This window comes from Aurantivibrio infirmus (assembly GCF_054767315.1).
Map to the genome: position 1 here is coordinate 1 of NZ_BAAFSK010000009.1, position 57671 is coordinate 57671.

Genomic DNA, 57671 nt, shown 5'->3' on the forward strand with positions numbered 1-57671 from the left:
CGATCCGAGCGAATGGCTCCTCTCCGACCAAATTAATATCGCACCGGATCATGGTTATCAGGTCAATCCTGCCGGGAAAAAGGGTTCAAGCGCCCGTAGCTCAGTTGGATAGAGCAACGGCCTTCTAAGCCGTGGGTCGCAGGTTCGAATCCTGCCGGGCGCGCCATTACACAAAGCCCGGTAAGTTGTACAAGCCGTCGTATCTTTGAAATAAATAGATACAAGCCCGGCAAATATATCAAGCCGTACATTTTTACTATCAAAAACCATATCAATGGTGGCTGTAGCTCAGTTGGTAGAGCCCTGGATTGTGATTCCAGTGGTCGCGGGTTCGAGCCCCGTCAGCCACCCCAGTTTTTAGTAAACTCACTACCGTTTCAACATTTCAAACACCCTCTATAAATCCCTTTCTTTTTATTTGTTTTTTGTCGATTGAGACAATATTTAACGAATCTATTCTGTGTTAGTTTTCGTATCTCGGTTAATCAGTATCTGGAAAAGGAAAAACCATGGCGGGCTCTAAGGAAAGATGGCTAACTTCAGGGGAAATTGCACTAGCTAAAGTAATCTTCGGGAACGCGATAGACTATTCGATTGTAAAAATACACGATAAGAAATATACATTTTTTCAACCTGGTTTTAGCGGAATGACACCGAATGGAGAAATTTATATAGACGGTGTATACAAAGATGATTATTCCTTGGCAACGCCCGGATTAAAAAGCTTTTATATTCATGAGTTAGTGCACGTCTATCAGTATCAATTAAAAATACTCAATCCTATTTCCGCAGCAATTGCCGAAACTTTCGCTCACTTCTTTGATTACAATAAAGCGTATCTGTATACCTTAGATGCCAGTAAAGATCTGCTCGATTATGATATAGAACAGCAAGCCCAAATAATTCAAGATTATTACAGGCTTAAGCATGCTGGCTTAACGCCAGTCGTGGGTTTTATGCAAAACAAAATGTCTGAGGTTGTAAAAAACAATCTGTTTGAAAAAGTATTGGCAAAATTTCTAAATGATCCAGGTTATGCACGACACACAGTTAACTGTGAGTGGAGGAGAGTGGGCGGAGGAGCCAGGCGCAGGATTTGTAAGCGCATATTGACGGGCAGCACACCATGATTAAATATTTCGCGAAAACCCCAGCAATTATCTTTTTGTTTGCTTCTGTTCTTTTCATTTCTGCTTGTAATCAAACGCTACTATTAAAGGTCGAAAAACCAAACGACACGTTAACATTCGTCCTACCTGATAAATATAAAAATCAAACAATTGCGATCCAAGATTTTACCGTGATAAAAACTGACTGCGAGCAAAATTGCACGATGTGGGCTTTGGTCAATGTCTTAGATGAATCAGGCGCGTTAAGCTTCGCCGTCCTTGAAGAATTAACAATAGAATATGGTGAATCATTTGAAGAGTTAAGAGTCAGTTTTTCTCCGCAAGAACTAACAAGCGGTGAGTTTTCTGTTGGAGGTACGGCGGTTTTCATCGATGATTTCGGAACCGTAACAGGCTCAAAAATACTGTTCGCTGATTTTACCTTAGAGGGAATCTCGAAAACTCTCAAATTAGAGTAGTTTACATAACGCTATAGGTTTCATCGCTTAGCTTAATTATGTTTTCAATAGGGTTATTCAGCAAAGAAAACCGCGCAATCTTTGCTCAAAAAATGTATAATGCCCGCAAATTTTACACCCTCGGGGAATATGATGAGTAAGGCAGTGAAGAAAGCGCCCAAAGCTAAGGCAGCGGCACCAACAATTGAAGAGCAAACTGCGGCGTTTTTAAAATCCGGTGGAGCGATTCAACAGATTCCTACCGGTGTAAGTGGCCAGACTAACCTAGCGGGCCCAAAGCATATAACTCTCGGTAACAAGAACAGCGAAGCGCGTTCAGCGGCAAATTCTAAATAAGTCCCTTCTGTTCTCGGTCAACATCTAACTTTTCAGAAAAACTCAAATTCCGTGCTCATAACTTGAGTACGGTATCTCTGTGTGAGTCCTTGCCTTACAGGCAGCGTAGCTAGCGTCAAAACAGCGGCTAAAGGCCAATTATTCCCCAATTTCTCTAAGTCGATCACATAAATAGCCAATAAATTGGCTAAAGATTCTTATAAAAATGTCGATAGAACTAATACTAAAAGACTAGATTTCGGCATCTATTCCACGCGTAGTGCCCATTTTGCTGCTATAAACATTACGACGCTTTCTTAGATACTTGAATAGTTAGTTCAACGACAAGGAAAGGACAGATCATGATTAACATTGGCCCCACCATACCTGTAAGTAACAGCGACAAATTGGTCACACGGAAAGTTGCTGATAAAACCGTTGCGGACGTAAAACCATCTTCTGATAAGCGCAAGCGTAGCGATGTGCAATTTGAAGACAGGCGTAAAAATAAAGACAGGCGTCGCAATAATGCTAAAGGCCATCTCTTAGAATCTAGGGCTGGTCGCGATCGACGTAAGAATGCCGAAAGCAATAGACCTTCCATCGATATCGAAGCTTAAGCGCTCGTCTTTACTCCTCAGTGCGGTGGAAATACCGGGCGATCATCTCAGTGCAGTACTCACATAGCATTCATAAAAAAGCGGCGTATTTTTCGTATACTCCCAAGCGTTATATTTTTCCTTCCAGTCATTAAATCTCAGGGACTCTCTGTTTGTTACTAAGCTAATTTTTGTGGCATAGTTGTCGCCTGCGAAAATCCGTCACTGAAAAAAACTATTCAATAATAAGGAAACCATTGTGGAATTTGATTACGACTTTTTTGTTATTGGTGCTGGCTCAGGTGGTGTTAGAGCAAGTCGAATTGCCGCTCAGCTCGGCAAGAAAGTCGCCATCGCCGAAAGCCGATATTTAGGAGGCACCTGTGTAAATGTCGGTTGTGTGCCAAAAAAATTATTTGTTTATGGCTCCCATTTCCATGAGGAATTTTTGGCATCTGAAGCATTCGGTTGGGATGTCGGTCAAGCGACTTTAAATTGGGATAAATTACGAGATAACAAAACAAAAGAAATCGAACGTTTAAATGGAATTTATGAAAACCTATTGATCAATGCTGGGGTGACTCTCTATAACGGACATGCCAAATTAATGGATTCAAATACCATCTCTATCGATGGCGAAACGGTTACCGCGAAAAAAATCTTAATAGCGACAGGAGGATGGCCTTTCGTACCAGACTTCCCTGGGCGTGAACATGTGATTACATCCAACGAAACATTTTATTTAGCAAAACTTCCGAAGAGCATTGTGATTGTTGGCGGCGGTTATATTGCCGTAGAATTTGCAGGAATATTTAACGGACTTGGAGTTGAAACCCACCTAGTTTATCGCGGCTCATTAATTTTACGAGGCTTTGATCAGGATATTAGGGAGCATGCTTTACAAGAAATCGAAAAGAAAGGTGTTCAGGTTTATCTAGATACAAATATTAAAAAAGTCGTATCTAAAAATGATGAACAATATGACGTTCATCTAAATAAAGGCGAAACGCTTAAAGTTGAGAAAGTCATGTACGCCACCGGACGGCGACCGATGACTGACGGGCTAGGTTTAGAAAATACTACTATTGAATTAAATGATAAAGGCCAAATAAAAGTTGATAGAAACTTTCAAACAAATGAGCCATCGATTTATGCCTTGGGCGATGTAAAAGGTGGAATAGAATTGACACCTGTCGCGATTGCAGAAGCAATGGCATTGGTTCATAGTTTATTCGACAAGCCGCGCAGTGTTGATTATTCGGTTATTCCAACGGCTGTGTTTAGTCAGCCTCCAATAGGAACCGTAGGCCTAACCGAACAAGAGGCCAGGGCCTTTTATCCCGAAATTGAAATTTATCAAACTGACTTTAGACACTTAAAAAATACCTTATCAAATAGCCAAGAACGGGTTTTCATGAAATTGATCGTTGATAAAGCAACAGATAAGGTGGTCGGTTGCCACATGGTTGGCCCTGATGCTGGTGAAATTATCCAGGGTTTCGCGGTAGCGATGAAAGCGGGAGCAACAAAAGCCGATTTTGATAACACTATCGGGATACATCCAACGGCAGCCGAGGAGTTTGTTACACTTCGGCAAGTCACTCGTAACTAAGATTCCATAGAGCTAGCCCAGGTGGAAAGTTAATTTGGAAGTAGCTCAAGCGAAACAGTAGTTGTCATGACTACAGTCATTGTTGAGGGAGATGATTTGTAATTCGTCTAATACACATAAGTTAAAATTTTGAACGTAAATTTATTGTATCTTTTTTCTAGAGTTAGGCGCCTAAGGTGAATCTTGATCTTACCGACTACACAAAATTTTTTATAGCGATGATCGCGATAGTCGATCCGCTAGCCATCCTGCCAATCTATGGCCGCCTGATAAACTCCTTCGATAATATTGACAAAAAACGACTCGCGCGCCGCGCGGCTTTCGCCACGACATCAGCATTGATAGTCGCTTTGTTTTTTGGTGAAACTATCCTTAGCTTTTTTGGCATTAGCTTGGCCTCGTTCCGCATCGCTGGCGGTGGACTACTAATGATAATGGCGCTGCAGATGATGTATGAGAACCCCATCAGTGAACGCAGCGTCAATCCCGAAAATATTAATGCTATAGATAGTCAGGTGGTAGTGCCAATTGCTATACCGCTTCTTGCCGGTCCTGGTGCGTTTTCAACCGTTATTGTTTTTAGTTTTCGCGATGATAGTTGGGCACATTATGCCTTGATGACAGCGGCACTGATTGTGATTGGATTAATTATTTGGTTGAGTCTTCATATGGCGGGAAGGATTCTTGAGCGAGTAGGGCAGACGACCATTGCGATTACGAATAAAGTGATGGGTTTAATAATGGCCGCGATTGGCGTTGAATTTATTGCTAACGGAATTAGGCAGTTGATTCTCGCGAACTAGTAGCTAAAAAACTAAAGTGGGATTCGATATTCTTCTACCACATTTCCTTTAATTAAATGTTCCTGAATAATTTTCTCCAAAACCTCTGGGGTGCAGGAGTGATACCAGACTTTGTCGGGGTAGACCACGGCAATGGGGCCTCCCATACAAACTCGTAAGCAATTTGCTTTGGTCCTTTGCACACTTCCTTTGAATTCAGGTTGAAGGTCGTTAATTCTACGCTTCAAATAATTCCACGAAAGTAGACTATCGTCTTTATTGCAACACTTCGCCTCGCTTTGATCAGCACACAGGAAAATGTGCCTTTCGATTTCACTTAGACGTAAATTTTTTGCTGCTCTAACAATTGGCTCAATATCCATGGCTAACTCCTCGCATACCTCGGTTCGGAGTCATTATCTGATTCAAGAATATCTTTGGTCATAACTAGGCTCGTTAAAATACTTTCTGATTCTAAATCGTCCGATTTTTTTAAGATTCGAAGTGTAGCACGCGCCATATAAAGCAGGCCAATGGAAATTTGCTAGAAATTGGTGCGTTTTGGCTAGGTAAAAGCGCCAGAGAAATATAACGACACTATTTCAAGTGAAGAAAAATAAAACTTGTGAAAAAACGGTATTGTCTATACTAAAAATATACCGGCAGATTATATTTTTACTATTTTATTGGCATACCTGGTGACAGCAAAGGCTTTCAATTGAACAATCGTTTTCTCAACATATTACTTCCCGAATGGAAATCCAAACAGCTACTTGATAGGAACCATCCTCATGCTCGTCGCAAGAGCGTTGAATATAAAAAGAAACAAGGATTGGTTAAAAATATTTGGATAGGAGCAGGCGTCGCAATGTTATGTGCGCCGACGCCGGCTTTTGTTGTTTCGCTTAGTTTAGCGACGACTTTCATTGCTTTTACGATCTTGGATGAAACTGACTAAACTTGGCCAATAAAGCTTTGAATTTCTAAATACCGCGTTGTGTATTTTATTTTTTTTGACTTTTATTTTTTACCGCTTGTAAGTTAAAGCCTGCTGTTTGCTTGTAGCGATCTGCTATGTCTTGTCTTTCGCTCATTGGAATAACATCTTCGATATCATTAAAACCATCGGGTGCGCGCTCTTCTGCTAATTGCATTACTTGCTCGGGCCCATTTTTTCTATTTAGTAAAACGATTTGCGCGGTCGCCGGGCGTCGGTCTTCCTCGTAGCGGGCCAGCGCTTGATCCATGCTTTGATCGATACATAGCTCGCTCGCGAGTTTTTCTGCATCAAGGATACCCTGCGAAGCGCCATTAGAACCGATTGGGTACATAGGGTGAGCAGCATCACCGATAAGCGTCATTAAGCCATCACGCCAACTAGGAACGGGATTACGATCTGATAGGGGGAATTCAAATACTTTTTCGGCGTTATCTATGAGTTGTGGGATATTAACCCAATCGAAATTCCAGTCAGCGAAAGGCTGGGCAAATTTTTCGACGGGAACTTCTCTATTCCAATCCTGTAATTCAGGCGTCCAATCAGGAAGGCTTAGCTCAGCTATCCAGTTGATGAGTGAATTTCCATCATCGTGGCTCGCCTTACAGATGGGGTAGGCAACAAATTTACAATCTTGGTGGCCCGCCATAAACATCGTTCTACCATCGAGAAAAGGCTTCGCTTTTGTTACACCACGCCAGAGAATTCGACCACCGTAAATTGGATCACCTTCGTTTGGATACAATTTTTTTCGCGCGTTGGAATTAATGCCATCTGCGGCAACAAGACAACGGCCAATGACACTTTGATTATTACCTTCTTGGTCGCGAAAAATAGCATCGATTGTACTGTTTTCATCAATGCTCTCAGAAGAGTTTCGCCAATCAACCAGTGTGTGTCCAAAGTGAAAATGCTCTTTACCAATTCTTTCTTGCGCTATTTCACTGAGGAAAATCTGGAAGTTACCGCGATGAATTGAGTACTGGGGGAAGGGATAGCCAGCATCAATTCCTCGAGGTTCACTCCAAATTTGCTGACCAAATTTATTGCAGTAATTTAAAGCGGAAGTGCGAATTGCAAATTCATCGAGCTGCGCTTCAAGGCCTAAACCATGCAGGACCCGAACGGAATGCGGCAAAAGATTGATGCCTACACCAAGCGGTCTAATTTCGCTGACGGTTTCATATATCTCGACGGGTATTCCATTTTCGTGGAGGAGCAGAGCGAGGGTAAGTCCAACAGGTCCAGCACCCGCAATAATGACCGGGTTTTGCTTTGATTGATCAGGCATAATAGTTAAGTAATCTAATTAATAATCCGCAATAACTAGTTGATAATTATAGTATTTATTGTGCAGATATGTTCGCGATACAGCTTCGCGCTTCGCAAAGAATATTAGATCCCCAACGCTGCGAAACAAGATGAAAAAACCCTGAAATTATCCCTAATGCCGGCCCAATAAACAAGGTATGCCTAACTAACTAGTTATGTATGGGTCGCTTGTCATTTGTGTAGGGAGGGCTAGTGAGTGATTTTATCGATTGTGTCTTGATATCGGAGCCTGAGAGCATTACTGATTACGGATACTGAGCTCAGACTCATGGCTAATGCCGCGATCATCGGCGACAACAGTAAGCCAGTGAATGGGTAGAGCACACCGGCCGCGATCGGAATGCCTACCGCGTTATAAATAAAAGCGAAGCTGAGATTTTGTCGCATATTCGTAATAGTTTGTTCGGAAAGTTCGATAGCCTGTGCGATACCCCGTAAGTCTCCTTTGACCAAAGTAAGTTGTGCGCTGCCTATCGCAACATCTGTCCCTGTTCCCATCGCGATTCCGATATTCGCTTGGGCGAGAGCGGGGGAGTCATTAATTCCGTCACCGGCCATAGCAACGATTTTATTTTCTTGTTGCAAGGATTTTACTAATGTTAATTTTGCTTCAGGCGTCATCTCGCTAAATATTTTTTTGATACCAAGCTCTTTACCGACAAACTGGGCACTTGACTCTCCATCGCCCGTTGCCATGATAATCTCAATGCCCTTTTTGCTGAGCGACTCAATTGCGTCTTTACTTGAAATTTTTACTGAGTCCGACAAAACGATAATTCCTTTTAGGTTTTTGTCTAATGCCAAATAAACAATGCTTGCACCTTGATGCTTAAAAGTCTGAGATTTTTCTTTTGCAGCGGTTAAATCGATTCCGTTTTTTTGCATGAGGTTTTTATTGCCAAGTAAAAGTAAGCGGCCATCAATTGTTGCGGTGATACCGACACCAGAGCTGGAATCAAAACTGCCTGCATTCTTCAAGGGTAAATTTTTGTTTATCGCTGCGTTAACAATTGCGCGCGCCAACGGATGCTCACTGTGCTCGTCAGCACTAGCGGCGAAACACAATACATCTTCTGGGGAAAATCCATCGAAGCCAATCGCTGAATGGACGCTGGGCAAGCCTTCCGTCAAGGTTCCCGTTTTATCTATAACCAAGGAATCTATTTTTCGTAAGCCTTCAATGGCTGCCGCGTCGCGAAACAAGATGCCCTGCGTCGCTGCTTTACCCGTAGCAACCATAATCGACATCGGCGTTGCTAAACCTAGGGCACATGGGCAGGCAATAATTAACACCGCTACCGCATTGATTAAGCCAAACACCCAACTGGGCTCCGGCCCGTAGAAGCCCCAAAGTAAAAAAGTTGAAATAGCAATAATTACAACGATGACAACAAAATACGATGCAAACACATCGGCTAATCTCTGGAGTGGCGCCTTGGAGCGTTGTGCTTGCACGACTAAATTAATTATTTGTGACAAGGTGGTATCGTTACCGACACGTTCAGCGCGGATAACTAAACTGCCTGAGGTGTTTAAACTCGCCCCGATAACCTTGTCTGTTATTTTTTTGCTAACCGGTAAAGGCTCGCCCGTTAACATTGATTCATCTACAGAGGAGTTACCTTCTTGAACGATGCCATCTACTGGGATTTTTTCTCCCGGTCGGACGCGAAGCAAATCATTTTTTTGTACGGCATCTAAAGGTATATCTTCCTCCACACCATCTTTTCCAATTCGTCTTGCCGTTTTAGGGGCGAGCTGTAATAAAGATTTTATCGCCGAGGATGTAAGCGCTCGAGCTCTTAACTCAAATATTTGTCCGAGCAAGGTTAGTGAGATGATGACTGCCGCAGCTTCATAATAGACATTAACTTTGTTGTCAATCTGAAACGTTGCGGGAAACAGCTGAGGCGTAAAAGTTGCAGCAAGACTGTACAAGTAGGCGGCTCCGGTGCCAGACATGATTAATGTCCACATGTTGGGGCTGCGAGTAAGAATTGATTTAATTCCACGCTGAAAAAAAGGCAGGCCAGCCCAGAGGACTACGGGGGTAGCCAACATCAATTCAATCCAGTTTTGTAAATTCCCAGGCATCCACTGACTAAATAAATGATGTAGGGGTGGCCAGATGTGGCCAGACATTGCCAAAATAAAAATACTGATAGAGAAGGGCAGTGTCCAAAAAAATCGCCGAGTAAAATCAACTAACTCAGGATTTTCCTCTTCTTCCAACGAAGGTGCTTCAGGTTCTAGGGCCATTCCGCATTTCGGGCAGGTACCTGGCCCGAGCTGTCGAACCTCTGGATCCATTGGGCAGGTGTACCATGCATCTTTGTTTTCGCCATGGTTCTTTGGTACTTGTTTTTCTTTTAGTATTTTCTGTGGATTGTTGGCGAATTTGTCTCTGCAACCGGCACAGCAAAAATAATAGTCGATATCCTTAAATTGAAAGCTATGTGGCGACTGCAAACTTACAGACATTCCACATACCGGATCTTTCAGCTGACTATTGTGCGAAGAATTTTTCCCAGAACCCGCGCTTTCGTGACAACATCCATTATGTTCAGACATAATTCCGTAACCTTATTCTCGTTCGATAACATGACTTGATGATTTAAGCTGCAACAATTCGTAGCTGATTAAATCCAAAATTCGAAACCGATGAGCCATCTGGATTCATTAATTTTTTCATTTTTAGTCCTGAGAAAATCCGCTGTGTTACCGTGATAGCTATTCCAACTCACACCGATATAGGGAGCGAATTCTCGCTTGATGTGATAGCGCAAGCGTAAATCAATTTCAGTATTCGATAAACCAGAGCCCGAATTAGTTGACTCTTCGTTCTGGGCAAATACGTTAAATTCCAATCGCGGAGTCAAAGTAATTTTTTGAGTAATAAGCATTTCATACTCTGCTTCAAATCGAAATGCCAGCCTTCCTTTGTCTCCCAAATAAAAGGCCGTATCAATTTCGATATAGTAAGGTGCCAAACCCTCTACACCAATTACAGCCCAACTGTGCTTTGGTTGCGGTTCGAAATCCCGTCGATAACCTGCTTGAACATTCCAGTTGGCTGCAATAGCTTGCTTGTAAAGCACCTGCAGCTCAGCGCTTTCGGTTTCACCACGGTAACGTTCAACTTCTGCTTTAATCCAGAGCTTTTTTAGATCTCTGCCAATCCAGCTATCATTGTCTATTTTCAGATAATCATTTTCACTGAATTCTATCTCGTGAAAGTTGCTCGACCATAGAAGGGGATCATCATTCCCATGCCCGAAACAGAAGGAGCTAATACTTAGAAAAAAAGATACAGCAAGATATTTATCCATGCTCATGACTGTTCTCCTGTTTTTTAATTTCTTGTTCTCCATGCTGGTGATTATCACTTTCATTCATTTTCATGTTGTGAGTAACCCTTACTTCTCGCATCATTCCAGCCATATGGAAGAGCAAATGGCAATGATAAGCCCAGCGACCCAGAGCATCCGCGGTCACCAAATAACTTACCGTTGAACCTGGCTGCACAAGGATGGTGTGTTTGCGTGGAATAAAATCAGGATCCCCTGTTTCCAACTCGCTCCATAAGCCGTGAAGATGAATTGGGTGAGTCATCATTGTGTCATTTACCAAAACAAAACGAACACGTTCGTGGTGATTGAGTTTAATTGCCTCCGCGTCCGCAAATTTAACCCCATTGATTGACCACATATAACGACTCATATTGCCGGTTAAATGTAATTGAATTTCCCGCGACGGTTGTCGCTTATCTTCGGTCGGGTATAAATTTTTTAGGTCTTCGTACTTAAGCACTCGTCTGCCAAAACGTTGCTGATGATTGCGTAAGCCTATACCGGGATCACTGACGCCATTGATGGGTGCGTCCACACGCATATCGACATGAGGACCAAACTCATTTTCATCATGAATAATATTTTCTTTGCTACCAAATCCCGCTAAGCCAAGGTCATGGTTGTTATTTTCGCCATGATCGTGGACTGTTTTTTCCGAGTTATGATTTCTATGCTCCAACTGTTCATGACTCATTCCTTCATGATTCATCTCACCATGATTCGCCATGCCCATATCACGATGTTGCAGAATTGGTGCTTCGTCCATACTCGGTATAAGTCCAGATTTTTGAGCATTGGTCGTCAGTGTTCCCCGAGTGTAACCACTGCGATCAATACTTTGCGCAAATAATGTGTAAGCGTTTTCTTTTGGTTCGACGATAAGGTCGTAAGTTTCAGCGACACCGATACGAAATTCTTCGACATCGATACTTTGAACGTCTTGGCCGTCAGCCGCAATTACCTTCATTGAGAGACCCGGAATTCGAAAATCGAATATAGTCATTGCTGAGGCATTGATAACTCGCAAACGTATTTTTTCTCCGGGATTAAATTCACCTATCCATCCATGCTCCGGCGTTCTGCCATTGGTTAGAAATGTATAGGTCGAACCCGTAACGTCGGAAATATCATGATCACTCATACGCATTTGATTCCACATCGCTCGATCTCGAAGTGTTTTGCGTACTCCCTTTGTCTTAAGGTCAGAGCCGGTGTCTAGAATTGTACGTTCCCGCGTATTGTAATAATGACTCTGCTTTTTAAGTTTGGAATAAATCTTATGCGGGTTTTCATCGGACCAGTCAGATAACAGAAGCAAATGTTCGCGATCATAACTCCGCTCATCACTTTTTAAAGTATTTGTCTTAATACTTTTTTCGGCAGGGTCGATAATAATTGCACCATACAAGCCCAATTGTTCTTGGTAGTCTGAATGACTGTGATACCAATAGGTGCCAGATTGCCGAACTAGAAATTTGTAGCTAAAGGTCTTACCTGGTTTTATTCCTTCGAAACTTAAACCGGGAACGCCATCCATTTCACTTGGTAGAATAAGGCCGTGCCAATGCAGAGAGGAATCTACATCCAAGTTATTGGTGACGTTAATCGTGATCATTTCTCCTTCTCGCCAACGCAAGGTAGGCGCAGGGAAGCTGTCGTTAATGCATACCGCAGATCGATTTCGCCCGGTGAAATTTACTGTTTTATAATCGATGGCCAAATTGAATTCCGTTCCCGACAAGATCGGAGCGTCGTCACTGAATTTTTTCGCTTGGAGCGTGGTTTGCTGAGCCGAAGCGGTATTTGCGATTGAGCTACTAAGCATTGCGCCAGATGCACCAAGTACAAATTTTCGGCGTGACATTAAGTGCATTCGTGAAAGATTTTTAAACATAAGTTGCCAAGTTTATTAAGTCGGTTAAAAGATTGAGCAGATTCACGCAAATGGACTGCTAACAACTACCCTTAGATGGGAGCTGTCAGTCTAAACACCTTAGTGAAATCGTAGACGGATTTGTCCTAGGTCAACTGGCAATGGGAGGTTTAAATAGAGGGGGAGTTGTTAGTGAAATAAATTTATTTTCTGCCTTTAAGGTGTTAATCAAAGCAGACCTTGCAGTAAAAAAATTGGAATAAGTCGGTGATGCTAAACTGTTAGAACAATTCGCAAGTTCGCAATCACACTCAGTTTCACAGCACTGATGGTCAAAGCTTTGTTGACCATCAACGCTAATTAGCTCAGAAGCTACTATTCCACTGGATGAATGCATGTCGTGGTGAGAGTGGGTATTGGGGGATTTATCAAAGCGCTCATAAAAGTTGTGATGATCTTTGAAATTTGACGAATGTTCGGACTCGGCAGAGGAATGTAAATGAGCGAACGCATGACTCGCTAAGGATTGACTCACAAAGCTCAGAATCGCAAGGAAAATAAAAATATTTTTCGTTATTTTGCTATAGGCCATTTATCACAATCACGTACTTTTTTCTATCCACATTTTCCTTGCCAAAAGTTTTCGTCCTACTGCCAACCGTTATATTGAGCAGCAACAAAAACTACTCGTGACTCTAACTCTGGTTCTTTTTATCAGATACCACTCTAGCAATCAATCGCCTGGTTCGGATCGATTCGAGGCTAAATTGATTTTGATAGTTGACAGCGAAACCTGGCGTCCGCTAAAGTTGATTGTATTAATACATTAATACAATCAACTTTACACTCGGGAATATCGTGCATATTCAGATAAATCAGGTCGATGGCGTCGCCATTTATCAGCAAATTATCAATCAAATCAAATATTTGATCGCCTCTGGTGCCTTGCAGGTAGGGGAAGAGTTACCGGCCATCAGAGCTCTCGCTGAAAGGCTAGTCATTAACCCAAATACCGTAGCGAGGGCGTATCGAGAGCTTCAGATCGAAGGCTATCTCATTAAAAAGGGCACTAAGGGCACTTATGTCTCCGATACGTCTTCACCTATGGACCGCTCGATTCAATTAAAAGTCCTCAAGGAAAAAATTGATTCCTTACTCACAGATGCTGAGCACATGAATGTGGACATAGACGAAATAAAAATACTGCTCGACGAGCAAGCAAAATTAATGGGATTAACAAACGAGAAAAAATTAAAGCGAGAGGCGTAAGGTATGAACGTGGCGGCTATAGGAAATGCTAATTTCGGAAATCGAAATAAACCCATTGTAAGTTTGCGCAATATTTCTCGACGATGTTGGTTTGGTCATCAGGAAAGTTCAAAGAGCTGAAGATTCCACTCAGCGTTTTACAGCCTTTCGCCTTCGCTTGGTTAACCACGATAGCAGGGCTTTCTTTTATTGCTATTCAGTTGGTACCTGAACCGTGGCAGAATATTTATTTTGTTGTGGGCGCGGCATTTTTGATCACGCCGATTCTAGGTATTTTATTAAACTATGTTGTTATTTCAAAAAACCGTTTTAACTGACGGTAGTCATAAAAACACTCGACAACGTATGCAAACCAACAGAAAAAGCCCAACTCCAATTGGAGTTGGGCTTTGCGTTAGAAGCTAGAGATGAGAATTAACAGCAGGAAGGATTGGCTTCGCCCGCGCTGTCGATAAAGGTATAAGACGAATCAAAAGGTATTGCACTTCCACAACCTTCAAACAAACCGAAATGCTTATCAAAATTTCCAATAAATTGAAAATGTTCTGCGAAACGGGTCTCTTTCAGCATGATCCAGGTGTTTCCACAAACGGGGAATACCTTGCCAGTTTGGATATCGTGATGCTTATCTAATTGAAAGCGATCTGGGTTGTTAGGTATTGTGCCTTTATAAATAACCGCTTGACCGTAATCTTCGCAGTCACTTTCTAAATTTTCTTCTTTAAACAATCGATAAGTTGCAGAATAAAATTGAATAGGGCCAACTTTTTCAGATAATTTTGGATCAGTGACATCTAATGGTCGGTCTTCGACAAGCCGCGGATCAATAAAGCCATTGCGCTTAGCCAAGTTAATAAAGTCATTCCAATACAAAGCGCCACCTAAGCACTCTCCATATAAAACTTCGTCATTTTTTACGGACTCGGGAACACGTCTATCGCTGTATACATCTGAAAAATAAAATTCTCCGCCAGGTTTTAATAAATTAAACACACTCTTAATAACGGCGTCTTTGTCGGTTGACAAATTGATAACACAATTTGAAACAATGACATCAAAACTATTCGGCTCTAAATCAAGCTCGTCTAGTTTTTCCAAATACCCTTTCATGAACTTAACGTTGTCGAATCCAAAGACTTCTGCGTGATGAGATCGGTATTGTTCGGCAATAGCTAACTGTTCTTCGGTCATGTCTACGCCAACGATTTCTCCCTCTTTACCGACTAACTGGGCGAGAGCATAAACATCCCGTCCTGAACCACTGCCAAGATCAAGAATCTTGCAACCTTTTAAAAGCTCTGGACACACCAAGCCGCAACCATAGTAGCGAGATAGGACGTCATCATGGATATTTGATAAAAGAGGTTTTAGCCAATTTGGAACGGCTGAAGCGTCGCAACAGGCGCTGGTTTTGAGATCATCAGTGCTTTGTAATTGTTGTCCATAATATTCTTGTACAAATTCTTGCATGTTAAACCTGTCTGGAGTCAAAAAGTAAAATGTGCGCCGTAACTTAACTTCCTTCGCCTAAGCGTCAGAAGGGCGCGGGTATTGTATACGCACTCGCTTGGGACTCAAAGTGTCCTGTTCGACGAATATACGGGTTGGCGACAAAGAAAGTTACTACTAGAGACTTGTCGTGGGCAATGTAAACATTAATCTTATTTAATCATTAGTGGCTGCCACCTGTGCTATCGATACCAATGACACTGGTGAGTACCGCGGTTATCGCTAGGACAGTAAAACCAATAGCACACTCCACTACGATGCTGACCCTTAGCTTATTCAGGGTGTTTAAATCATTTAGTTTGGGCACTAAAAACCATTTATGCCTGGCCGCAACGAGTAATAACAAGATGACAAAAAAAGTTTTAAGAAGAATGCCTCGACCGTACATTGAAAACAAGATTGCCTCTTTGCTTGATATTAAATAATAGGCGAGTACGCCGCCGAAAAAAATTAATAAGGGGACAAAAAGAAATGCGATCTGTGAATATCTGTTCATAATGCTTTTGATGATTTGTAAGTCTTCCATCTTACAGATTACTATCAATGGATAAAGTGTGCCGATCCAAAAGCTTACTAGTAGTACGTGAAGCATCAGTGTTATTTTTTGCAATAACTTAGCTTCAAATAAATGTCCGCTGATAAAAAACGTTGAGCTCAAAGCAATTGATAATAATGCCCACACAAGTAAACGATAGGATTTTAACGAAGTATTATGGTTTCGAAATAATAAAGTGACGAAAATACCGATTAAGAGAAAAACAATACAGCGATATTGCACTTCCTTACCAGAATTACTATCTAGCATAAGTTCGATCATTGAGAGATCAAACATTCCGATAATCCCCGTAGCGGAGAAAGATCCGACCAGTGTAAAAAACCCGAGAGCGCTGCCTAAAAATCCGAACATGGCGGATAACAAAATGTATTTTCTTAACGACGAATGAATAACACTAAATTGCTGAAATTTTTTAAGGTCTGGTGCAATAATCAGTATAAGTAAACCGCCAATTGAACCGATAGTGCCTATATAAAAGACAAAGCGGGCAAGTAGGAGGGCTGTTTGCCAAGTGTCCATATTATTCTTAGGTGTCTTGTTAAGTGATTCTTGTTATAAGTGGTAAGCTCGCTGGTTCAGAAGCAAAGGTTGTGATACTTTCTTGCATCTTTTGGCGCAAACTATAACCGTATTCTGCGTAAATGAACAAGCATCAATGTGTTTGACTAAGAATAACAATAATTGAGGAACCCATGGACAAAGCAACAAAGATTGGCTTAGCAATATCTGGAGGAGGGTACCGAGCGACATTATATTCACTTGGCTCGCTCTGGCGCCTAAACGATTTTGGCTTGTTGCCAAGAATAAAAACAATTACTAGTGTTTCCGGCGGGAGCATCACAACAGGTTATTTGGCTTCGAAATGGGAATCTTTAAATTTCGATGATCGAGGAGTTGCTGGAAATTTCAAATCTGAGATTGCTTCACCACTTCAGGCATTTTGTTCTCAAAACCTTGATGTCATGGCTGCGATAAGGGGAATATTCTCTTTTACGAACAGCGTCGGCGATGAAGTAGCAAAAGCATACGATAAAAATTTATTTCATGGCGCGAAACTACAGGATCTTTCTGATCATTCCCCGGAGTTTCTTTTCTATGGAACTAATTATCAAACCGGTTCGAGCGTCCGAATTGAAAAATCAAAATTGCTTGATTACAAAATTGGACTGTATCCGAATCCCGATCTATCGATGGCCAAGGTTGCTGGAATTTCCAGCGCTTTTCCACCGGTCATGTCTCCGGTAATAGTTAAAACGAACCCCGATCTTTGGCTGGAAATTCCAACAGCAAAGTACTTTAACAACCGAAAACTAAGAAAAAAATTAATTCTTAGCGATGGTGGAGTTTACGATAATCTTGGTTTAGAAGCTATCTGGAAGAACAGTGGTCACTATAGTCATGTTCTTGCTTGCGATGCGGGAGCGCCTTTTTCTATTTCGCCAAAAGTAAAAACTAATTGGTTTAGTCAGTTCCTGAGAGCGTCATCAATTATGACCGACCAACAAAGAGCTTTACGGAAGCGCAAACTTCTTGAAAATTATTTGAACCTCGACGCTGAGGGAAGACATAAAGTTTATGGCGGTACTTATTTTGGCATAACGACTCATATAGGTGATTATGATTTTTACGACAGCATGTGCAAAGATACTGCAACTACAGAAAGCTTGCAGAATATTAGAACCCGTCTAAATAAATTTACTGAACGCGAACAAGCTTACCTAATTAACTGGGGATACGCCTTGACGGACACAGCTATACGGCGCTGGTCTTCGGAATTACTAACGGATGATTTAAATAGAAAAGGTGAATGGCCGTTTAGTAAATATAGCTTGTGATAGCGGTCCTTCATTATAAAATTTAAATAAATAAGTAAGTTGATAGTTAGGCGAATACGAATAATTTATGTTTTTATTTTTGTCTAATTTAGGTTTAAGTTCCTCCTTCCAGCTGCGACAATTTGCCGCAGCGTTCCTAAACATCTAATTGATTTAAATCATGTTTGACGTTTGGCTATGACAATAGTATGAATTCGTCCGATTCTCTTATTGTCAATAAGCACTAAACAGGAAATAAACATGAAAAAGACTATCGATAGAAGGAATTTCCTTCGCTCCGGCGCGTTGATTACCAGCACTGTGATAAGCGCTTCGCTGGTCAATGAAGCTTTTGCACAAGATCCAAATATAGTTGTTGTTTCTTCTCAAACAAAAAATAAATGCGCTACTTGTGCTTTTTGGGGAGGCCAAAGAACAATTAGTGAAGACAGGAAGAGTGTTCATGTACATAGTTCCGGTTCTTGTAATAATAAGGCCAGTCCGATGTATCGAACAACGACAAGCGCAGAGCATGGACCAATGGATGTCTGGGAAAAATGGTCAGCTATTGATTAGATGTGGCACAGGCTTTTCGTACAATATCCAGATAGTGTTGTTGTCCTGCGGTGGGGCGCCAATCCTTGCGTGTTGTTACGCCAATAGCTCTGGCACTACGTTTAAACTCCATAGGCAGTACAGCTAAAATCCCACTTTCAATATCCAATTGAACTTGTCGTTTGGACAGCAGGGCAAGACGATCACTACGCAACAACAAACCTCGTATAGCGACTGAAGAGCTGCATTCGATGATGTGACCAGGCTCGTCGATTTTATGAGACGCAAATATTTCTTGAAATCGTAAGCGCGCGGGAGTTTGTGTTCTTGGTGCGATCCAATCCATCGTGCTTAAAGTTTTAAAACTGAACGCACGATTATTTTTTGTTAGCAATGGATGATTTTTCCGAACAATGACGGACAAGCTGTCTTCAAATAATGTTTCTTGAAGAAGATTGCGGGAAGGCACATCCTTTCGTAGAGCCCCTAAAATTAAATCAATTTTTCCGTGGGTTAAGCCATGTAACAATTCTTCGTAAGGCCCATCGATAATGCTGACTTTTAACGAAGGGAAGCGCTGCAATACCTCTGTCACTGTCGCAGGAACGAGATCGGTTCTTGCCAAAGGTAAACTACCTATTCTTAGCTCACCGCGAAACAGACCTTTAGTTTCGTGAACTTCGTCGGCACCCGACTGAATTTCTGCAAAAGCTAAGCTTGACGACTGGGCCAACTGTCTCGCCAATTGTGTAGGTTCGACACCGGTCGCAGATCGGACAAACAATTGTCTCTCGCATATTGACTCAACCTCACGTACTGCTCGCTGAACGGTTGGTTGAGCAAGGGACAGTTTTCGTGCGGCGAGACTGATATTTCGTTCATCAACCGCTGCGATTACGGCGCGTAATTGTGAGTTGCTAAAGGATAGGTGGATGGCCTGCCTGGGTCGCTTGTCTGCCAGTAACTCTTTTTCGATGCTATTAAAGTATTGAAACGCTCGATCCAATCGCGATAAGAGGACATTTCCAGCCGATGTTGGATACATACCTGTTGCAGAGCGGTCAAAAAGCGATACGCCCAATTCCTTCTCTATCTTACTGAGCCCCTGGGTTAATGCGGATTGGCTTATATGCACTGAATCCGCCGCTTTATTAATACTACCGAGGCGAGAAATTGCAGAAAGAGCAGCTAGATGTCGGAGATTGGCGTGGAAATGCATAATACGATCAATATCAAATTTAACCGACTATAGCAAAAACTAATAGCTACAACCAGGATTCCGGTTAGCGTGATCGTGTGAGCTATGGAATCATGCTTGAGTTTAATCAGGAGAATACAGCAATGGCTTTGGTAGTTACCGATATTGATCGCGTTGAACACTCAATTTGTGAAGGGTACGAGCAATATGGCGTGGCGACGGTTCACGAAGCCTTAGGCCGCAAAGGCTTGATGGCTTCCTATATGCGCCCAATTTATCGCCCAGCCCACATCGCCGGAACTGCTGTTACTTGTGAAGTTGCTCCTGGGGATAACTGGATGATTCACGTCGCGGCGGAACAATGCCAAGCGGGTGATATTTTAGTTGTCACGCCTACAAGCCCTTGTGAGGATGGTTACTTTGGTGACTTATTAGCGACATCACTTAAATCACGAGGGGTACGAGGCTTAATCATCGATGCCGGTGTTCGTGATATCGCTACACTCGCCGAGATGGGATTTCCGGTCTGGTCAAAAGCCGTATACGCACGCGGAACCGTTAAAGAAACCATTGCCAACGTTAATATCCCCGTCGTCTGTGCCGGCGCGCTGGTTAACCCGGGAGATTTAATCGTCGCCGATGATGACGGTGTCGTTGTCGTACCACGATTAGAAGCCCAGCAAACACTTGAAAAATCTAAAGCGCGTGAAGAATTCGAAGAGGCAAAACGTAAACGTTTTGAAGCTGGGGAGTTAGGCTTGGACGTTTACGATATGCGTGAGCGCTTGGCGAAAAAAGGGCTTAAGTATGTAAAGCAGAGCGAACTATAAAATTAAGCACTCGAATTTTATTATTTAAAAATCACGATAAATAATTTCAATATTTCTCCACGGATCAAACAACTATGCAGCGATCAATTCCTTGTACCGTTATGCGTGGAGGCACTTCAAAAGGTCTGTATTTTCTAGCGAAAGATTTACCCGATGACGAAGCCATTCGCAATGAGGTTTTACTCGCAGCTATGGGCTCACCCGATGCTCGGCAAATTGACGGTATGGGGGGGGCGCATCCTTTAACCAGCAAGGTCGCAATTATTTCCGAGTCATCACGTGAAGATGCGGATGTTGATTATTTATTCTTACAAGTTGTCGTTGATAAAGCGCAAGTTAGTGACTCACAAAATTGCGGTAATATTTTGGCTGGGGTAGGGCCATTCGCGATTGAAAATAAATTGGTTGATGTTAGCGACTCGCTAACGCAAGTTCGAATCCATATGGTAAATACCGGTAGCATTGCGGTAGCTAATGTAGAGACACCAAATGGTCTCGTGAATTATGAAGGGAATGCGGCAATAGACGGCGTACCCGGAACTTCGGCGCCAATCATTTTAGATTTCTTAGATGTCGCCGGTTCAAGTTGCGGAGCCTTACTACCGACTGGCAATGTAGTAGACATAGTTAATGGTGTTGAAGTTACCTGTATTGACAATGGCATGCCGGTTGTCATTTTGAATGCGAAAGATTTCGATCTTGTCGGAGATGAACAGCCCGAAACGATAGAAGCGAATAACAAAATCAAAGAAAAAGTCGAGGCGATTCGACTCGTCGCTGGTGTATTGATGGGACTAGGTGATGTGAAAGGTAAAACTGTGCCTAAAATGTCATTGGTATCCAAAGCAAAAGCAGGCGGGATAATCAATACTCGAACCTTTATCCCTCATCGTGTCCATGACGCAATCGGAGTACTCGGTGCTGTTAGTGTTGCCAGTGCCTGCGTACTTGAAGGCTCTGTCGCAAATAAAATAATAAATACTCGCTTTCAGCCCGGTAACTGCCAATTAATGGTAGAACATCCAACTGGATTTTTTACTGTCGAACTTTCTTTCAGAGAAGAAAAAGATTCAGTTGCCATTGAGCGTTCTGCTTTGTTGCGTACGGCCCGAAAATTGATGTCTGGTGATGTTTTTATTCCGTCGGGAATATGGAATAAGCCATGAGTCTTTTAAAAAGTATTTGTCTAATCGGATTCGGCGAAGTTGGCAGCACCCTGGCGCGGGACTTACTTTGCGATGAGCGGTGTATCTATAGTTACGACATTGCCTTTAAAGACACCAACAGCAAAGCAAGTAAAAATCGTCAAGAAGTAACCGGGGTTTTAAGCCTTGATAGTCTTGAGGATGCAGTAAAAAATGCAGACTTAGTCATTTCAGTGGTTACTGCTGAACAAGCAATGAATGCCGCCGAATCCGTTTCTCGTTTTATTCGTAACGATAGTTGGTATTTGGATCTCAACTCTGTAGCTCCGCAAACGAAACAAGGGATGGCCAAACTCTTTAAGGGTCAAGTGAAATTTGTTGAGGGCGCGATTATGTCGCCTATTCATCCGCAGAAAATTAACGCCCCTATTTTATTAGGTGGACCAAACGCCCAAGCATTTTCGACTATCGCTAAAAATATTGGTTTTACCGGCAGTGAATTCTTTTCTGCGCAACTTGGAAAATCCGCCGCCAGCAAAATGTGCCGCAGCGTTATTATCAAAGGCATGGAATCCTTGATTACTGAATCACTCGTTAGTGCGCGATATTATGGCGTGGAAGATCAAGTGATAAATTCTCTTAATAATTTACTACCGGGAATTAATTGGCAGCAACACAGCGCTTATATGATCTCCCGTAGCTTGGAACACGGCGTAAGACGTGCAGAAGAAATGAGTGAAGTACATAAAACCGTAACCGATGCTGGTCTTCCAGGCTTAATGAGCAAAGCTTGCGTAGATACCCAAGCTTGGACAGCAAGGTTTAATCAGGATGTCACTGGTGAAACTATCGATTCCATGCTTGATCAATTTAGAACTGCTTTAAGCAACAAATAAAATAACAGCATTAATTTAAATGTTCAGAATAAACTGATAGCGAAAGAGGGAAAGACATTGCCTTTAATTATTGATTGTCATGGTCATTACACAACTGCGCCGAAGCCGCATCAAGACTTTCGGGATCAACAGCTTGCGGATTTTACCAACCCAGATCTTCCTAAGCCAAGCACGCCCAATATTTCCGACGACGAGATTCGGGAGAGCATAGAAGAAAATCAATTACGTTTGTTAAAAGAGCGCGGTGCTGATATGACAATATTTTCACCTCGCGCTTCAGTAATGGCTCATCACCTTGGGAATGAAGCTATTTCCCAAGAATGGACTGAAGCTTGTAATAACCTAATAAAACGCGTTGTTGATTTGTATCCGGAGATTTTCATTGGCGTTTGTCAGTTACCACAATCTCCCGGCGTGCCGATAAAAAACTCAGTGGCAGAATTAGAACGCTGTGTGAACGAATTAGGTTTCGTGGGTTGTAATTTAAATCCGGACCCTTCGGGTGGTCATTGGACCTCGGCGCCCTTAACCGATAAAAGCTGGTATCCCTTCTATGAAAAAATGGTAGAGCTCGACGTACCGGCAATGATCCACGTGTCCGGATCTTGTAATCACAATTTTCACGCGACGGGTGCACATTATATTAATGCCGACACCACGGCGTTTATGCAATTCTTACAGGGGAATTTGTTTAAAGATTTTCCTGATTTACGCTTTATCATTCCCCATGGCGGTGGCGCTGTACCTTATCACTGGGGACGCTATCGCGGCTTAGCCGATATGTTAAAACAACCGCCGTTGGCTGAACACGTAATGAAAAATGTTTTTTTCGATACCTGTGTTTACCATCAACCCGGCATTGATTTGTTATTCGAAGTGATCAATATCGACAATATTCTTTTCGGCTCGGAGATGGTCGGTGCAGTGCGCGGTATTGATCCTGAAACAGGTTTTTATTTTGACGATACCAAACGCTATGTCGACGCTTTGAATTTATCTCCTGAGGATTTATATCAGGTGTATGAGGGCAACGCTCGCCGTGTTTATCCGCGCTTAGATGCGATATTAAAAGCACAAGGGAAGTAAAAACATGGGTGAAAATTTTACAATGGATAGCGATTGGATGGTTTGGCACCAAAACCCAAGCAAACCCATTTTTAAGGTGCCTGAAGGAGCAATCGATGCGCACTGCCATGTTTTCGGTCCTGGCGATGAATTTCCCTTTGCACCAGAACGCAAATACACGCCTTGCGATGCCTCAAAATATCAACTGTTTAATTTACGTGATTATTTAGGGTTTTCACGCAATGTTATTGTTCAGGCCACTTGTCATGGTGCTGATAACCGAGCATTGGTTGATGCCTTGAATTCGAGCGAAGGACGCGCAAAAGGTGTTGCAACAATTAAAGCCAGTATCAGTGATGATGAACTACGAGCGCTTGATAAAGCTGGTGTTAAAGGAGTGCGTTTTAATTTTGTAAAAAGACTCGTCGATTCTTTGCCAAAAGATGAATTAGTTGAGATAGCACAACGTATCAAACCACTAGGCTGGCATATTGTCATTTATTTTGAAGCACAAGAATTACCTGAGCTTTATGATTTCTTTACCGCTTTACCAACAACCGTCGTGGTTGATCACATGGGAAGGCCCGACGTTAGCAAACCTGTCGACGGGGAAGAATTCGCTTTGTTCTTAAAGTTAATGCGAGAAAACACCAATTTTTGGTCAAAAGTCAGTTGTCCAGAGCGACTGTCCATCAGTGGAGAACCTTCTTACCAAGATGTCATTCCCTTTGCAAAAAAAGTTGTCGAGTCGTTTCCCGATCGCGTGTTATGGGGTACGGATTGGCCACACCCGAATATGAAATCTCATGTGCCAGACGATGGCAAGCTTGTCGATTTCATTCCAAAGATCGCGGTAACAACTGAACTGCAACAAAAGCTTTTGGTTACCAATCCGATGAATTTATATTGGCCTGAGGAAAACTAAAATGGCACTTGATAAACCCTACGCTAATGTACCGGGCACGACTATTTTTGATGCAGAAATGTCCCGCAAAGGCTATCACCTGAATCAATTTTGCATGTCTTTAATGAAAGCAGAAAACCGCGAAAAGTTTAAAGCCGATGAACGGGCTTACCTTGATCAGTGGCCGATGGATGAAGAGCAAAAACAAGGCGTGTTAAATCGAGATTACAATCAAATGATTTCTCTCGGCGGGAATATCTACTTTCTCGCAAAAATATTTTCAAGTGATGGTATCAGTTTTCAGGATGCTGCATCGACTATGACCGGGATGTCGGTGGAAGAATATAAACAGATGATGATTAACGGTGGCCGTTCTGTGGAAGGCAACCGATTTAAAGATGAGGCTAAATAAAAATTATGGCTAGAATCACAGCAGGTGTAGCAACATCACACGTACCGGCAATTGGTGCCGCCTTAGACAACGGTAATGCTCAAGATGATTATTGGCGCCCCGTTTTCGCGGGTTACGATTTTTCAAAAAAATGGATAGCCGAAGAAAAACCTGACGTGGTATTTCTGGTTTACAACGATCACGCCAGTGCTTTCAGTTTAGATTTGATTCCCACCTTCGCGATTGGAGTGGGCGATCGATATAAGCCTGCCGATGAAGGTTGGGGACCGCGCCCCGTGCCAGACGTTATCGGTCATCCGGATTTGGCTTGGCACATGACACAATCCATCATTCAGGATGATTTTGATCTCACCATGGTAAATACCATGGACGTTGACCACGGCTTAACAGTCCCATTATCAGTCATGTTTGGCCAAGCAGAAGAATGGCCCTGTAAGGTCATTCCGTTCGCCGTTAATGTAGTCCAGTACCCACCACCCAGTGGCCGACGTTGTTATATGTTAGGGCAAGCAATTCGCAAAGCTGTTGAAAGTTTTGATGAAGATTTAAACGTCCAGATTTGGGGTACGGGTGGCATGAGTCATCAATTACAAGGTCCTCGAGCCGGTTTAATTAATAAAGAATTTGACAACCAATTCTTGGATCGTCTTATCGATGATCCTGAGGGTTTATCAAAAGTACCGCATATTGATTACGTACGCGAAGCGGGTTCGGAAGGTATCGAGTTGGTTATGTGGTTAATTATGCGTGGTGCGCTCAACGAAAACGTTAATTGCCGCCATCGTTTTTATCATGTACCAGCATCGAATACGGCAGTAGGCCATTTAATTCTTGAGAACAAATAACAATTGATATAGAAAAATTGTCAATCCGAAAAAATAGTGAGGAAAACATGAAAGTTGCATTAGCAGGCGCAGGCGCCTTTGGCATAAAGCATTTAGACGGAATAAAGAATATCGACGGTGTAGAGGTCGTTTCTTTAGTAGGGCGCAGCTTAGATAAAACACAAGAAGTTGCTAAGCAATATAATATTCCTCACGTAACGACTGATCTTGCTGAAGCATTGAGACAACCGGAAGTGGAATCAGTTATTTTGTGTACCCCAACACAATTACATGCTGAGCAGTCCATTCAGTGTATGGATGCGGGCAAACATGTTCAGGTGGAAATTCCTCTCGCTGATAATTGGCAAGATTCGCAAGCTGTTGCAAAAAAACAACGAGAAACCGGTTTAGTCTGCATGGTCGGGCACACACGCCGTTTTAACCCTTCTCATCAATGGGTTCAAAAACGCATTGCCGCTGGTGAAATAAGTATTCAACAAATGGATGTGCAAACTTATTTCTTTCGGCGCAAGAATATTAACGCAAAAGGCGAACCCCGCTCTTGGACCGACCATTTACTTTGGCATCATGCTGCACATACCGTCGATCTTTTCCAATATCAAACCGGGGAAAAAGTTGTAGTTGCCAACGCAGTTGAAGGGCCGATACATCCAGAACTTGGCATTGCCTTAGATATGTCTATTCAATTAAAAACAACATCGGGAAAAATTTGCACCTTGTCACTATCTTTCAATAATGACGGCCCACTAGGAACTTTCTTCCGCTACATTTGCGATAACGGAACTTACATAGCGCGTTACGACGACTTAGTGAATGGTAAAGAAGAAGCGATAGATGTCAGCCAAGTAGACGTGTCAATGAATGGTATTGAATTGCAAGATAGGGAGTTTTTCTCTGCGATAAAAGAGGGAAGGGAGCCCAACTCAAGCGTAGCGAGCGTACTCGCATGCTATGAAATATTGAATCAACTCGAAGAAACAATGGGATAGCTATATCGATGAGTCAACGATCTCTAGCCGGACACGACGTTAACGCTATTGGCCTCGGCTGCATGAACCTGAGCCACGCCTACGGCAATCCATTAAGCGAAAAGGAAGGTATAAAATTAATTCAAAACGCGTTTGACTTAGGCGTTAATCATTTTGATACCGCCATTCTGTATGGCTTCGGCAGTAACGAAAGTCTGGTCGGGAAAGCGGTTAAACCATTTCGTAACGATATATTGTTAGCCAGCAAATGTGGTTTAACAACACCAGAGTTAACGCGTAAAGTCGATGGCCGGCCGGAAGCGATAAAACGCGCTTGTGAAGGCTCATTGCAACGTCTACAAACAGACGTTATTGATCTTTATTATTTGCATCGTTGGGATAAAAGCGTTCCCATCGAAGAAAGTGTTGGCGCTTTAAAAGCTTTGGTTCAAGAAGGAAAGATTAAAAATATAGGTTTATCAGAAGTGTCAGCGCAAACGCTGCGCTTAGCACATTCCGTTCATCCGATTGCCGCCGTACAGACTGAATATTCTTTATGGACGCGAAACCCCGAAATAAATATTCTCGACACATGCAAAGCATTAGGTACAGCCTTCGTTGCATTTTCGCCTCTGGGAAGAGGGGCGCTCACCGGAACATTACAAAGCCCAGCAAACTTTCTCGAAAAAGATTTACGGAACAACATGCCTCGCTTCCAAGAGCCTAACTTGGCAAAAAATTTAGCCTTACTTGAAAATTGTAGAGATTTAGCCAATCAAGCAAACTGCAGCATGTCTCAGCTGGCTCTTGCTTGGTTGTTACATACGGATGAAAACTTAAACGTAATTCCCGGGACAACACGTATCGAACATTTGCGTGAAAATTGCCTCGCAGCGAATGTGAAACTTGATGCTGATCTTATTGTTAAAATTGAAAATATTATTAATCAAAATACCGTTCATGGATCACGCTACAACGAAAAAACTCAGCTAGAAATTGATACCGAAGAATTTTCTGAAACAACATAACTAAAACTAAGAATTATTGTCGAATAAGTGTTCAACAAAACTCATCGCTAAATGTCGACCCCAAAATTCCGTCGACACAAATTGCAAATAAAACCGATAAATAACAAGCTACTAATAAAAAAGCCCTGCCAGTCTTCACTGGCAGGGCTTTTAAACGTTCAGCAAGTCGGAAATTACTTAGCGGCTGCGGCTTTTTTCTCTTTCGCTTTTGCAATTACCTCATCAGCCACATTGTTTGGGCACGCTGAGTAGTGAGAAAATTCCATCGAGAATTGACCACGACCAGAGGTCATCGTACGTAATGTGCTGATGTAACCGAACATTTCTGCAAGCGGTACATTCGCTTTAATACGCACACCAGTTGATGAAGGTTCTTGATCAGAGATCATACCTCTACGGCGGTTCAAATCACCGATAACATCACCAACATGATCTTCTGGGCTGTACACATCAACTTTCATGATTGGTTCAAGTATTTGCGGGCCAGCCTTAGGCATCGATTGACGGAACGCACCTTTCGCGGCGATTTCAAACGCAATCGCCGATGAGTCAACAGCATGGAAACCACCATCATAAAGATTAACCGCAACATCTAGAACGGGAAAACCCGCCAAGGGGCCTTCTTCCATCATAGTTGCGAAACCTTTCTCAATAGCAGGGAAAAATTCCTTCGGAACGTTTCCACCAACAACTGTAGAAGAGAAGGTAAAGCCTGTATTAGGTTCACCTGGTTCCATGGTGTAATCAATTTTACCGTACTGACCAGAACCACCCGATTGCTTCTTGTGTGTATAACTATCTTCGATTTTTTGCGTAATAGTTTCGCGGTAAGCAACTTGCGGTTGTCCAACTTCTAATTCAATACCGTAAGTACGCTTTAGAATGTCGACCTTAATATCCAAGTGCAACTCGCCCATTCCTTTAAGGATGGTTTCACCTGAATCCACATCAGTTTCAACACGGAAAGTTGGATCTTCCGCAACCATTTTGCCGATCGCAATACCCATTTTTTCTGTTGAGCCTTTGTCTTTTGGCGTCACAGAAATTGAGATTACAGGCTCAGGGAATACCATCGCTTCAAGCGTACATTCGTGTTTCGGATCGCAAAGAGTGTGACCTGTTTGAACATTTTTCATGCCGACGATAGCGATAATGTCTCCGGCTTGCGCACTACTTAGTTCGTTACGATCATCGGCCTGCATTTCTACCATGCGGCCAACACGTTCAGTTTTTCCAGTAAAGGAATTAAGAATGGTGTCACCCTTATTTAATTTACCTGAATAAATACGCACGAAGGTGAGGGCACCAAAGCGGTCGTCGGTAATTTTAAATGCTAAAGCACGCAAAGGCTCGTCGGCAGAAACAATAGCGTACTCTCCGTTAGGATTACCTTCTTCATCAGTTAAGGGCTGCGGATTAACTTCTTGAGGCGCTGGCAAATAATCAACAATCGCATCCAGTAGGAGTTGCATACCTTTGTTTTTAAATGCTGAGCCGCAGTAAGTAGGGAAGAACTCGAGCTCTAGCGTTCCTTTCCGAATACAACGTTTAATGTCATCAACAGAAGGTTCTTCACCTTCCATATAAGCCATTAATAAATCGTCATCCATCTCAAGCGCCGATTCAATCAGCTGCTCGCGGTATTTTGCAACAGTATCAACCATATCGGCTGGTACGTCGGTCACTTCGTAATTTTCTGGTTGGCCAGTTTCATCCCAAACGTAAGCTTGGTTGCTCAACAGATCGACAACGCCGACAAAATCATCTTCGATGCCGATGGGCAAAGTCATAATCAAGGGGTTTGCACCCAACACTTTCTTGATCTGCGCCGTAACCTTCAAAAAGTCCGCGCCAACGCGATCTAGCTTATTCACGAAGATCAAACGAGATACTTTCGACTCATTCGCGTAGCGCCAGTTTGTTTCAGACTGAGGCTCAACACCACCAGAACCACAAAATACACCCACACCGCCATCAAGAACCTTCAATGAACGATAAACCTCTACAGTGAAGTCAACGTGCCCAGGGGTGTCGATAACGTTAAAGCGAGTGCCTTTCCAGAAACAGCTAACGGCCGCTGACTGGATAGTAATTCCGCGCTCGGCTTCTTGCTCCATGAAGTCAGTTGTGGATTCACCTTCGTGAACCTCACCGATTTTATGGATATTACCCGTCAGCTTTAGAATACGTTCGGTTGTAGTGGTTTTTCCGGCATCAACGTGAGCGAAGATACCAATGTTTCGATACAGAGATAGGTCAGTCATGGTGCTCTCAACAGGACAGGGTTAAAAAATTGGCCGCTAATATACAGGACGTTAGCCAGTTTTGCTCATATATATTCAAAGAAAGTAAGGATCTTTTAGCCCAATCCTGTATAGAGGGCATCTAAAGCTGATTTCTGTTCAATCTGTCGGCGATGCGGAGTCTTGAGTGGCGTTCACCGATTGAATTCAGGGGCGAATTTAACGATGAAATTGCTCGTAGAAGTGCTTTAAATTAGCAGTTTGTTTTTGGGTGTCCGACTATAACTGGAAACAGACAATATTTTTAACTTGCTGATTTTATTGAACATTTGTAATCTACAACCTATTAAAACAGTGAACGAACGCTCTCAACGAAGTCAAACGATCGGTCCGCGGTTTTCCACCTAAAAAGTAGAACGTTTTGTCCAACACCCACGGTTTAAGTTTAAAAAATAGTCAATTCTATATTTTGTCTTTCTTGAAATGGTTTTTTAATATCTTGTCGATAGTGTGTGGTGAGTAGGAGAAGAACCCCAGTAATGTAAAATAACGAAACCGAGGCGACAAAGCTAATTGCTAAGGAAAAGAAAACGGCGCAATCGTTTCCAGAAGGACTATCATTGCGCACACCATTTCCCATTCGGGCTAGTTTTGTATTAATCTCAGCGGTAGTGGCTGATTTAGAGTGCTAACGGCCACGCCAATGCAGTTAATGCAGTTAATGCAGTTAATGCAGTTATTGAATGAAGATTCACGTAAGAAAGGAATTGAGGCTTAATCAGTATCTTAGAAGGTTTCTAGTTCGGTCGTAGCATCTTTTAAAATCATTCTCGCACCGCGAAGTATCAGTACAGAAATAATCACGCCGATAACTATGTCGGGCCAACGCGTTTGCCACCACATCACCAAAAACCCACCAAGAATTACACCAGCGTTCGCAATTACGTCGTTAGCTGAAAATATCCAACTTGCTCGCATGTGTACATCGCCTTCCTTGTGTTTTTGAATCAGAAAAAGGCAGACGACATTTGCGACCAAAGCAACACTACCCATGCCCATCATTAAAATTGACACCGGTTCGCTGCCAGTAAAAATACGACGGATAATATCCAGCAAAATTAAACTGCCCAGTGTGGCTTGGAAATAGCCACTGAGTTGCGCTGCTTTCGCTTTTTTTGATACGGCGCGCCCCACAGCGTAAAGGCCAATTACATAGACAATTGCATCTGCCAGCATATCCATGGAGTCGGCGATCAAGGCGGTGGAGTCCGCCATGATTCCCACGACAATTTCCACAAGGAACATCAAACCATTGATGCCCAACAGCCAATACAGCACTTGTTTTTGGCTCTGGTCTTTAATTTCTACCGAACAACCACAATCGCTCAAGGGGAGGCTCCTATATCGAAAATAACTATTTTATCCGATCTTAAATGAGTTTAGACTCTAGAGTAACTATAGAGTCAAGCTCGGAGTTATTGATGAAAATTGGTGATTTGGCGCAGCGATCCAACTGTAGCATCCAGACCATTCGTTACTATGAAAAAGAAGGCCTGCTTTCAAAGCCAAAAAGAAGCGAGGGCAACTTTCGTTTGTACAGTTCAGAGGCTTTGGAGCAACTATTGTTCATCAAGCACTGTCGAGAACTCGATTTAACTTTGGAAGAGGTTCGGCAATTGTTGAACCTTCAAAAGTCTCCGGACGCATGTTGCGATGATGTCAGCACCATGGTGGATGCCCATATCCAGCAGGTCGATACCCGAATCAAAGCACTGCGCAATTTAAAATCACAATTAAAGTTATTACGCCTTAATTGCGGCGGAGCAAAAGCCGTTAAGGACTGCGGCATTTTGCAAGGACTCAAAGCATAGTCACTTTTACGTTGGTGACTTCGCATTTATTGAGCTGCCTCCGCAGAGTCTGTTTGCATCCGTGTTTGTAATAACATAAAACCTGACAATAGGAGTACAAGCAACTGCGCCGATAGGCTTTGCCATGTAGAGTGAATGCCCAGCCAATCAAATTCAATTCGCCAGGGAAGCGGTGTGGCGCTGATGAGAGCCGCCTCTTGTAAAGCGGTAACGGCTTTTCCCATTAGAATGAATGAGAGCACTAATAACAAATACGTTGTTATCGAGAAAAAACGGCCAATGGGTAAGCGGAACGAATAACGAATCATTATCCAGGCGATGATCGCCAATAAAATTACGCCAGCAATAAAACCGCCAAAAACAACGCTCAGTTGGCTGGTCTCGGCTTGGGTTAAAAGCGATTGATAAAATAAAACCGTTTCAAACACTTCACGGTAAACCGCAACGAATGAAAGGCCTGCGATGCCCCACAGAGTGCCGGTTTTTAAATTGTGGTCGATACTGCGCTTAATATAAGCCTGCCATTGAACTGCATTGGTTTTACTGTGCATCCAAAAGCCCACATAAAACAACACCACTGCTGCGAGTAGCGCGGCCACACCTTCCATTATCTCTCGGCTTGCACCGCTAATATTTATTAAGGTTTGTGCTGCAATCCAGGTGCCTGCACCGGCTACCAGTGCAATAATCCATCCGGCGTGAACATAAGCAACGGCGTCTTTTCTTTCGGTGCGAATTAAGACGGCGACCAATGCAATGATCACCAAAAGTGCTTCCAGCCCTTCACGTAATAAAATCACTAAGCTAACGCTAAACAACGTGCTCGAAGACAGTGATTCTTCCGAGAGTAATTGTTCTGCGCGTTGTAGTTGTTCCAAGGCTTGAGTTAAAGCATCGTCCACCCTTGAACCATTTTCAGGCTTGGAAACAACTTGTCGAAACCCCATTAAACTCGCTTCAATTTCTCGCCGAAGCTCAACGCTTCTGGCATCCAAACTGTTTTCTACTAATTCAAATCCATCCAAATAGGCGCTGACGGCCAACTTATGAGCGGAATCTAAATTGCCTTGATGGTAGGCACTTTGTGACGCTTGTAATCGCGACCGTGAGATTTGTAAGGGGTTGCTGGGAGCTTGGAAAAATAATTCGGGTTGCGAACGATGTGCGTTGATATCGTTGGCATCTAAAGAAGGGTGTTGGGCCAGTAGCGCATTGGGACTGTAATTAATCCATTGCTCTAAACCAATTGATGGTTGGACATCATTTTCTGTGTCATTGAACGCCAAGCGGCCTAAGTAAAATGCCAAGGACCAGCGTTGTTGATCACTCAATTGCGGGTAGGGCGTCATGGCCGTGCCATCAATGCCGTTGCTAATAGCATCGTACAAACCAAGTATTGAACGGCTCATAGCGCGTTCGTGATCTGTGAAATCCGTTGGAGGCGGGTTGAGATTTTCTGCCAACAGGCCATCGCCTTGGCCGTTTTCGCCGTGGCAACTCACGCATAGCGTGCTGAAAAGCTCTTGAACAATCGCGGGTTCGGTTAGTTCACGGGGCAATGATAGGCCGGGTGATATCTCCAACAGTAGCCGTCGAAGTTCATTGGTTAATGATTGGATGTTGGGTAAATCTTGTTTGTCTTGGATGGCTGATACCAACCTATCTGCGGCAGCGAGAATTGCCTGGGCGCTCGGCTCCTCAATGCCTTCGGCGCGGTCCAGGATTAACTGAGAAAATTCCTCCATCTCCTGGTACTCATCGCTATTGATGACTTCGCCATCATCCACAGCTTCGATGTAATCAACGCCAATGTACTCGGCAAGCTGCATCAATTGGCGTAATTCAGTTGAATCCAGGGCCACGGCTGGGGTTGCTGACAGGCTCAAAACAACGGCAAACCAAGCACTGGTGCATAAATGTTTAAGTAATTTTTGAAATTTCACTGTCGGCCAACTCACTTATGGCGTAGGATTAGTGCAAATGAGAACTATTCCCAGCTTAAACCCTATAGTGGGTATAGAGTCAACCAGAAGCTGGAATCAGGGTGAAATTTTGTGGTCTACATCATCGACCAATAAAAAATTTGACTCTATAGTTACTATACATATTAGAATCCATTGTCATGAATATGAATCGCTCGACAACGCCAATCAGGCCATTGAAACTAAGCTTAAGTATTGTGCTTTTGCTTATATTCTTTGTGCAGTCTGTGAGCGCTTTAGCGGATATCCATCAAACTCATCAAAGCGGCTCTGATCATCTAACGTTTGAACACAGCCATGAGCTTAGCAGCAGCCTTGAGCTTAAAAATTACCACCACACAGAATTAAGCGACGACCTCAATTTCCATGATCATCAAATTGATGAGCCCCTCGCTCTGCATGAAGACATTGAGCCAAGTGATTCATTGTTAGACTGCCATCATTGCTGCCATTGTCATGGCGTTCATGTCGTTATGGTATTAACCGATCATTTGCTGATCGTAAAACCCGTTTCCATTTCTCTTCAAGACTTCTATCACCGAGAAGAATATCTCTCTCCTATCGAGTCCTCGTTCCGTCCTCCGCGGGCATAACCACCTCAAAAATTTTGTTTTAACTCTCTTTTTTCGTTTTTAACCGAAGGTAGTCACTTATGTGTACTTTCTTGTTCGCTCCTATGCGAGAGCGATGTCTTCAGTTAGTTTTGATTTTTTTAGTCGCAAGCTCTGGGGTTTCAGCGCAGGCGCAGGAGTCAAAGCTATCGTTGACATTAGATGAAGTTGTAAAGAAAACACTTAACAACAACCCAGAGTTGCAACTTTACGCCACCCGTTTATTGGGCGTAGCGGGTTTGCAAGAATCAGCGAATCTTGCCCCTGCATTAGAACTCGCTGTTGAAATTGAAAATGTCGCAGGCAGTGGAAATTTTTCTGGCGTCGATCAGGCCGAAACTACCGTGGCATTATCTTCTTTCATTGAACTTGGTAATAAAAAGCGCGCACGGGTTGCCGTCACTAATGCCAAGCACACTCAATTGAAAATGCAGCAGCAGCTCGAAGCATTGGCACTGTTGGCAGAAGTGACTCGACGTTACATTACTGTGTTGGCCGCGCAAGAAAGGCTGGCAATTGCCGACGAATCCTCACAGATTGCAGAAAACACTCTGCGTTCTATTGAGCAGCGTTCGCAAGCCGGCGCTTCCATGCGAACTGATGTGTTGCGAGCTCAAGCCGAAAATGTGAAGGCATTGAGAAAAAGGGAAGCCATTGCGACGGAACTCACTATTGCCAAATCACAATTGGCGCTCTTGTGGGGACAGACCGCAATCGATTTCGATGGTGTTACTGGAGATCTTTTTGATGTGGGTGACCTTGTCGATCTCGACGATTTTCAATCCGTTATTCTCAATAACCCCATCGTGGAAGTGTATGCCACTGAACTGGGCGTGCGACAGGCGCAATTGGAATTGTCACGCTCTCAAAGTTCCCCTGATATTCAATGGCAACTGGGTGCTCGCCAATTTCAGGAAACCAGTGATACGGCGTTAGTTCTTGGACTGAATATTCCTTTGTTTTCTGGCAAGCGATCCTCAGGCAATGTCAAGGCCGCACAAGCGGATTTGTTGGAAGTTCAACAGCGGCGAGACATTGCGTTATTAGAACTGCAATCCACTTTATTTTCTTTGACGCAACAGCAGCAGCAAGCAATCGCGCAGGCAAACGAATTGCGAGATACGGTGATTCCATTACTGGAAGAATCCGTCGTTGAAGCCGCGGATGCCTATGACCGAGGTCGCTATCGATATACCGATTGGATCAACGCGCAGAGAGACCTCGTGGACGCCCAAGAAAATTTGATTGCCAGCGCAAAGCAAGCATTGACGTTGCGCGCCAGTATTGAGCAATACACGGCAGCACCTTTGTCTGATTTAACAGAAAACAATGAATAATTTCAGGCAGTTTTTAAACTGTTCTGTCACCAAAATTTACGGAATACATTATGAAACACATGAAAACGTTTGGGTTATTTTTGGCTGTAGCGCTGTTTGCCAGCATCGTCAGTGTCACCACAATCGCACAAGAATCACATGACCATCAGAACGAACATGAAAAGCACGAAGGTCATGATGAACATGATGACTCAGAAAAGCATGAAGATCACGATGACGACGAACATAACCACGATCACTGATTTCGGTCAGCTTTAAATTGTATCGTTACCCAATTCTAGGAACAGATTATGAAAAGCATGAAAACATTTTGGTTATTTTTAACCGCAGCTCTGTTTGCCATGTTCATCGGTGTCACTGCCTTCGCTCAAGATGCTCATGACCATCAGGACGAACATGAAAATCACGAAGGCCATGACGAACATGATGAAACGGAACAACATGAAGAAGATCACGAAGAGCATGATGATCATGGACACGGTGAAGAGGACTCACATGAGCACGAGGAAGAAAATACTAGCCGTATAGACGACGATATGGCTAAACAGGTGGGTATAGTGACTGCATTCGCGAGCCCTCAACAACTTCACCAAACGATATCCGTTTATGGCTCGTTGGCTTCTGGACCGGAACAAGTTAGCCATGTACGTGCTCGTTTTGAAGGACTGGTGAAATCAGTCAACGTGACGATTGGTGATTATGTTAAAACGGGGGACGTACTTGCCGATGTGGAGTCAAATGAAAGTCTCAAAAGCTATAAAATTCGCGCTCCAATATCGGGTCGCATTGTTGAGAGACATGCTAATACTGGTGAGGCCACCCAAAACCAACGATTATTTTCTATCGCTAACTTTGAAACACTGTGGGCCGAACTCAAGATTTATCCAGCACAACAACTTTCGGTCAAAGAAGGCCAGTCGGTAAACATAGTCTCCAGCAACAATGTAGGTTTCGAGGCCGAAGTCAGTCATATTATTCCTTCTTTGAATGCTCCTTATCAACTTGCGCGAGTCGAGTTTGAAAATAGCGTCCACAATTTGTCACCTGGCTTATTGGTGGAGGCTCGAATTGAAACAAACAGTTTCCCGGTTTCACTCGCTGTTCTGAAGGATGCAGTGCAATCGTTGGGTGGCCGACAAGGTGTATTTCTCAAGCAAGATGATGAATATGTTTTTAAACCACTACTACTTGGGCAGCAGGATGATCATTTTTATGAAGTTCTGGATGGCATTGAATCTGGTGATGAATATGTCAGCGAAAATAGTTATCTGATTAAAGCAGATATCGAAAAATCTGAAGCCGAACACGAACATTAATCGAGGTGCGTTATGATTGATTCAATTTTGCGCCTTGCTATTGAAAGGCGCTTACTAATTTTAAGTTTTATTTTTGTCATCGCGGGTGTAGGCGTTTGGAATTATCAAAAACTTCCCATTGATGCGGTACCGGACATCACCAATGTTCAGGTACAAATTAATACTGCAGCTCCAGGTTATTCGCCATTGGAATCGGAACAGCGGATAACATATCCGGTGGAAACCGCATTGGCAGGTTTGCCCAATCTTTCTTATACAAGATCACTTTCACGATACGGTTTGTCTCAGGTGACCGTTGTGTTCGAAGAGGGCACCGATATTTATTTCGCACGGAATCTGATTAACGCTAGGCTTGGCGCCATCAAAAGTGCATTGCCTCCCGGGCTTGAACCAGAGATGGGACCCATTTCTACGGGACTGGGTGAAATCTTTATGTATACCGTGCAGGCCAATCCAGATGCTCGTATGGCCAATGGCGAACCTTACACGGCGACTGCGTTACGTGAAATTCAGGACTGGATTGTCAAACCTCAACTAGCGCAAGTGAAGGGAGTGATTGAAGTCAATAGTATTGGTGGTTACAACAAGCAATACCATGTGATGCCAGACCCGGCGCAATTGCTGTATTACAAAGTCAGCGTTGAAGACTTGGTGATCGCACTTCAAGCAAATAACGACAATCGCGGTGCTGGATATATCGAGCGCAACGGCCAACAGTTGTTGGTTCGATCTCCTGGTCAGCTGGCTACCATGGAAGATATCGGCAACGTGATTATCACCGAACACGAAACCGTGCCGATAAAGATCAAAGACGTCGCCGAGATTGGAATAGGTAAAGAACTTCGTACGGGCGCGGCAACCAGGGATGGGACTGAAACGGTTTTAGGCACAGCCATGATGCTGATCGGTGAAAATTCGCGAACCGTTGCTCAGGACGTTGCTATAAAACTCGCTGATATCCAAGCATCCTTGCCAGAAGGCGTCGTAGCTGAAGCAGTTTACGATCGCACGTCTTTGGTGGACAAGGCAATTACTACCGTTGCCAAAAATCTAATGGAAGGAGCGCTGTTAGTCATCGTCGTGCTGTTCCTTTTGTTGGGTAATTTGCGCGCAGCGTTGATCACAGCGATGGTGATTCCGTTGTCGATGCTAATGACTATTACCGGCATGGTGAAAACGGGAGTATCCGCAAACTTGATGAGTCTTGGTGCCCTCGACTTCGGTTTAATTGTCGATGGCGCTGTGATTATTGTAGAAAATTGTGTTCGACGACTTGCCGAATCGCAGCATAAAAGTGGGCGCCAAGATTTACGTCAAAGACTAAATGCGGTTTTCGAGGCTACTTCAGAAGTCATTCGTCCAAGTTTATTTGGTGTGGCCATTATTGCCATCGTCTACATCCCCATTTTCTCCTTGACTGGAGTGGAAGGGAAAATGTTTCACCCAATGGCCGCGACGGTTGTTATGGCCCTGATATCCGCCATGTTTCTTTCTCTGACGGTTGTACCTGCCGCTGTGGCTGTTTTTATGAACGGGAAAATCAGTGAAAAGGAAAGCGTTGCGATCAGCAAAACCAAATTGGCCTATAGACCACTGCTAAAACTCGCATTGAGTTTTCGTTGGGCTGTGGTCAGCTTCGCCTCGTTGTTGGTGCTGTTTTGCTTGTGGTTGGCTTCCACGTTGGGATCAGAGTTTATTCCGCAATTAAATGAAGGTGACATTGCGCTTCATGCCATGCGTATTCCGGGTACCGGTCTAGAACAAGCGGTTGAAATGCAAGAAATTCTCGAACAAAGAATAAAGTCTTTCCCAGAGGTAGATAAAGTATTTGCACGAATTGGCACTGCGGAAGTGGCAACAGATCCAATGCCGCCCAATGTGGCAGACAACTTTGTGATTTTAAAACCTAGAAACGAATGGCCAGACTCTACCAAAACGAAAGAGGAACTTGTGGAAGAGATGGAGCGCGCATTAGAAGGACTACCAGGCAATAATTACGAATTTACTCAACCCATTCAGATGCGTTTTAACGAATTAATTTCCGGAGTGCGTGCAGATCTTGGCATCAAAATATTCGGAGATGATTTGGATCAGCTTGTTTTAACAGCGAATGATGTCTTGCAAGTGGTAAATTCCATTGATGGCGCTGCAGATGCACGCGTAGAGCAAGTAACGGGACTGCCGACAATGTCAGTCATTCCTAAGCGAACCGCATTAGGACGTTATGGCTTGAATGTTGCGGAATTACAAGACTGGGTATCTGCTGCCATCGGCGGTGAATCGGCGGGCATTATATATGAAGGGGATAGGCGTTTTGAACTGGTTGTACGTCTGCCTGAGACCACCCGTCGTGATATTGACCGATTAAAGTTTTTACCCGTGCCGCTCAAGAATGGGGAGTATGCGCCTTTGGAGGAAGTGGCCACATTGGATATTTCTCCCGCACCGGCACAAATCAGTCGCGAAAATGGCAAGCGTCGTATTGTCGTCACGACGAACGTGCGCGGCCGTGATCTAGGCAGTTTTGTAAATGAGGTGCAGGCACGCATTCGCGAAAAAGCCGATATTCCACCGGGCTATTGGTTGGATTATGGCGGGACGTTTGAGCAGTTACAGTCTGCCAGCCAACGTTTATCAATTGTCGTGCCAATTACTTTGTTGGTAATTCTGGGGATTCTCGTTATAGCGTTCTCCTCACTCAAAGATGCTCTGATTATTTTCAGTGGTGTACCACTGGCACTGACTGGTGGCGTGTTGTCGTTGTATTTACGTGATATGCCGTTGTCCATTTCGGCCGGTATCGGGTTTATTGCACTTTCAGGCGTTGCTGTGCTTAACGGCCTTGTAATGCTCGCGTTTATTCGCCAACTGTGGCACGAGACCGGTGAGCTCACTACGTCGATCATGGATGGTGCAATGATTCGTTTACGTCCGGTATTAATGACAGCCTTAGTCGCTGGATTAGGTTTTGTACCCATGGCATTAAACACTGGAACGGGTGCCGAAGTTCAACGACCATTAGCAACAGTGGTTATCGGCGGGATCATTTCTTCGACGTTGTTGACGCTTTTCGTGTTACCCGCATTGTATCGAATCTTTCACAAAAACCATGAATTATCAACGAATACGAGGTAAAACATGTGTCAAATAAATCATTGAATGAAATCGATACCATTTTTAAGGAATCATAAATCCACATGCACGACCACTCGCACATCCACACAAGTGATGGCATTCGCTGGGCTTTTTTCTTAAACCTAGTATTTACTATCATTGAATTTATAGGCGGCTACCTCACCAACAGCACTGCCATTATGGCGGACGCTGTACACGACCTGGGTGACAGTTTATCCATCGGCTTGGCGTGGGTTTTGGATTTGGTGGGTAAACGAAAACCGGACAAAGAGTTCAGCTACGGTTACCGTCGTTTCAGTTTGCTTGGTGCACTCATTAATGGCTTGGTACTCATCGTGGGTTCTGGATGGGTGTTAAGCATCGCGTTGCCTAGGCTAGTTGATCCACAGCTGCCTGAAGTTCAAGGAATGTTTTGGTTGGCTATTTTGGGTGTGGCTGTGAATGGATTCGCGGTATTAAAGCTACGCAAAGGAAAAACGCTAAACGAGAAAGTGCTTAACTGGCACCTCTTAGAGGATGTGTTTGGATGGGTAGCCGTTCTAGTGGTTGCAATCATTCTCTTTTTTTTCGAGGCGCCAATCTTAGATCCTTTGCTGTCTATAGGGTTTACGTTGTTCATATTGCTTAATGTTTTGAAAAACGTATTTAGCACCGCCAAACTATTTCTACAGGGTGTACCTAATGACAACCTGAGGGGCGATTTGTTTCGTCAATTAAAACAGTTTGAGGTTGTAGCCGATGTGCATCATTTGCATTTATGGTCACTGGACGGAGAGCACCATGTGTTGACCGCCCATTTAGTAATAAAGTCGTCATTGAACCCACCGGAACAATTGACTCTAAAAAAACAAATTGCTCAGTCTCTGAAATCATACGAACTTGAACACACGACCATCGAGCTAGAGTTCCCCGAAGAAAATTGTCGGGACGAGAACGGGTGAAACGAGAAGCCTAATTAAACTGGAATACTATGAGCGAGTTTTTCTTTTATTCAGGATTATTTGTCCATGTCTCTTTGTTGCTTATCATTATCGCTAGTAAACGATTTTTTGGCGTTTCCGTATGGCCGCCACCAAATACACGATCTTGGCAATATTGGATAGTGTTTTGGTCCTTGCGGATAATGCTGTTTTGCATATTCGTGCTGGCAGTGGAACAGTGGGGGGCATTGTCCTTATCATCTTTCTATCGATTTTATATTAGCCTACCTATTTTTATTGTATTTTTTTCTTTCGGTTCAATCGGTGTTTTAAATTTGGGGTGGAAAAATACGCATGGAGAAGCGATGGGATTTGTAAATACCGGAATGTATCGATTCAGCCGAAACCCTCAGTACGTTTGTTATGCCATATCCTTTGTCGCGTTGGGAATTGTTATATCATCCAGTGAAGCGCTAGCATTGTTGGGGCTTACTAGTCTCTGGTATTTAATAGCACCATTTAGCGAAGAGAAGTGGTTAGAGGAGAACTACGGTGATAGTTATTTAGAATACAGAGCGAATACACCTCGATATTTCAATTTCGGAAGGAGAATTAAATGAAATTAGAGATTGATGGGCATCCATGGGCATTAAACAATAACTGGAAACACCTGGAATTTATAGCTTACTGAATCTATTGGATATTTGTAATTATTTGCCAGTTAAAACAGGGAACACTTTTTCCCTACAAATTCAAGCTAGCACTCAGAGGATTTCCAACTAAAAACTGAACGATTTTCCCAGCATACATGACTCATCCTCACATCTTGGATAAATTTGTACCCCATAGCGCTGTTAGAGATCCGCTGACAATACCCTTGAATCACGAAGGCCTGGTCACACTTTACATCACTCAAAACCACGATGGTTTGGTCACACTTAGACTAACTGATCCAATAATCGTCAGAACCACTTAAGATGCTCATATTGAAAAAGGCGGTAGGCCACTAGATACCTTATGGCATCCAGCTCTTTTGACAACTCGTTTAGGTTTTTAGCCTTTTTAATGGATTTAACTAGCGAAATTCAAAACGGATGCTGTTTTTTTGTGGAAGTGCTCATAAAGGAATTCACAATCTATTTACGGAGAAAATGGGTCAATTACCTCACTGGGATCAACCTGTCTTAAGCAACGACGAGAACCTCGGAACATAATAGCGTCTATATCAATGGACTCGGCGATTAACAACTCATAGAGGGAGGGTAGGCCAGGTGATGATTCACGAATATAATCCCCGGGCACCAGGTAACCCATACTTTCCCATCCTACTGCGGCCTCATAGAGTTTAAATAGACGTGGAATGTTCGTATGTTGTTGTATTGTGGTGCTGTTCATATGCCATTGGGTGAGTGTAGAAAATGGTACGTGGCACAATTTCGCCAATTCATTCCTATCAATACCAAAGGCCCGAATAATAGTGTCCTGCATTTGATACCCTTCAGCTCTTCAAGATGAGAATATTATGGAATTTATAGATTACGTTATTTTAGTCGTGTTGGCCTGTACGGTTTTGCTTTGGTTCAAAGCTCAATCACTTATGAAGTGACGTTTGGTCTTGTGAATCCTAACTGATTAGCCCGTGTAAAATGTCGAATCAAAATTTTCTGTATCCACGACTTTCCTAGCATGGCTTATAATCGGCGTATAAAAACCTTTCTGAATGTCTGAAATTTTTTTTCCTAAGTTAACAGTTCTTTCCCTGTGAGGTTCTGACATTGCTGAAATCTGCTCTTCATAAAAGTACACGTTATCAATATACTTCTTCAATTCGGCTGCCTTGATGCCCGAAAGGGTCATGCATTTAGTCTTTGGAGCCTTAACAAACGCCATATTTTCGCGACATATTATCGGTTCGTCAGAATAAATTAATAGTGCTCTTGACCTTGATTTTTTTAAAACCCAAAAATCAAAACTCAGGTTACTCACATTTTTCCCTAGATAAGGATAAGGAATTATGGCCGATTTTCTCAGTTGAAAATGGTTTCCGCCGGGATAATTTAAACAATCCACGGCAAACTTAAATAAGGCGTAATAAGACATTTCCAAATCTTTTTCGTAAATTATTTTCTGAGCGCCTGTGGGTAAATTATATATGACGCCGTCCTTGCTTAAATACTGTGTAACTGGGCCAGGTCTTGCAACCTCAAAGAGCGGCCTTGAGAGGATAGTGCGCTGTGAATAGCTGCTATCAAGACCTGAATCACTATAGACCGTGGTGACGAGACACCACCAATAGTTAAATGCAATACAATACGGGCAATCTGAATACCCGCTGCCACCGTCAATGAAATGTGTGTTTCCAGTTAAGGATCTGATTGCTTTGGCAATTTTTCGAATGATAGAAATTTGAATAGGTCGAACCCATGGAAAAGTAATATCAACAATTTCTTTACCGGTAATCTGATTCTGGTCGAAAGGAGACAACTTGAATTCGTGAGTTTTCATCTTAGCTACTACTAAATTCCGGCGATAAACTGAACCGATTTTTCTTTGCTGAAGATTTTCGAATATAGCAGGCGCAAAAAGCGACGTTGGTGACACGCAATTCCGAAGCGCTCTTCCATTTGACATCACATAATTTTCACTATCGATACAATTATTCGACGTGTTTAAAACCTCATACAAATAATTCAATGCCTTGTGAGCAGTATCATTAAATGCGCCATCTTTTAAGGCATCTTGTTGATTGATTCCAAGACCGCAAGTTGCACACTGTGTTCTAGGTAGTAATTGAGTGGACGGCCACTCAATTCCACACTCCGGACACAAGAGCTCCAGTGGGATATTGTGGATAGGGCAATGAGTTAACCATACATAATCATATATTGGTGAGTGAAATAACATTTTTGCGCAAGCAGAACATTGTCGATAACACTTCGGTGAGATAGTTAGTCGACTCGCGAACCGGTCTATATTGATATCTGGATACTGAATGCTGTACGCGTACAAAATAACTTGTTTTATTCGATTATCAACAGCCTTATAGATATCGGGATACAGTGTTTTTATGATAGGTGCTGATCGTTCTAGAAGTGTTTTACTAATCGAAGGATTAGCAATTAGGAGGCGTCGGTAAACGTTGTAATTACTTTCAAGCGGACATGAAAACGCTCGACCAATATTAATTACTCTAGGTGGCACGAACATAGTCCGGAATCAGACCAGAAACTTCGATGCATTTTTCAACCATATTACGGCTGAGTTGTGCTGTTGAATATTGAGGTAAATAATCCGTTAACAGTGGGCTAACGGTGCCGACAAAATATTTCATTCCCCAGCTGTTGATGCTGAGTTCGTTTCTGTGTGTTGAATAACATTCCCAGATCAATTTCGCCTGCTGCTCTAATCGCCAGCCTTTTTTAAAGTCAGCGGGGAGAAAGTATTCTGTATAAGTGGGGCCTGTTTCTTCCGGATACCGGGTGACATCGTACATGCGCAAACATTGCTTAAGATCATTGATATTTTGGATCCCACTAAAATAGTATTTTTGGTTGAAGAATCTACCCCGCAAGTGTGCATACTCTGTTCGCTCAGACGCGCCGATCAGTTTTTCCGCCTCATTCGCATTCCCCATTAAATAAACGTGCAATGAAGCATTGAGCAGCCTTAATTTGTCATGCAGCTCGGCAAAAACTTCTATTTGATTTATTGACAGGCGATGAAACTCATCGACTATCAATAAAACCACTTTATCATCATTTTCACAGGCAAGATCAAGAAAATAATGTACGAGTTGTTCGGACATTTCATCGGCCTTTTTAGTTTTCCCTAACGTAAATTCCGCACTAAAATACAAAGCCCTGAGGCAGTTCGCGATAGTGGGCGTATCCCGCTTAGGAACAACAAAGCGGTGACAGTGAATGCGTTGTCCCTTTGATCGGGTGGTATATCGGTTGTGCAGTATTTCAATGGCCGTGGTTTTTCCAATACGCGCGTCGCCGACAATGACGCCGCCAGTGATGCCACAGTATATCCATTGCTTTAATTTTTGGTGCAGCTGCTTGACGCTCGGCGTGGTAAATTGAAGCCAAAGCGGTTTAAAAATTGGATGTTCAAATCGATCTTCTAGTATCGTTTTCATAAATCGTCATCCTCGATACCGCTAAAATCCGGCGTCCAGTCTGGGAATTCTTGGTCGTTGTTCGCTGATGTTTCAGAACGCGTACTGCCCTCATGCACTGTTTCTTCTGCCAACGGTATTAATTTTACTCCTTGGTTTTGTGTTGCTTCACGATAAACACGCACGATTTCTAGTGCAGTGCTCGGAAGTTCTTTATTCTCCAGTAGATAAGCAAAAAAGTCGGCGTGTTGATCCTGGATTTTTCGACGACGGGATTTGGTATAATCGAAAATGAGTTTTCGCGTTCTCAGCGAATGCGCAAACCGTTGCCAACTGCGGGGCGCATCAAGCGTACCGAGTTTTTCACCAAGTAATGTATAGGCAGTGACATGGCGAATATCTTTGCGATCGATCTGAATGCGGATTTTTTGATTCACTAAATCGCTTTGTGCTAAACAGTCGCCGCGATAACGCACACCCGCGAAATTTATATGGGGCAATCGAAAACCCGACTTATCCCAGCGCACTGTCACCGTTTTAGTATCGGTCAAAACATTTAAAGACTTCACTGCCAGTTCGCTCAACACAGGCAAATACTTTGTTTGGATTTGTTCTTGAATAATTTCTAACGGAGTGGCACCTTCTAAAAAAGGTTTTGGTGTGGCGTTATGGGTCGCGAACAAGACATCGAGATATTCTTCTACTGTTAGCAAATTAATGATCGGTGGCTTTTTGCTATTTTTTTTCGATTGTTTTTTGGGATCGTTGGGGTGTGAACCGGACGTTGAAACAAAGCGATGCGCCTGATCGCTGGCAAGTTTGAACGCATACTCAACCCAATTGCGTTGTTTAGGGCTAGCGGGGATACCTAAGTTTAACGTCGCACCCAACGATTCAGCAATGTAGTGGCGGATGGTGTTGGCCGAATGCGCCCAAGCGTTATCTAATCGGAACTCTCCCGGCGCCAGGTTCTCAGCGCCATGTACGATACCCACGGGAAAACCCGCCCCCGGCGGGTATGACAGTCCTGGGGTAACGAGGTCGCGTGGCTGCCAGGGTTTATGTAGTTTCCCTAAGCACTCCAAAATGTCGTCTTGATTGGGAGCGGCGGTCAAGGCTAAGGAATACGATAGAATACAATTCGTTGCGACATCCAACGCCAGAACCAAGGACACACGCGAAACCGGTATCGCTTTAAGATCGCCTCCCACTTCAAATCCCACGGACGCATATAAATCAAAACGTTGTTCGTCGAGCTGAATTTCTTGGTACACCCGTTTTACCATAGCGCGAGCACGAATTTCGCGTTTCGGTTGCCGCCGTGCTGTTTGCTTGATTAACAATTCGTTCGTTCGTCGGTGAAGGTATTGTCGCGCTGATTCGTAACCACAAAGGGTTTCTGTATAAGGGTAAGCTGATCTAGGCCAATGCGCCTCGGCTAATAACCGTAAAAATTCTTCGTGAAAAGCTTTAGGTTTTAAATTTTGCCCCTGTCGATAATCTCCAATGTGCGCCTTTATAACTTTGTCGAGTGCGATGCGTAAATTCGGCACGTTCAAAAGGAGGTGTTGAAACGCACAACGTGATCCTGTTTTGTCGGTGAAAGAAGGTAACGTCGCCCGTCTTCGACTTTTGATTAGCCTGGTATGTGGAACCAAGGCGGCGCTTAATGCAGGATTTTTGGATTCATCGCCCGCAAGTGCACGGTGCAGCAACTTAGAAACAAACGATATTGATACACCATTTTTTTGTGCGACGTCACGATAGGAATGGCCATGCAAAACTTGACTCACAATCGAAAGATTGCGGACAAATTGCCGTCGTTTTTCCGGTTGTATTGTCTCGCGATCGAGGGTTGGCCAGTTCTCAATGGTTTTTAAGTGCGGCTGTTGTTGTAATCGCGTTTGCCAGGTTACGTGCACAGGAAAAATTCCGTGTCATAGCTTAAGGGGTGTTGAGTGAGGTCCGCTGTTAGGCGTCCGTTGTGTAAGAGACGAAAGCAGGCAATTTCTTCACGATAGGATCCTTCTCGATCACCCACGTCAATTATTTCGCCTAAGGACAATCCCGAATTCAATCCGACCTTTTGGTAAAGCGTTTTTTCCTCGTTATCTGTGGCGATATCGATGGCGTTCGCCAAGTTTCGAACGATACGTAGCCAATTTTCGGCTAATACTTCTTGTTCAAACACCCAATCATTTACGATGAGTTCGAATTTGACTTGGTTGAAAGCGCAGTAAGATTCTAAGAGGGGTAATCGTTTTTCTCGAAAACTTTGTAGTTGTCCCGGCGCTTTAATTTCGCGCAATACACGCTGATTATTTTTTACAAAATAGCAATCGGGCACATAGATTTTTGAACCGAGATGAAAACGTAAGGGCTGCGGAATAAAACTTGTCACAGCCGGATCACTTTCCAACAATGCCGCATGCAACAGTTCTGCGCGAGAATGAAAAGCCGCAACCTCCGGGAACTTGATACATCGCTGAAGATAAAAATCCACTTTAGTACGCAATGCACGCGGCGTACTGTGTTGTCGTGGTACCCACGATTCTACGGTGGGCGAATGCTGATCGAATGTATACATGTGATAAACCAATCGATTGTGAAACAATTGATAGTTATCGACGGTATAGTTCAAATTGTTCAGAAAATAAATGGTTGAGGATAGATGGTGAGTAGCGCGACTTAAACGGCTAGAATGGAAGGAAAAAATAGGTTCAAAAATACAATATTGTTGTTTGGTATTTTTGGAACAATGAAAGATAAATATTAATTTTAATCAAAAAAATATTGCAAAATACAGCGATAAAATAAAGGTATAACACGATTTATGGATAACATCTATTCGCCGCGCTCTTTCTAAAAAATACATCTGTTGCACGTTGGGCGAAACGGAATTAAAACCGTTATAAAGTAGAAATAATCTAGGTTTTCTTGCACAACAATCAAAAAAGGGCGTTTCTATTTTGAGAAGCCTGCTCAACTATATTGTCGTCACAATCTAATCCAGCACCCAAACCAAGCGCTCTTCTTCGTTCAAAAAACGCCGTTTCTTCCTCTGACAGGTTCCACATTCCTTATGAAAATTCCTCTATAAAAACGTCTTGCTCTTCGCATATCGGGATCAATCTCGATATTACCTCCTTCGAAATAGACCCTTAATCACATTGGCGGAATGTCTATTCTTATTGTTTTCCAAGGTCGTGAAAAACAATGAGGATATTTGTGCCATCCGAACAGAAAATTCTTTTTTCGTTTTTATGATACTTTGCACCCGTTACCGTTATTTTGGAACATCACCACTTTACCGCTTTTTCCCTCGGGTAAAGCAGTTGTAACCCGGTCAAAAGTGCGCTTATAATCGGGTTCAAACCGCACCAGGGATCTAGGTGAAATGGTACAAAAACACCTCAACGACCGTGGGTTTCCCACACCGCGTCCACCGCGACTCTTTCATCCGATGGAAGAGCCCGTCGTTTCTTTTCCTATCCAGTCCGTACAGATCGATTGGGATCGGCTGATCGCCAAGCGGGTCACTGTACTCGACACCATCGATGCCATGCCCGCGTATCTGGTTAAACCGGAAGTACTCTTACTGCTCGATGCGGAAAAACACCCAACCTATCGGCTGATTCTCGATTTGATGTGGACCACCGGTGCGCGCATCTCGGAAGTGCTGGCGTTGCACCCCACCAGCTTTATCGACGACGGCTACGACTTCGGTGTGATTTTAAAAACCTTAAAACAACGGCCGGGGCGACCGACAAACGCGGCGCTGCAACGCTCCCCCAAACGCTATGTGCCCATTCTCGATCATGCCTTACAGGATCGGATTCAGAGTTATTTGTACGCGGGGCATTTTAAGAAAACGGAAAGAATTTTTCCGATGGCGCGACAAACCGTGAACCGACGCATCACCGCCTTAGTGGAACGGGTAGGGGGCTCACCCTTTTCAATCAGCAGTCATACTTTTCGGCACTCGTTTGCGATTCATCTATTGCTGCATGGTCGGCCGCTAAAATATCTCAGTAAATTGTTGGGGCATAAATCGGTAGACAGCACAGAAATCTATACCAATGTACTCACTGTGGACGGGGCGCATTTTTTAGAGGGCGTGGATTTTCATTGAGGATGGCTGTTTTCGACCCAAAGCGGACATCGGCGATGTGATTATTGTCTAGAAAATTACGTAGTATTTCAAAAAAAGTATGAATAGCAAGTGAGAAATGCATGAAGTTAAAAAAATTGAAGATAGGAAACTTTAAGCAATTCCAAAGTCAGGAATTTCACTTTAACGAAGATATAAACATAATCGTAGGCGATAATGAGAGTGGCAAAAGCACAGTTCTTGAGGCTATAGAGATTTGTCTAAATTTTCTCTATAGAGGAAAACCCCTAAATATGGAGTTATCTACTGACCTCTTTAATAATCAATCTATTGCAGATTATCTTTCAAGTGACAAATCCCAGGACAAACTACCTGAAATACTGATCGAGGCATTTCTGGAGGGAAACCCAGACTTAAAGGGTGATAATAATAGCGACAAATTAGATGATCAGGGAATTTTCGTTAGAATATACTTTGACCCTGATCTTGCTGATTCATATGAGTCTTTTGTTACTGAACCGGATAAGGTCATAACTCTGCCGGTCGAGTTATATAAAATTGAATGGTATAGCTTTGCTTGGAATCGTATCACTCGTCACAATAAAAAAATAAGTTGTCTATTCGTCGATCCCGCCCGTTTGCATCCTTCATTTGGGCGCACGAAGTATATTAATAGTATTATAAACGCGGCACTTGAAAAGAACGCGCGTTCGACATTGAATCTTAACTATCGGCAGCTTAAATCCCGCTTTGATGATGAGCCTGACGTTATTGCTATCAACAAAAAACTAGATGCTGATAACGTAATTACGGATAAGTCATTAAAAATAACTGCTGATATTGCTTCAACAACAAGCTGGGAAAGCAGTCTCCAGCTTGCGGTTGATGAGGTATCTTTTGATCAAGTTGGTAAGGGAGAACAAAACCAGATACAAATAAAACTTGCCTTAGAGAACAAGGCAAAAGACGTTGATATTGTTATGTTAGAAGAGCCAGAAAATCATCTTTCGCATATTAATCTTGTTAAGCTAATAAGCCATATCGAAAAGAAGAATAGTGATAAACAGATATTTCTGACAACACATAGTTCCTATGTATTAAATAAGCTCAGCATTGAAAACCTTTGCCTTGTGGCGAATGGTTATACAAGGCTAAAAGACATTGACAAGGAAACCGTTAAGACATTAAGGCGCCTACCTGGATATGACACACTGCGAGTTGTCTTGGCGCAAAAGCTTGTTCTTGTCGAAGGCCCTTCAGATGAATTACTTCTGAAAAAAATATATCTCAATAAGCATGGTTGTTTGCCAGAGGAGCATGGTATTGACATTATTGTTGTCCGAGGCATCGGTTTTAAGAATTATCTGAATATTGCAAAGCCGCTCAATCATCCCGTACGCGTTGTGAAAGATAATGACGGTAATTATGAGAAGAAAATTACTGAGTGGTCAAAGCCCTATGAAGATTGTAAAGGGATCGTCTGTTTTTCTTCTGAAGACGATGATCTTCATTCCTTAGAGCCAGCATTGATTGGTGCCAACGAAGCGACAATAGAAGAACTTGACCTGTTGGCTAGTGTGATGCTTTCTACGCAAACATATAATCTTTACGAGAAGGAAGGTGGGCTACCAGCAAAGAAGACTTATTTAAGAAATTGGTTTACTTGTGAAAAGTCTGGTGGGAGGAAGGTCGATTCTGCCATTCGTATCTTCGATAGTAAAGAGGTCATCAAGTACCCAAGCTATCTAGTCAAGGCGGTAGAGTTTGACGCGTAAACTGGTATTAGCAAGTGCAGGAGCGGGAAAATCACAGCTTATCGTTAAGCGGGCGCTTGACAGGGTTGAGGTTAGGGAAAAGATTTTGATTCTGACTTATACCCGAAATAACCAAGAGGAAATTGTAAAAAAATTCTGTGATCTCGGTGGTTTTGTTCCTTCTGCTGTGACGATCAAAGGATGGTTCACGTTTCTGCTTGAAGACATGATTAGACCTTATCAGTCATGTATCTTCCATGATCGTATTCCAAGTATAAATTTTAATTCCGTAGATCCGCACAAGAGGAATGGAAGATATATTCCAGGGCGGAGCGAAAAGATCTGCGCAAACTATAATTCCAAGCATTTCTTAACCAGTAAAGAAGGGAAGGCCCACACTACCTACATTTCTAAGCTTGCTGTACGGATAAATTCTGCGTCTGGAGGAAAATCAGTTTCTCGATTGTCTGGAATATATCAGGCAATTTGTATAGATGAAGTGCAGGACTTAACGGGATGGGACTTCGAGATCCTGAAGTCGATATCAGTATCAGATGTAGGCCAGTTTTATTGTGTTGGAGATTTTCGACAGACATTGTATTCGACTCACCCAACGACCAAGAAACCTAAAGAGAACAACGAAAAGCTAGCACGTTTTAAAGATTTTGGGCTAGAGTCAGAACCCCTCAATGTGAGCTGGCGATGCATCCAGAAAGTCTGTGATTTTGCTGATTTAGTTCATAGAAATGAAGGCGTTTATGAGCCTACAGAGTCAAAGTTGGAAGAGATCGATCCTGAATATGAAGATCACCTTGGTATCTTTATTGTAAAGCAAGACAGGGTGAGCGCATATATTGAAAAGTATAAACCCGTTTTGCTAAGAGCTAATCGAAATTCTCAAAAAGATTTATGTGAAGGTAGGGAAGCATATAATTTTGGAGAAGCCAAAGGCATGGGGTTTGACCGTGTGTTGATCTGCGCGACGGAAAAGCACAAAAGGTTTTTAGCTAACGAAGAAAATGTATTTGATGAGGATATTTCAGCGAGAGCCAAAAATTCACTTTACGTTGCAATTACAAGGGCCCGATATAGTGTGGCTTTTATTTATAATGGTGATGTAAAAGTTGAAGGTGCAGAATTATGGCTAGATCATGCCGAGTAAATATTCTAACGTCTGCTTCTGGCCGTTAGCACACGTTGAGGTCTAAATTAGGAGGTATTGGAAAATGAAAGAGGTATTCTTATGGTATATAGAGCGGAAAGTTTAAATGCACTAATCAATCTAAATCTGATGGCTCTGTTCAACTAGGGGGAGTTCCGTGTCCGTATATAGTGTTTGAGATGGCAACTAGTGATCCAAGAAAAAATATTAGTAGCGATTAATATTTATTGACCCATTTTACAGCTAAAGAGACGTTAAGGAGCTTGTTAAAATAGGTTAAAGGATGTTTCCAACTTTTAGCCGAAATTGAATAGTAAGTTGCTAATCATACAATGGAATTAATAATGGCAGTTTTAGAGAAAATGCGGAATGACATAAAGTGCGACGTGCTTGTTGTATGCGTTACTAAAATAGAAATAAAGCAGTTGTTTCAAGTATTAAATGATAAAGGATATAAGACAGGGCCCGCAAAAACACCTAACACTAAGCTTAGTTACCATTGGCTTGGGAGAAATGGGAAAATAAATGGGGCCAAGGTTTTATGTATACAGACCAGCATGGGTAGTACTGGGCAAGGTTCTTCTTCGTCGGATGTGAAACAAGCCATTATTGAAGTATCTCCAAAATATATTATTTCTGTGGGTATAGCCTTTGGTTTAAAGGAAGGCCAAGAAATAGGGGACGTTCTCGTAGCTAATAAGATAGCGCTGTACGACAAAGCGAAATTGGTGTCTACGGATAGAGGTAGCGAACGAATTGAACGAGGAGCTCAAGCAGATGTTCCTACCGAAATACTCAATAAAATTCGAAGTGCAATGGCATATTACGAGTTCGCAAATATCACGGAAGGCTTGATTTTAACCGGGGACAAGCTTATAGATGACCTGGAGTTCGCTAAATTGTTGAAAAATATTTTTCCTGAGGCAATTGGTGGAGAAATGGAGGCTGGAGGAATTTATACAGCAAACACCTACGAATCGTGTCAGTGGATAGTAATTAAGTCTATATGTGATTTTGCAGACGGAAATAAAAATAAAAACAAATTATTTAATCAAGAGAAAGCAGCTAGCAATGCCGCCAGATTCGTTATTTTTTCCCTCGAAAAAATCGACTTTAAAACCCACAGCGTAAAGCGTCATGAAGAAGAACTCAATATAACATTAAAATACGATTCAGATCCGAACCTGTCGAAAGTAAATAAGGAGATCCTTGGTGTAGTTATTAGAAAATTACTTGAATCTGATGTTGACGAAATTACTATAAAGAGAACGAGAAATCCAAAATACCTAACCAAGGAAAAACAACAGCTATTCATTTTGATGGGAGGGGCAGGTGCAGGGAAGACGTCGTTTTATAACTTTTTTCTTAAGCCAATGGGTGCACAGTTTATTTCTGACGAAGCGATTTCTAAAGCGTTAAGCCCGGATAGCTCGATAGATCCTAAAGATGAAACTGCGAGAATAGTTAAGGATCTTATGTCTGAATACCTAAATAGAGGTACACCAATATGTTATGAGGCGAAATTTTCATACAAGTCTGAATTACAGTCTATTATTCTAGCTAACAGAAGTAATTACAAAGTAAATATTATTTACATTCATTTGGCGAACTCCATGCTAAATATGGCTCGTGTAAGCCAACAAAACGTCAAAGCTGCTAAAGTACTTAATGCCAGCATCCTAAATCAGGAAATATCTGACGTCCATAATACCCTGTCAGTAGTTGCCGAGTTAGTAGATAGTGTAGTTTTGTACGATAATTCTGATTTTAGCCCGCCATTTAAAAGGATAGCAGTAATAAAGAATGGACACGTATCAGCCCCTTTGGGTGAACTACCTCTCTGGACAAAAAATATTATTGGCGGATAAGATTCATGAGGGTCTGAAGAATGAAGGGGTTAGAATGAAGTGAAGGTGAAGGGGTCAAAGCTAACATTTTACGCTTTAGTCAAACGTCGGCTTATGGCCGAAACCAGTAACTAAAAAATAACGGGAAATTGCGTAATTCCTTATTCAGTTAAATGGGTTTATTAACTCTACACCGATTCCATTGAAGTCTTTTATATTGCGGGTTACTACCGTGAAGCCATAAATGATCGCCGTCGCGGCTATTTGCTTATCTAAAGCGTTCTCGTGATGTGGAACCCGAAGCTTCCCCCAGATTTGAGCTTCATCCTTGCCAAAAGGAAGAATATTTTCCTCGTATTCTTCCAATAGTATATTAAGCCAATTCTCAAGCAGTCCTGCCTGCCTCAAATCGCCACGATGTCGTATTAACTCAATCCCTCTGCGAAGCTCTCCTACGGTCACCACGCTCAAGTACAGCTCACTTTCGTCAAGAGCCACCTGTTTGATGAAGGATTTAACGCCAGCATTCATTTTGGATTTTTTACGCAACTCACTAACAATGTTGGTATCAAACAAATACATCTGAGCCTTCACTATCTTGCTTCCGTTCGAAGTCTGAATCCTCGCCCACTGAAGGTATGGATTTTAATGCATCAAGCAGGCTGCGTTTTTTAGGTCGAACAAGCGCTTTTTCCAATATCTTGCGGTGCTCAGCCTCGGCGCTTGTCCCCTGTAGACCCGCCTTAGCTTTAAGTGCCTTCACAACCTCGTCATCAATGTTCCGAACTACTAAGTTTGCCATCGTTACCACCATATATCTGACTTTAGTGAATGATAGCATTGATATCATTCGGGTGCAATCAATGATTGCACTTAAGGTCAAAACGAAACAGGGTATAAATCCGGGACTCGACCTGCATTTAATAAGCGTGATTCTAAATATTGGGAGTCTAGGGGGTAGCATTTTATGGGCTATTTGAGGGCAGAGTAAAAGCTCAATGTCCGCTTTTGGCCGTTACCGGACGTCTGTCAGCAGCCATACTTTTCGACACTAGTTTACGATTCATTTATTGTTGCATGGTCGGCCGCTAAAATATCTCAGTAAATTGTAAAGGCATAAGTCGGTAGACAGTACAGAAATCTATACCAATGTACTCATTGTGGACGGGGCGCATTTTTTGGATGGCGTGGATTTTCATTAATTCGTTACAGTAAACCTCTCCATGAAGAAAGTCTGTATGTGTAAACAGTACTGATTTTCTATCCACGTTTTCTAAGTACTTCTTCTGATATTTGAACCTTATATACTGGCCAAATATCAACCACGCTGTGGATAAGTTAAGTGTCTCCGCCACACGGCCGATTAGTGGTTGCTGACTGATTGGTTACGCACAGATTATCCACAGGAAGCGCGCCAGTTTATGGCCTTGCATTAACCAAAAAACCGCTTTATCTTGTATGCAGACGATCCTAAAACTCTATGTCTAGTACTTTGGGTTTTCAAAAACCACGCATAAAAACTCCCAAGTCATTATTCACGAAGTGGGGCTTTAGGTGTAAATAGATTTTTATCCGGAGATCCCAAATGTACAGATAGAGTCTTTTCGAACTGTAAGCCAGAGGAGCGAAAGAGACTTATCGATTGGAAGACTTGCTCGTCAGCCCGTCATAAACAATAGGGAGGACGTATGGATAATCAAATAGGAAAAATAGTGATGGCGTGGATGCATGAGAGTAGCTCCTTCTCACTGTCTTTGGCAATGGCATTTTTAACAGTTACACAATCTTTAGATAACCACATCTATTTATTAAAAAGGTTATGACAATGTCAAAAATAATAAACGTACTTGCGTTGTCAGGTGGTGGTTACCGAGGGCTATTTACAGCACAAGTATTAGATCAATTAGAACAGTCTACTGGCAGGAAAATAACTGATCAGTTTGATCTAATTGCTGGCACTTCGATTGGTGGAATAATTGCACTGGGATTGGCCGATGGTCGAAGACCTTCAGAGATTGTAGAAATATTTAGAAAAAATGGCGGGGTTATTTTCAATTCCCCCGATAATAAATTTATGTATTACCTTCGCTCCATGTTCAAAGCTAGCTTTTCGACACTGTATAAAAATGATGGTTTAACAGTTGTTCTTAAAGAACTATTTGGGGAAAAACAGCTTAAAGACCTTAAACATGCCTTTGCCATAATTCCTGCAGCCAGAGCTTCAACGGGTAAACCAAAATTCTTTAAGACTCCACACAATGACGATTTTTATACAGACCTCAATATTCCTGTTGTCGATGTGGGTCTAGCTACTAGTGCAGCTCCAGTTTATTTTCCAATGCATTATGTTGAAGCTGATAACACAAGATATCTTGATGGCGGGCTTGTTGGCAATGCTCCAGGGCTGTTTGGTTATATAGAAGCCATAACTAGACTTAATGCTGAACCTGAGAATGTGCGCGTACTTTCAATTGGCACCCTATCAGGTAAGCCCTGTGTTAGCGAAAAAACCACTCCATCGCCACGTCTTAATTATTGGTTAAACCCTCTCAATCCCAGACTATTGGATTTAGTCTTCTCAATTCAAGAACACCAAACGCACAACATGTTGAAAATATTACTTCAAGAACGATACGCTCAGATTGATACAACAGTTTCATTAGAAGCGTCAAAAGATATTGGTCTAGACAAAAAAGATAAGGCTGCTCAGACGGCTCTTTTAAGTAGAGCGAATGAAGAAGCTGCTAATTTTGTAAATACAAAATTCTATAAAAAATACCTTATGAATAATGAGTGAAAATTATGACATCACTGAACAATTGCCACAGTTTATTTAAACACGATACAAAACCGTCTTTTTTGGATGAAATAAAGCTGAACGATACTGACGATGAAGCCTTAAAAAACGCTCGCCATGCTTTAATGGAAATCATTAAACGTGGGTTCGATCAGCATCGAGATGATATCGTAAAGCAAAATCTAAAATTTGAGCTTCCATCTCCCCGTTTTTATACGCAGGGTTCTTATGCATATAAAACTATTATCGATCCCGCATACCCCCCAGATCAGCAGGTTGACTTAGATCTGGGGGTATATCTGCCTTTTGAGACATTGCTGAGTGAGAATAGCCCACCTAGCGAAAGTGCAAAAACTTATTTTAATATAATTTGCGGTATATTGGAGCAGCATCAAATTCCATTCAAAGTAAAAAATACCTGTGTAAGAATCAACCTATCTAATCGTTTGCACGTAGACCTCCCACTATACGGCGTACCTGCCAATAAATTTAAACAAATTTTAGAGTCTTTTGATGCACAAAAAGTTAATCTTAGAAAAGGTTTAGTTAGCGACATAAAACTTGAAAAGTTAGATCCTACCTGTATCCACTTAGCAATGAATGACGGAAGCTGGAAACCCTCAGACCCAAAAGAAATCAGGGAGTGGATGGAAGCTTCCTGTTCTTCGCACGGAATGGGTAATCAGGTGCGATCAATATGCAAGTATCTAAAAGCTTGGCGAGACGAAAAATGGAGACAAAGTGGTGGTCCATCATCGATATTTTTATTGGCATGCGTTATACATAATTATCGTCATGTAAATGGTCATCATCATGACTTGCTCAGAGAGGTCATAAACGCATTGCCAAAATGCCTGAATCGCCCTGTTTTAGTTCCTGCTCCAATTCCCGGTGATGAGAATCACCAAGAGGACCTTAGAGATCGTATAAGCTCGGAGGAAAAAATTCAATTTCAATCCGAATTTGATCAATTATATCGTCAATATGACCTTGCTATGACGACACTAGATACTCAATTGGCTA

General features: G+C 42.7%; 52 protein-coding genes and 2 tRNA genes (1 of these 54 running past the window's edge). 35 read left to right on the plus strand and 19 right to left on the minus strand.

Translation table 11 applies throughout. The features are described 5' to 3' along the window. The first annotated feature begins 89 nt into the window (after positions 1-89). The 8 genes from ACYUCY_RS17700 to ACYUCY_RS17735 all read left to right on the plus strand — a co-directional run bounded on the left by ACYUCY_RS17700 (position 90) and on the right by ACYUCY_RS17735 (position 4917). Positions 90-166 (plus strand) — tRNA-Arg (locus tag ACYUCY_RS17700). Positions 167-277: 111 nt separating this feature from the next. Beyond that, positions 278-353, plus strand: a tRNA-His gene (locus tag ACYUCY_RS17705). Between the two features lie 156 nt (positions 354-509). After that, complete coding sequence (locus ACYUCY_RS17710; protein ID WP_460227866.1) at positions 510-1130, plus strand: hypothetical protein; 621 nt, start codon at positions 510-512, stop codon at positions 1128-1130. Next, positions 1127-1588: a hypothetical protein gene (locus tag ACYUCY_RS17715; protein WP_460227867.1), complete on the plus strand. Its 462-nt coding sequence runs from the start codon at positions 1127-1129 to the stop codon at positions 1586-1588. Before ACYUCY_RS17710 ends, ACYUCY_RS17715 begins: the two co-directional genes overlap by 4 nt. Positions 1589-1732: 144 nt before the next feature. After that, entirely contained in the window at positions 1733-1924 is a 192-nt protein-coding gene (locus ACYUCY_RS17720; RefSeq protein ID WP_460227868.1) for a hypothetical protein, read from the plus strand. A gap of 341 nt (positions 1925-2265) precedes the next feature. Further along, positions 2266-2523, plus strand: a complete 258-nt coding sequence (locus ACYUCY_RS17725) for a hypothetical protein (protein ID WP_460227869.1) — start codon at positions 2266-2268, stop codon at positions 2521-2523. A gap of 238 nt (positions 2524-2761) precedes the next feature. Continuing rightward, positions 2762-4114 (plus strand): glutathione-disulfide reductase, encoded by a 1353-nt coding sequence (gorA, locus tag ACYUCY_RS17730; RefSeq protein ID WP_460227870.1) that lies wholly within the window; start codon positions 2762-2764, stop codon positions 4112-4114. Between the two features lie 176 nt (positions 4115-4290). After that, positions 4291-4917, plus strand: coding sequence for a MarC family protein (locus ACYUCY_RS17735; protein WP_460227871.1), 627 nt, complete (start codon positions 4291-4293; stop codon positions 4915-4917). 11 nt (positions 4918-4928) lie between these two features. On the opposite strand, the gene ACYUCY_RS17740 is transcribed toward ACYUCY_RS17735, so the two are convergent. Further along, complete coding sequence (locus tag ACYUCY_RS17740) at positions 4929-5279, minus strand: (2Fe-2S) ferredoxin domain-containing protein (RefSeq protein WP_460227872.1); 351 nt, start codon at positions 5277-5279, stop codon at positions 4929-4931. 335 nt (positions 5280-5614) lie between these two features. Here ACYUCY_RS17740 and ACYUCY_RS17745 point away from each other — a divergent pair, with 335 nt between their 5' ends. Beyond that, on the plus strand, positions 5615-5854 hold the full coding sequence (locus ACYUCY_RS17745) for a hypothetical protein (protein ID WP_460227873.1): 240 nt from the start codon (positions 5615-5617) through the stop codon (positions 5852-5854). Between the two features lie 46 nt (positions 5855-5900). Here ACYUCY_RS17745 and ACYUCY_RS17750 read toward each other — a convergent pair whose 3' ends face one another. From ACYUCY_RS17750 to ACYUCY_RS17770, 5 genes are all read right to left on the minus strand, one after another. Then, entirely contained in the window at positions 5901-7184 is a 1284-nt protein-coding gene (locus ACYUCY_RS17750; RefSeq protein WP_460227874.1) for a flavin-dependent oxidoreductase, read from the minus strand. 230 nt (positions 7185-7414) lie between these two features. Then, complete coding sequence (locus ACYUCY_RS17755) at positions 7415-9796, minus strand: heavy metal translocating P-type ATPase (RefSeq protein WP_460227875.1); 2382 nt, start codon at positions 9794-9796, stop codon at positions 7415-7417. Positions 9797-9864: 68 nt separating this feature from the next. Beyond that, positions 9865-10560: a copper resistance protein B gene (locus tag ACYUCY_RS17760; protein ID WP_460227876.1), complete on the minus strand. Its 696-nt coding sequence runs from the start codon at positions 10558-10560 to the stop codon at positions 9865-9867. Further along, entirely contained in the window at positions 10547-12439 is a 1893-nt protein-coding gene (locus ACYUCY_RS17765; RefSeq protein ID WP_460227877.1) for a copper resistance system multicopper oxidase, read from the minus strand. The genes ACYUCY_RS17760 and ACYUCY_RS17765 overlap by 14 nt, the downstream gene beginning before the upstream one ends. 160 nt (positions 12440-12599) lie before the next feature. Then, entirely contained in the window at positions 12600-13040 is a 441-nt protein-coding gene (locus tag ACYUCY_RS17770) for a hypothetical protein (RefSeq protein WP_460227878.1), read from the minus strand. Between the two features lie 266 nt (positions 13041-13306). On the opposite strand from ACYUCY_RS17770, the gene ACYUCY_RS17775 reads away from it, so the two are divergent. Continuing rightward, positions 13307-13717: a GntR family transcriptional regulator gene (locus ACYUCY_RS17775; protein ID WP_460227879.1), complete on the plus strand. Its 411-nt coding sequence runs from the start codon at positions 13307-13309 to the stop codon at positions 13715-13717. 414 nt (positions 13718-14131) lie between these two features. Here ACYUCY_RS17775 and ACYUCY_RS17780 read toward each other — a convergent pair whose 3' ends face one another. Then, positions 14132-15187, minus strand: coding sequence for a methyltransferase domain-containing protein (locus ACYUCY_RS17780; RefSeq protein ID WP_460227880.1), 1056 nt, complete (start codon positions 15185-15187; stop codon positions 14132-14134). 202 nt (positions 15188-15389) lie between these two features. Beyond that, complete coding sequence (locus ACYUCY_RS17785; RefSeq protein WP_460227881.1) at positions 15390-16301, minus strand: copper resistance D family protein; 912 nt, start codon at positions 16299-16301, stop codon at positions 15390-15392. Between the two features lie 173 nt (positions 16302-16474). On the opposite strand from ACYUCY_RS17785, the gene ACYUCY_RS17790 reads away from it, so the two are divergent. Continuing rightward, the gene (locus ACYUCY_RS17790) at positions 16475-17617 is read left to right on the plus strand and encodes a patatin-like phospholipase family protein (RefSeq protein ID WP_460227882.1); all 1143 of its coding nucleotides are present in this window, start codon (positions 16475-16477) and stop codon (positions 17615-17617) included. Between the two features lie 240 nt (positions 17618-17857). After that, the gene (locus tag ACYUCY_RS17795) at positions 17858-18172 is read left to right on the plus strand and encodes a hypothetical protein (protein WP_460227883.1); all 315 of its coding nucleotides are present in this window, start codon (positions 17858-17860) and stop codon (positions 18170-18172) included. Here ACYUCY_RS17795 and ACYUCY_RS17800 read toward each other — a convergent pair. Further along, the gene (locus ACYUCY_RS17800) at positions 18162-19370 is read right to left on the minus strand and encodes a LysR family transcriptional regulator (RefSeq protein WP_460227884.1); all 1209 of its coding nucleotides are present in this window, start codon (positions 19368-19370) and stop codon (positions 18162-18164) included. The two genes, ACYUCY_RS17795 and ACYUCY_RS17800, sit on opposite strands and share 11 nt — an antisense overlap. A gap of 122 nt (positions 19371-19492) precedes the next feature. Between ACYUCY_RS17800 and ACYUCY_RS17805 the strand changes: the two genes are divergently transcribed. From ACYUCY_RS17805 to ACYUCY_RS17845, 9 genes are all read left to right on the plus strand, one after another. Further along, positions 19493-20179, plus strand: a complete 687-nt coding sequence (locus ACYUCY_RS17805) for a 4-carboxy-4-hydroxy-2-oxoadipate aldolase/oxaloacetate decarboxylase (protein WP_460227885.1) — start codon at positions 19493-19495, stop codon at positions 20177-20179. 74 nt (positions 20180-20253) lie between these two features. Further along, entirely contained in the window at positions 20254-21345 is a 1092-nt protein-coding gene (locus ACYUCY_RS17810) for a 4-oxalomesaconate tautomerase (RefSeq protein WP_460227886.1), read from the plus strand. Then, entirely contained in the window at positions 21342-22220 is an 879-nt protein-coding gene (locus ACYUCY_RS17815) for a DUF1932 domain-containing protein (protein ID WP_460227887.1), read from the plus strand. The genes ACYUCY_RS17810 and ACYUCY_RS17815 overlap by 4 nt, the downstream gene beginning before the upstream one ends. 57 nt (positions 22221-22277) lie before the next feature. Next, a complete protein-coding gene (locus ACYUCY_RS17820) occupies positions 22278-23306 on the plus strand; it encodes an amidohydrolase family protein (RefSeq protein ID WP_460227888.1) in 1029 nt (342 codons plus the stop codon). A gap of 4 nt (positions 23307-23310) precedes the next feature. After that, positions 23311-24210: an amidohydrolase family protein gene (locus tag ACYUCY_RS17825; protein WP_460227889.1), complete on the plus strand. Its 900-nt coding sequence runs from the start codon at positions 23311-23313 to the stop codon at positions 24208-24210. Between the two features lies 1 nt (position 24211). Further along, entirely contained in the window at positions 24212-24601 is a 390-nt protein-coding gene (gene ligA / locus ACYUCY_RS17830) for a protocatechuate 4,5-dioxygenase subunit alpha (RefSeq protein ID WP_460227890.1), read from the plus strand. 5 nt (positions 24602-24606) lie between these two features. Continuing rightward, positions 24607-25446 (plus strand): class III extradiol dioxygenase subunit beta, encoded by an 840-nt coding sequence (locus tag ACYUCY_RS17835; protein ID WP_460227891.1) that lies wholly within the window; start codon positions 24607-24609, stop codon positions 25444-25446. A gap of 47 nt (positions 25447-25493) precedes the next feature. Next, positions 25494-26435 (plus strand): Gfo/Idh/MocA family oxidoreductase, encoded by a 942-nt coding sequence (locus ACYUCY_RS17840; protein ID WP_460227892.1) that lies wholly within the window; start codon positions 25494-25496, stop codon positions 26433-26435. A gap of 8 nt (positions 26436-26443) precedes the next feature. Further along, positions 26444-27442: an aldo/keto reductase gene (locus ACYUCY_RS17845; RefSeq protein WP_460227893.1), complete on the plus strand. Its 999-nt coding sequence runs from the start codon at positions 26444-26446 to the stop codon at positions 27440-27442. A gap of 173 nt (positions 27443-27615) precedes the next feature. Here the strand turns inward: ACYUCY_RS17845 and fusA are convergent, their stop codons facing one another. Both fusA and ACYUCY_RS17855 read right to left on the minus strand, forming a co-directional pair. After that, positions 27616-29706 carry an elongation factor G gene (fusA, locus tag ACYUCY_RS17850; RefSeq protein WP_460227894.1) on the minus strand — a complete coding sequence of 697 codons (2091 nt, stop codon included), beginning with the start codon at positions 29704-29706 and terminating at the stop codon, positions 27616-27618. Positions 29707-30471: 765 nt separating this feature from the next. Continuing rightward, a complete protein-coding gene (locus tag ACYUCY_RS17855; protein ID WP_460227895.1) occupies positions 30472-31074 on the minus strand; it encodes a cation diffusion facilitator family transporter in 603 nt (200 codons plus the stop codon). Positions 31075-31166: 92 nt separating this feature from the next. On the opposite strand from ACYUCY_RS17855, the gene cadR reads away from it, so the two are divergent. Then, positions 31167-31556, plus strand: a complete 390-nt coding sequence (gene cadR, locus ACYUCY_RS17860) for a Cd(II)/Pb(II)-responsive transcriptional regulator (protein ID WP_460227896.1) — start codon at positions 31167-31169, stop codon at positions 31554-31556. 26 nt (positions 31557-31582) lie between these two features. On the opposite strand, the gene ACYUCY_RS17865 is transcribed toward cadR, so the two are convergent. Beyond that, positions 31583-33499, minus strand: coding sequence for a cytochrome c/FTR1 family iron permease (locus ACYUCY_RS17865; protein ID WP_460227897.1), 1917 nt, complete (start codon positions 33497-33499; stop codon positions 31583-31585). A gap of 179 nt (positions 33500-33678) precedes the next feature. Here ACYUCY_RS17865 and ACYUCY_RS17870 point away from each other — a divergent pair, with 179 nt between their 5' ends. The 7 genes from ACYUCY_RS17870 to ACYUCY_RS17900 all read left to right on the plus strand — a co-directional run bounded on the left by ACYUCY_RS17870 (position 33679) and on the right by ACYUCY_RS17900 (position 41477). Next, entirely contained in the window at positions 33679-34131 is a 453-nt protein-coding gene (locus tag ACYUCY_RS17870) for a hypothetical protein (protein ID WP_460227898.1), read from the plus strand. Positions 34132-34301: 170 nt separating this feature from the next. After that, the gene (locus ACYUCY_RS17875; RefSeq protein ID WP_460227899.1) at positions 34302-35486 is read left to right on the plus strand and encodes a TolC family protein; all 1185 of its coding nucleotides are present in this window, start codon (positions 34302-34304) and stop codon (positions 35484-35486) included. Positions 35487-35536: 50 nt separating this feature from the next. Continuing rightward, entirely contained in the window at positions 35537-35728 is a 192-nt protein-coding gene (locus ACYUCY_RS17880; RefSeq protein WP_460227900.1) for a hypothetical protein, read from the plus strand. Between the two features lie 48 nt (positions 35729-35776). Beyond that, the gene (locus ACYUCY_RS17885; protein ID WP_460227901.1) at positions 35777-36802 is read left to right on the plus strand and encodes an efflux RND transporter periplasmic adaptor subunit; all 1026 of its coding nucleotides are present in this window, start codon (positions 35777-35779) and stop codon (positions 36800-36802) included. A 12-nt stretch (positions 36803-36814) separates the two neighbouring features. Beyond that, the gene (locus ACYUCY_RS17890; protein ID WP_460227902.1) at positions 36815-39937 is read left to right on the plus strand and encodes an efflux RND transporter permease subunit; all 3123 of its coding nucleotides are present in this window, start codon (positions 36815-36817) and stop codon (positions 39935-39937) included. Between the two features lie 62 nt (positions 39938-39999). After that, positions 40000-40878 (plus strand): cation diffusion facilitator family transporter, encoded by an 879-nt coding sequence (locus ACYUCY_RS17895; protein ID WP_460227903.1) that lies wholly within the window; start codon positions 40000-40002, stop codon positions 40876-40878. 29 nt (positions 40879-40907) lie between these two features. Then, entirely contained in the window at positions 40908-41477 is a 570-nt protein-coding gene (locus ACYUCY_RS17900) for a methyltransferase family protein (protein ID WP_460227904.1), read from the plus strand. Positions 41478-41997: 520 nt separating this feature from the next. On the opposite strand, the gene ACYUCY_RS17905 is transcribed toward ACYUCY_RS17900, so the two are convergent. From ACYUCY_RS17905 to ACYUCY_RS17925, 5 genes are all read right to left on the minus strand, one after another. After that, positions 41998-42345 (minus strand): hypothetical protein, encoded by a 348-nt coding sequence (locus ACYUCY_RS17905; protein WP_460227905.1) that lies wholly within the window; start codon positions 42343-42345, stop codon positions 41998-42000. A 144-nt stretch (positions 42346-42489) separates the two neighbouring features. After that, entirely contained in the window at positions 42490-43761 is a 1272-nt protein-coding gene (locus ACYUCY_RS17910; RefSeq protein WP_460227906.1) for a hypothetical protein, read from the minus strand. 286 nt (positions 43762-44047) lie between these two features. Next, positions 44048-44998, minus strand: a complete 951-nt coding sequence (locus ACYUCY_RS17915; RefSeq protein ID WP_460227907.1) for an ATP-binding protein — start codon at positions 44996-44998, stop codon at positions 44048-44050. Further along, positions 44995-46899 carry a hypothetical protein gene (locus ACYUCY_RS17920; protein ID WP_460227908.1) on the minus strand — a complete coding sequence of 635 codons (1905 nt, stop codon included), beginning with the start codon at positions 46897-46899 and terminating at the stop codon, positions 44995-44997. The genes ACYUCY_RS17915 and ACYUCY_RS17920 overlap by 4 nt, the downstream gene beginning before the upstream one ends. Then, entirely contained in the window at positions 46890-47564 is a 675-nt protein-coding gene (locus ACYUCY_RS17925) for a hypothetical protein (RefSeq protein ID WP_460227909.1), read from the minus strand. The genes ACYUCY_RS17920 and ACYUCY_RS17925 overlap by 10 nt, the downstream gene beginning before the upstream one ends. An 810-nt stretch (positions 47565-48374) precedes the next feature. On the opposite strand from ACYUCY_RS17925, the gene ACYUCY_RS17930 reads away from it, so the two are divergent. The 4 genes from ACYUCY_RS17930 to ACYUCY_RS17945 all read left to right on the plus strand — a co-directional run bounded on the left by ACYUCY_RS17930 (position 48375) and on the right by ACYUCY_RS17945 (position 53872). Beyond that, entirely contained in the window at positions 48375-49109 is a 735-nt protein-coding gene (locus tag ACYUCY_RS17930; protein ID WP_460227910.1) for a tyrosine-type recombinase/integrase, read from the plus strand. Positions 49110-49210: 101 nt separating this feature from the next. Then, positions 49211-50863: an ATP-dependent nuclease gene (locus tag ACYUCY_RS17935; RefSeq protein ID WP_460227911.1), complete on the plus strand. Its 1653-nt coding sequence runs from the start codon at positions 49211-49213 to the stop codon at positions 50861-50863. After that, positions 50853-52004 carry a UvrD-helicase domain-containing protein gene (locus ACYUCY_RS17940; RefSeq protein ID WP_460227912.1) on the plus strand — a complete coding sequence of 384 codons (1152 nt, stop codon included), beginning with the start codon at positions 50853-50855 and terminating at the stop codon, positions 52002-52004. Before ACYUCY_RS17935 ends, ACYUCY_RS17940 begins: the two co-directional genes overlap by 11 nt. A 344-nt stretch (positions 52005-52348) precedes the next feature. Beyond that, positions 52349-53872, plus strand: a complete 1524-nt coding sequence (locus ACYUCY_RS17945; RefSeq protein ID WP_460227913.1) for a phosphorylase family protein — start codon at positions 52349-52351, stop codon at positions 53870-53872. Positions 53873-54016: 144 nt separating this feature from the next. Here ACYUCY_RS17945 and ACYUCY_RS17950 read toward each other — a convergent pair whose 3' ends face one another. Beyond that, positions 54017-54445 (minus strand): PIN domain-containing protein, encoded by a 429-nt coding sequence (locus ACYUCY_RS17950; RefSeq protein WP_460227914.1) that lies wholly within the window; start codon positions 54443-54445, stop codon positions 54017-54019. Beyond that, positions 54420-54653: a FitA-like ribbon-helix-helix domain-containing protein gene (locus ACYUCY_RS17955; protein ID WP_460227915.1), complete on the minus strand. Its 234-nt coding sequence runs from the start codon at positions 54651-54653 to the stop codon at positions 54420-54422. The genes ACYUCY_RS17950 and ACYUCY_RS17955 overlap by 26 nt, the downstream gene beginning before the upstream one ends. A 1023-nt stretch (positions 54654-55676) precedes the next feature. Here ACYUCY_RS17955 and ACYUCY_RS17960 point away from each other — a divergent pair. Further along, positions 55677-56648: a CBASS cGAMP-activated phospholipase gene (locus tag ACYUCY_RS17960; protein WP_460227916.1), complete on the plus strand. Its 972-nt coding sequence runs from the start codon at positions 55677-55679 to the stop codon at positions 56646-56648. A 5-nt stretch (positions 56649-56653) separates the two neighbouring features. Continuing rightward, on the plus strand, positions 56654-57671 hold the 5' portion of the coding sequence (locus ACYUCY_RS17965; RefSeq protein WP_460227917.1) for a CBASS cGAMP synthase. It continues 152 nt past the right edge of the window; 1018 of the gene's 1170 nt are visible here — the first part of the coding sequence; it begins with the start codon at positions 56654-56656; the stop codon falls past the right edge of the window.

Coding starts and splice junctions, on each gene's coding strand:
- ACYUCY_RS17710 (WP_460227866.1), top strand. CDS start 510: ATGGCGGGCTCTAAGGAAAGATGGCTAACTTCAGGGGAAATTGCACTA.
- ACYUCY_RS17715 (WP_460227867.1), top strand. CDS start 1,127: ATGATTAAATATTTCGCGAAAACCCCAGCAATTATCTTTTTGTTTGCT.
- ACYUCY_RS17725 (WP_460227869.1), top strand. CDS start 2,266: ATGATTAACATTGGCCCCACCATACCTGTAAGTAACAGCGACAAATTG.
- ACYUCY_RS17740 (WP_460227872.1), bottom strand. CDS start 5,279: ATGGATATTGAGCCAATTGTTAGAGCAGCAAAAAATTTACGTCTAAGT.
- ACYUCY_RS17750 (WP_460227874.1), bottom strand. CDS start 7,184: ATGCCTGATCAATCAAAGCAAAACCCGGTCATTATTGCGGGTGCTGGA.
- ACYUCY_RS17755 (WP_460227875.1), bottom strand. CDS start 9,796: ATGTCTGAACATAATGGATGTTGTCACGAAAGCGCGGGTTCTGGGAAA.
- ACYUCY_RS17760 (WP_460227876.1), bottom strand. CDS start 10,560: ATGAGCATGGATAAATATCTTGCTGTATCTTTTTTTCTAAGTATTAGC.
- ACYUCY_RS17765 (WP_460227877.1), bottom strand. CDS start 12,439: ATGTCACGCCGAAAATTTGTACTTGGTGCATCTGGCGCAATGCTTAGT.
- ACYUCY_RS17770 (WP_460227878.1), bottom strand. CDS start 13,040: ATGGCCTATAGCAAAATAACGAAAAATATTTTTATTTTCCTTGCGATT.
- ACYUCY_RS17780 (WP_460227880.1), bottom strand. CDS start 15,187: ATGCAAGAATTTGTACAAGAATATTATGGACAACAATTACAAAGCACT.
- ACYUCY_RS17785 (WP_460227881.1), bottom strand. CDS start 16,301: ATGGACACTTGGCAAACAGCCCTCCTACTTGCCCGCTTTGTCTTTTAT.
- ACYUCY_RS17790 (WP_460227882.1), top strand. CDS start 16,475: ATGGACAAAGCAACAAAGATTGGCTTAGCAATATCTGGAGGAGGGTAC.
- ACYUCY_RS17795 (WP_460227883.1), top strand. CDS start 17,858: ATGAAAAAGACTATCGATAGAAGGAATTTCCTTCGCTCCGGCGCGTTG.
- ACYUCY_RS17800 (WP_460227884.1), bottom strand. CDS start 19,370: ATGCATTTCCACGCCAATCTCCGACATCTAGCTGCTCTTTCTGCAATT.
- ACYUCY_RS17805 (WP_460227885.1), top strand. CDS start 19,493: ATGGCTTTGGTAGTTACCGATATTGATCGCGTTGAACACTCAATTTGT.
- ACYUCY_RS17810 (WP_460227886.1), top strand. CDS start 20,254: ATGCAGCGATCAATTCCTTGTACCGTTATGCGTGGAGGCACTTCAAAA.
- ACYUCY_RS17815 (WP_460227887.1), top strand. CDS start 21,342: ATGAGTCTTTTAAAAAGTATTTGTCTAATCGGATTCGGCGAAGTTGGC.
- ACYUCY_RS17825 (WP_460227889.1), top strand. CDS start 23,311: ATGGGTGAAAATTTTACAATGGATAGCGATTGGATGGTTTGGCACCAA.
- ligA (WP_460227890.1), top strand. CDS start 24,212: ATGGCACTTGATAAACCCTACGCTAATGTACCGGGCACGACTATTTTT.
- ACYUCY_RS17835 (WP_460227891.1), top strand. CDS start 24,607: ATGGCTAGAATCACAGCAGGTGTAGCAACATCACACGTACCGGCAATT.
- ACYUCY_RS17840 (WP_460227892.1), top strand. CDS start 25,494: ATGAAAGTTGCATTAGCAGGCGCAGGCGCCTTTGGCATAAAGCATTTA.
- ACYUCY_RS17845 (WP_460227893.1), top strand. CDS start 26,444: ATGAGTCAACGATCTCTAGCCGGACACGACGTTAACGCTATTGGCCTC.
- fusA (WP_460227894.1), bottom strand. CDS start 29,706: ATGACTGACCTATCTCTGTATCGAAACATTGGTATCTTCGCTCACGTT.
- cadR (WP_460227896.1), top strand. CDS start 31,167: ATGAAAATTGGTGATTTGGCGCAGCGATCCAACTGTAGCATCCAGACC.
- ACYUCY_RS17870 (WP_460227898.1), top strand. CDS start 33,679: ATGAATATGAATCGCTCGACAACGCCAATCAGGCCATTGAAACTAAGC.
- ACYUCY_RS17880 (WP_460227900.1), top strand. CDS start 35,537: ATGAAACACATGAAAACGTTTGGGTTATTTTTGGCTGTAGCGCTGTTT.
- ACYUCY_RS17885 (WP_460227901.1), top strand. CDS start 35,777: ATGAAAAGCATGAAAACATTTTGGTTATTTTTAACCGCAGCTCTGTTT.
- ACYUCY_RS17890 (WP_460227902.1), top strand. CDS start 36,815: ATGATTGATTCAATTTTGCGCCTTGCTATTGAAAGGCGCTTACTAATT.
- ACYUCY_RS17895 (WP_460227903.1), top strand. CDS start 40,000: ATGCACGACCACTCGCACATCCACACAAGTGATGGCATTCGCTGGGCT.
- ACYUCY_RS17900 (WP_460227904.1), top strand. CDS start 40,908: ATGAGCGAGTTTTTCTTTTATTCAGGATTATTTGTCCATGTCTCTTTG.
- ACYUCY_RS17905 (WP_460227905.1), bottom strand. CDS start 42,345: ATGCAGGACACTATTATTCGGGCCTTTGGTATTGATAGGAATGAATTG.
- ACYUCY_RS17910 (WP_460227906.1), bottom strand. CDS start 43,761: ATGTTATTTCACTCACCAATATATGATTATGTATGGTTAACTCATTGC.
- ACYUCY_RS17915 (WP_460227907.1), bottom strand. CDS start 44,998: ATGAAAACGATACTAGAAGATCGATTTGAACATCCAATTTTTAAACCG.
- ACYUCY_RS17925 (WP_460227909.1), bottom strand. CDS start 47,564: ATGTATACATTCGATCAGCATTCGCCCACCGTAGAATCGTGGGTACCA.
- ACYUCY_RS17930 (WP_460227910.1), top strand. CDS start 48,375: ATGGTACAAAAACACCTCAACGACCGTGGGTTTCCCACACCGCGTCCA.
- ACYUCY_RS17935 (WP_460227911.1), top strand. CDS start 49,211: ATGAAGTTAAAAAAATTGAAGATAGGAAACTTTAAGCAATTCCAAAGT.
- ACYUCY_RS17945 (WP_460227913.1), top strand. CDS start 52,349: ATGGCAGTTTTAGAGAAAATGCGGAATGACATAAAGTGCGACGTGCTT.
- ACYUCY_RS17955 (WP_460227915.1), bottom strand. CDS start 54,653: ATGGCAAACTTAGTAGTTCGGAACATTGATGACGAGGTTGTGAAGGCA.
- ACYUCY_RS17960 (WP_460227916.1), top strand. CDS start 55,677: ATGTCAAAAATAATAAACGTACTTGCGTTGTCAGGTGGTGGTTACCGA.